We start from the raw sequence: 57,671 nt of genomic DNA, 5'->3' as shown, positions 1-57,671 counted from the left end.
CTTTTCGGTGCTTCAATAATTACGGTAGGATTTTTAGATAGATCATTAGTTTTTGCTTGTGCTTCTTGCCACGACCAACGAATTCCTGCTAATACTTTGAATTGATCAGTAAGTGAGATCAAGTCTTGCGCATATATTCCAAAACGGTTCGTGTCTGTTTTCACAATTCTGGTATTTGTACTTTCTGGGATTGCACCACCTTGATTGAAATTTTCAAAGTCAAAAATGTTTCCGCTACCATAAGTATTTGGTGAGAAAGTAAAAGTGTACGCTTGCGCAAAAGAGTTTTCAAAATCTATACCGGTAAACAATTGGTGTTTTACTTTGCCAGTATCAAAATTTCCTTGCAAACTAATTTGTTCACCTATTATTTGTTCTAAATTTCTATTTTGTCCTAATGGTCTTTTCCAATCTCCATTTGCGCTTGGTTGCACGCGTTCTGTTCCTTTCGAATCTCTCTCGTAATTTTGAAATGAACTATTCAAATTTAGTTTCCAGTTTTCATCAAATTCATGTTTTACTAATCCAGAAACGCTGGCTTGCCTCGTTTGACCGTTAGACCAAGTGGCGCCTAGATAAGTGTTTCTAGGTAAATTGGCAATTGTTTTCCCAATGATTCCCGATCCAAAATCGGGGGTCCAATTGTCATGTAAATAATCTCCTTGTAAGATTATTTCTGTTTTTTCTGTTGCTCTAAAAAGTACTGATGGATTAATGTAGTAACGCTCTTTTTTTACAACGTCCCTAAAACTCGCTGAATTTTCATAAGAACCTGTAAAACGGTACGCAATATTCTTGTCTAGTGCACCATAAACGTCAATAGTTGGTTTATAGAACGCATAGCTTCCTAGTTGCATACTGATTTCTCCTCCCGATTTAAATAAAGGCTTTTTAGTAACCATATTCAAAATTCCACCTGGAGCTACATTGCCAAAAAGTAAAGCAGCACTTCCTTTTAAAACTTCAATTCGCTCTAGCGAGGAAACCTCGGGAATCGAACCATTATTAAAACGAAAACCGTTTTTGAACATATTATTAGCCGACATGTCATAACCTCTGGACCAAAACGATTCCTGAGCTCCACCGCGTGCAGATCCAACATAAACGCCATTTACGTTGCGGATTACATCGCTCATTCTTACGGCTTGTTGCTGCTCAATTACTTCCGACCCAATTATCTGGATACTTTGTGGCAAATCAATTGCTTTTATGTTTAAACCGGACAACACGGTTAATTTTTTCTTATTGGGGCTTTGCTTAATTTTGATAACTAATTCTTTCAACGTAGTAATATCCTCAACTAATTTGAATTCTATGAAGTTAGTTTGACTAGCATACACTTTAATTTCTTTAGATTGCCTTTTCATCCCAGCTCCTTCGAGAGTGATGGTGTGACTTCCCACGGGAAAATCATTAAAGTGAAACTCGCCACTATTATCAGTTTCTGTTGTAGCAGCTTTGCCGAGTTTAATTGCGATCTCTGAAAGAGGATATCCGTCAGCTGAGAGTATTTTACCTTTTATAATGCCTGTTTCTTGTGCTTGCGCAAAAATTGATATAAAAAATAGAATGAAAAGAAGTTTAATTTGATTGCTCATAATTTTTATTTGGAATGATTAAAAATAATGATGCAAATATAAAATCTCCTTTTGGATTGACAAAGCTTATTTAGACTAAATATTAATAATGAAAATTTAAACGAATCAAATTATTACAAGTCAATACAATGCAATTAAAGATTTAACATTTTAAATTTGTAAGAAGCCAATGTAGGCTTTGTTGAAGGTCAATAATGGCATCGTAGTTACTATTTTTTAACTTAAATTTACTTTCATAATTAATGATTACTCACTAAATACTTTGTTTGAGAATATTGTGTACTAATTCTTCAGTTGGCTTTTTGTCTGCTAATTTCTCTCGAACCGTAGTAAATGCAACTTTAAAATCGCAACCTAATTTGTAATTACTACATCCATACGCAGCTTTTCCTTTAAGTATTGTTCCTTTTTTACACTTAGGACAAATCATAATGGATCCAGATTTTTTAATTGGAGTAGTAGAAGTGGTTTTTTTTGGTTCCAATATAATTTTGAAATCCTGATCAAAGCGCAGCAAACCTTCCACAAGTCCCGCATCTGTTTTAAAGTCTTTTAAATTAACCGTCGAGCCTTTTTGCAATAAACGCAAATACTGATTTTCTGATATTTTTTTTGTTGCAAACGTATAAGGTAAAATAAAGTCACAACCCGTCTTGTAATTAGCGCATCCAAAAGCCGATTTTCCTTTGATTAGATTCGCTTTTTTACATTTAGGACAGGCTTGCGCCAAAATTCCCTCTACCTTCTTTTTTTCAACGATGACTACTTTTTTATAAACATTTTCAGTGTGTGAAATATTAGCGTGTGTAGTTTCACTTCTTACGTCAGCTACTAATCCTTCTACCATTAGCTTCATATTATTGATAAAAGCAGCGGCGCTATAGGTTCCTTTTTCAATGTCTTTCAGTTGCTTTTCCCAGGTTCCAGTTAATTCAGCTGATTTAACCAAATCATTTTGAATCGTATCTATCAACTTAATTCCCGTGGGAGTTGGTAAAACTTGCTTTTTATTTCGAATAATATACTGTCTCCTAAAAAGCGTTTCAATAATATTTGCGCGTGTCGATGGTCGTCCAATGCCATTTTCTTTCATCAGTTCTCGTAAATCCTCATCATCCACTTGCTTACCAGCCGTTTCCATGGCTCTTAGTAACGTAGCTTCTGTAAACTGATTCGGCGGTTTTGTTTCTTTTTCTAAGAATGAAGGTTGGTGCGGGCCTTTTTCGCCAACAACAAAACTGGGTAAAATATCCGCTTCTTTTTCTTTACTATTGGTACTGGTAACAGTCGAAGTCTCGAAAACAACTCGAAATCCCTTTTTCAAAATTTCTTTTCCAGTAGTTTTAAAAGCAACATCAGCCGCTTTTCCTGTAACCGTAGTGTTCGCCACTAAACAGTCATCGTAAAACACAGCAATAAAACGCTTTGTTATAATATCATATACGAGTTGCTGATTGTATTGCAACTTATTTTGAATACCTGTTGGAATAATCGCGTGGTGATCCGTAACTTTTTTATCATTAAATACCTTTGGAGATTTTTTTATCTTTTTAGTCAATAGCGGTTGAACTAATTCAGCGTAATTAGTCAACTTTTGTAAAATCCCAGCTACTTTTGGATAAACATCATTTGGTAAAAAAGTCGTATCGACTCTTGGATAACTAATCACTTTCTGTTCGTATAGTGTTTGTGCAATTTTTAGTGTTTCATCCGCCGAAAAGCCAAATTTTGTATTGCAATAAACCTGCAATCCTGTTAAGTCAAACAATTTTGGTGCAAACTCATTGCCATTCTTTTTTTCGACGGAGACAATTTCGAATTCACTTTCTTTGACTTTGTCAGCTAAGAGTTCGCCATCTTCTTTCTTTAAAAAACGTCCTTCCTCGTAGTTAAAAAGAATATCTCGATATAGAGTTTGTAATTCCCAATACGGTTGAGGTTTGAAATTTTCGATTTCCTTAAATCGATCTACAACCATTGCTAGTGTTGGCGTTTGCACTCTTCCCACTGACAAAACTTGTTTGTATCCGCCATGTTTTACCGTGTACAGTCGCGTTGCATTCATCCCAAGTAACCAGTCACCTATGGCTCTCGAAAATCCGGCATAGTATAAATTATCATAATTAGAAGATGGTTTTAAGTTTTCAAAACCCTCTTTTATGGCTTCGGTCGTCAGAGATGAAATCCACAAGCGTTTTACCTCGCCCTTGTACTTTGCTTCGTTCATCACCCAGCGTTGAATCAGTTCGCCTTCTTGTCCAGCATCCCCGCAGTTGATGACTAAGTTAGCTTTGTCAAATAGGCTTTTTATGATTTTGAATTGCTTTTGGATGCCAGAATTCGCGACGACTTTAGTTTCAAACTTATCAGGTAGCATTGGCAAGTTGTTTAAATCCCAACTTTTCCAATGCGCTTTGTAATCATTAGGTTCTTTCAAAGTACATAAATGCCCAAAAGTATAGGTCACTACATAACCATTGCCTTCAAAATAGCCATCGTGCTTGGTATTTGCACCTAAAACAGAAGCAATTTCACGCGCAACACTTGGTTTTTCAGCAATACAAACCTTCATTTTATCATTTGTTTAATGTCGCAAAGTACCATATTAGAAATTGAAATCGAGTGTAAATCATGGTGAGTTATAAACGAAATATATTTTTTAGGTTTTTTTAGGAGCAGAAAAGTTATTTATTCGGTGACGATTCGTCCTGCTTTACGCTGTATCTCTTCGCTGCGCTTCGAGGATGCCACTTCAATCAGGGCTAATTATCGCGACTTAATTTCAGGACTAAATCTTAGAAATAAAAATGAATTCTTTAAGAATTTTTCTAAATTTGACGATCTAGAAGCAATTATTTTCACAAGCATAAGAAAATATTTTGTTTACTTAAAGTCAGAAATATTTTTTAAAAAAGTTCATGATAATTTTTATAATTCGTGTCTTTTTGAAAATTAAGTTTTGGTATTATTTTTTGACAAAAAGTACAAACAATTTATTTTAATTTTACCATTGTATATTTTTCAGCACTTGGTTTACCATGCTGAATGCCTGAAATTTCAAGAATCACATTATTTTTTGACAATTGCTTGTAAATGATTTTTTGAGGATAATCATTTTTTAAATTTTCAAAAACGAGTTGCTTTTCTTCTAGAACTTTAAGATTAAAAGTAACCGGCTTATCGTTTTTTTGTCCTTTTGTAATAGATTGATACGTCAATTCTTCCGCTTTTTGCTGCAGCGTTATCGCTTCAAAATGTAGCGTATCTTTATTTTTAATAAAATAAGAGCTACCATGATAAGTGCTATCATTTACTTTCGTCCACGATTCAGTAAGCGTTCCGTCAGCTGATTTATTTTCCCAGTTTCCCAGTAAGTCTTTTGCTTGGTTAATTTTATCTTTTTCCCCAGCGCTAGCATCTTTACAAGCTACAAAACTAAGGACAATTAAAGAAACAACGATAGTATTTTTCATCTGGATGGTGTGCTAACTATTATTTTGAAAGCGATGCAAAATTATGAAAAAGACTCTAATGAAAACAAAAAATAATCGAGCTGTCAAATTAGAATGTTTAGAACTTATTTTATTTGCAAATAATCTGGATTGCACAAGTATATTTCGGTAAACTCAAAGTTGAAGGTTATCATTCTTACTATCAATTTCCTTTCCGCGTTATGCATATATTCTCTTGAAAGGCTCCAACTTCAGATGAACAAAAAATTCAAATCAAATATTAATGTATTAGAATTACTCTAATTGGAAGCTTGTACCAAATAGTCTTTGAAATTACTGTCCTAATTTTGTCAAATCGAGCGCAGTCGGGATTAAGAGCGACTTACAAATAACGTTTCGTGTTTCATTATTATCATGCCAAGACGCTCGACCTGACAATTTTCAATTCTTTTTAGCTAAAAATTCAAAACATAAATGGTACAACTATCCTATTTTTGTCAAATCGAGCGCAGTCGAGATTACGAGACCCTTACTAAAGTTTCATTCCTCTTTTTTAGGAACCAATAGGGGATATTCCTTTTTTTCTCCCAATGTGTCCAATGAATACATGAATTTAGTATTTATGGCCAATGGGAAACAGATAGACATTCCACTAAGTTCCTATGAAACTGCTTTAAAGTTTAAAACCGCGCGTTTCTTTTTTGAATCGAACTTCAAGGACAATGAATTTAGGAATACAATATTGAAATCTTTTTCCAAATGGTATTTTACCCATTATAATGAAATTGATAAAATCGATGTGTACTTTGATTTCTACAAATTCAAATCATTGCAAGACCTAGAAAAAAATGGTTACAATGTTGTAAATGAAAAAATACACGGTTATACTGTAAGCAGAAAAAACAGAAGTTAATTATGACAACTACTAAACTGAACAAATTCTTATTTGAGAGTAGTGAACATTTTGGGAAGAAAATCCATTATATAAGGGCTATTTGTATTTATTGCATTATTAACATTACCATGATTTCCCCTGATATGTACGAAATATTCAGTAGCGATGGTTTTGTTCAAAAAGAAATCAATGATAAGTTCATAGAATGGTATCAGCCAAGGATTTCATGGATTACAGAAAGCCTGCAATTTTTAAACTTTCGTGAGAACACAATCATACTAGCCTTATTCTCGATTTATCTGTTAAGCTTCATACTGGTTTTTTTACGATACAAGCCCCTTGTTTTTTCTTTAGTGTCATGGATTGGACATTTAATACTAATTAATTCTAGCTATCTTTTTTCATACGGTGCGGACTACTTTATTTCATTCTTATTGTTTGTGAACGTTATGTTTAACTTAAGTACAATTTTGAATGTCAAATATGGTAGTTTGTTATACAGCTTTACAATTCGGTTCGTCTAAATACATTTATGCCTTGTTTACTTCTTTGTAGGATTTGGCAAGACACTTGGCATGGATTGGTTTGATGGAAATGCAGTATGGTTTGTCATAAATAGATTTTCTCCGGAATTTATTGGGATTGCAAATGTACTTGCTGAATATCCAATGATATATAAGGTACTATCTTTTGCTGTTTTGATAGAATTGTTATACCCCTTTTTAATTTTTGTTCCTAAAATTCGCAATTGGATGCTTGGTGTAATTCTTTTATTACATGTTTGTATAGCAGTTCTAATGAAGTTTTATATGTTCGGAGCCATAATGATAGTGTTAAACTTAATTGCTTTTGGGCATTATTATAGTTTAAGTAAGTCATTTAAAAGAATAGAATCGATTTTATTTGGAAAAGGGCGATTAATTCTTCATAAATAGTAAATAAAAAAAACACCTTTATACATTGTATAACAATGTATAAAGTATTATATTTGTGAAATGGAAGACGATTTTGTCAGAAGATGGGAGTCTCAGGTAAAAAAAGGCACTTTAGCTTTTATACTCCTGAACATACTTCGAGATAACGAGTATTATGGTTTCGAACTTATGGAGCAGACAAGAAGGCTCACGGATATTCAAATAGCTGAAGGGACGCTCTACCCATTGATGAACAGGCTGAAAAAGGAAAATCTTGTCAGCTCCAAATGGGTAGAACAAGAATCTGGAATTCCGCGAAAGTATTATAAACTTACTGGCAATGGGATTTCAACATTAAAGATAATGGTTGAATATTGGAAGAAGCTAGAAGAGTCAATCGATAAAATAATTTAATGAAAAAAATAAATTTTCAAGATAAATCAGCTGAAAAGATATACCACAGTTATATCAGAAGAATTGACAGAACCCTTTCTGTTTTGCCGAAAAGTGATAAAATTGATTTACTTATGGAATACAACAGTCATATCTACGAAGGACTCCAAAGTTACGGACATAAGAGTGAGGTCGAACGTTTGTTACAGATTACCCAAAATTTAGGCGATCCGGAAGTGTTTTTAAAGCCTTTAGTTGCAGAGCGAAAGTTAATACAGGCTACCAAAACGTTCAACCCTAAACATATTTTCCAGGCAATTTTCCTGAACATAGGTAATGGCTTTGTTTATTCACTTTTCGCTTTACTATACCTATGTTTATTCTCATTTTTGTTTTTAATAATAACAAAGATTTTATATGGAACTCAAGTTGGACTCTACATTAATGATGGTAAGTTCGTTGCTCTAGGAATTCTCGATGTCGGACCGGGGGATATTGAGGTATTAGGGAGTTGGTTTATACCCGTTCTGTTAATTAGTATGGTGCTATTGTATCTGTTAATTACATTTTTGTTAAAGGCTATGAAAAGGAAATAGCTTTTTTTATCTAAATACATCGTTATACAATGTATAATGTAATAAAAAATAATAGTTAAATTTATGAAGCTTGTTTTATCACACATCGTCATTTTCTTTCTACTTCTACCACTGTCAGTAGTTTTCGGGCAAACGTTTGAAATAGCAGGCCTCGTGAGCAATTTGCAAGATGACCCTGTGGCTGGCGCAACAATAGTTTTATACGAACAAGACAGTACCATAATCGGATATACCACAACCAACGAAATTGGAGCCTATAAGCTAAACAAAAAAACTATGCACGGGTATTTCTTAGAAGTAAGTCAACCTAGATATATTACAACTTATCACACCATTACGTCTGCCCAGGCTTCCAAAGATAAATTAACTATCAACTTTAAGTTAACGGAAAATGTAAATCAATTGGACGAAATAATATTGATTTCTCCCAACATCCCGAAGGACACGGTTAATTTGGATCTGGAAAAGCTGAATCTTTTCGAAGATAATAATTTGAAGGAAATTCTAGAGAAAATACCCAATTTCAAGATAGGCGATAATGGGAGTATCATTTATAATGGAAAGGCAATTGAGAAAATTTTAGTTAACAACAAAGCTTCTTTCATAAATCAAAATACAATAGCACTTGAAAGTATAGAGAAAAAAATAATTGAAGGTATAAGTGTAATTAATAATTACCAAGGAGATTTTACCCTGAATTTCAAGGAAAGCCAAGAAAGCGTTCTTAATATCGCTACTTCCAATCTAAACCAAAATATTCTAACTGGTTCAGTAACGGCAAAATATGGCATTGATGCCAAGTATTCCTTTTATGGCAGGTTATTTCTTTTTTCCAAGAACATAAATACATTTTTAAGAACGAACACGAATAATATTGGGGATATTTCTTTTAACTATGATGAAATAAACAAGCTCATCGGAAATGGCCAACCGCTTTCTCCATATATGATACAAGGGTTGAACACATTGTTTTCTTCCAATGAAAACTTGGCCAAGGACTTCTTAACAACTAGTGATCTGACTTTTAGGAAACAAACATCTAACCTAAAAATATCAGGAACTATATACCATATAGCTCCCAACAGAACCGAGAGCCTTTTCAAAAGTTTAACAACCGTTGATAACAGGGCATTGCTCAGAAGCGAAATCGAAGGCATTTATAGATCTAATGCTATTATTGCGTTGTTGTCCGCTAGTACAAAAATTTCTACTAATACCATAGCATCATTTGATTTTCACTCCAATTTTACAAATGTTGAAAACACCAATAGTTCAGAAAATCAACTGATCCAAGAAAACAGAAAGAGCAGCACACTTGCAAAAAACGATAATAATGTGCTAGCAAATTTTGGAAAGTTTGGATTGGCCAGTAAGTTATCGAAAAGTATAATTATTAAGACGGCCTTTAGCGGTTTTTATGAATTTGATAGATTATTCAATGGGTTCAGCGTGAATGACGATGTAATTATAAATTCAGAAGATCAGAAAAATAAATTCAAAAAACAAGATTTGACCTTCTCCTTTGATGTGGATATGAAGCTTTCAAATTATTTTATGCCGTCCATTTCCAGCGACTTTAAGGGTGTAAACGAGAAAATTGATATTGAATTCACACCGACCACACAAATTAAAAGACACATCAACGATTACTCAACCTCATTGGCATTTTACGGGGACAATATTTTTAAAAAATTTGATTACGAATTTAAAATAGGTATCAACACCCTGAAAACAGAGGTTTCTAGTTTTCAGAATAGTTCCCGTTTGTTCTATCCTATTGAGTTCAATCTAAATTACGAAAGCAGGTTAAATCGCCTCTTTTTTGACTATCGCCGTAAAGCCGTGTTCAATGATTTGGAATCTGGAATAAATACGATACAGCCCTTCAACCAAGTTGTAATAGGTAACCTTGAATTGCCCTCGATTCTCGGCAGGGTCGATCATCTGGAAATTGGATACAATTACAACAACTTATTTGACGGAACGACTTTCTCTATGGCATTGGCATATGATGATGCTCGAAATGAACTTGCCAAGGGTTTTGTGGCTCAGGAAAACGGAATTACCACCTTATCCTATTTTGCCACAGACATCTCGGAGAGCTATCAATTAAACGGTAGTTTCTCTAAAACCTTTTTACAGCAAAACTATCCTATCAAACTTGACTTTCAAGCAAAAGTAAAAAAATCAAATATTCAGATTGACCAAAATGGGCTAACGGCTTTTTCAGAGGGTATATCTCCCTCATTAAAAATTGAATCGATTTCGAAAAATCTTTTCAATTTCAGAATATCATCACGGTTTACCTATAATGAAGATATTATTGATGATTTTGCTTTCAAATCCACTTTCCTTAACAATTCATTAGCATTAATGGTCAAAAATGAAAAATGGTACTCAAAATTGTCCTTTATTCAAGAGTATAACGTACTGAATGAAGAAGTATTCAAACGCTTCAATATTAATTTCAATATGACTTATACAATTGGGAAAATGATTTTAAGTCTGGACGGTAGACACCTAGAGGAGCTATTCGCTTTTATCGACAACACAGCATTCAATTCCCAACTATCACTTCAAAACGGATTAGTTTCAAACCTAGTTCGTAATGCATCTTTAAATTATTTAATAATAGGAATCAAATATAATCTTTAATCTTAAAATCAATTATAATGAAAAATTCAAAAGTATTGCTCGCAATTTTATTAAGTATCTCTTTTATCCATGTCGCCAAAGCGCAACAAAGTGAAAAACAAGTTTTAAAAGTTTCTTACGTAACCAACAATGTTTCCGATTTTATGATAGGAATGTTGAAGAAGCAGATTACCGACCCCGAAAAATTTTCAGGTGTTCTCAATGACATCTCGAAATACAAAATGTACCATTCGCTTTACCATAATTTAAAAACAGGGGAGTCCGTTTTCGTTCTTGACTCGATTCACGAGGTAGATGGAATCAGCACGGTTGGGAACGTCAATTTTACAATAAAGAACAAAGAGGGTGTCATTCATGGTCTGGAAACATTTATGGGTAAAGAATTTAGCTTTGAGGGAAAAGCTAATACGCTAAAGTGGAACATTACCAATGAGAAAAAAGCAATAAATAAATACAAAGCCAGCAAAGCTGTTTTGGTAGACAACCCAGAAATATATGTATGGTTTACAAAGGATGTACCCGCTAATGCCGGACCCTATATGTACAGCGGTTTACCCGGTTTGATATTAGAGTACAATGAGTTATTCCAAACCGCATCAGCATCCGCGATCCAATACCAAGATCTTTCTGAGTTTAACAAAAAATATTCAAAATTCGGAACAAAAAAGGTGAAGGCCGACGAGACTTTGGTATCCGTCCTCTCTAAAAAGTTAAACTTCAAACAAACGGCGGAGCAAGGGAATAATTAATCTGCCTGCAACGTAAATCTCTAAAACTGCATTATGATCTTAGAATTAAACAACGTAACCAAAAGTTACTCTAAAAATAATCTAGCGCTGGACAATTTCTCCCTAAAAATCCAAAGGGGTGTACTTGGGATTCTAGGCCCCAACGGCGCAGGGAAATCTACGTTGATAAAGCTGCTTTCGACAATGGAGAAGCCGCTGTCTGGGAATATAATCTATAATGGTATAAACATAGTTAAAAAACCGGATTACATAAGAAAGGATCTTGGATATCTACCGCAAGATTTTGGTACTTTTAATAGCTTGAACGCCTATGAGTTCCTTGAATACGTTGCTGCGCTCAAAGGGTTGGCCGGCAAGGGGGTCGAAGGTAAGATAGACCATATGTTGAGGGAACTTAATTTATCTAATGTAGCAAAATATCAAATAGGAACATATTCAGGAGGAATGAAGCAAAGGCTTGGGATAGCCCAAGCCTTGATTAACAATCCAAAGGTTCTGATTCTTGATGAGCCGACAGTTGGTCTCGATCCAGAAGAGCGCATACGGTTTAAAGAGTTAATCTCTGATTTAGGAATGGACAGAATCGTGATTATTTCATCCCATATTGTTTCGGATATTGAGAGTGTTGCAAACCAAATAGTTATAATGCAAAATGGTTCAGTCCTCAAACAAGGCAATCAACTTGAATTACTGGAATCCATGAAAGGTATGGTTTTCGAGCTTTTTATTGCCCATGATAAGTTTCTTGATTTTAAAACCAAAAACCTAGTTGTAAGTTCAGTAAGAGAACAAAACGGGCATAGGGTTAGGTTTATTGAAAAAATTAGCTCCAACGAAGGGATAAAAGTTAATGCAACACTTGAAGACCTGTATATCTATTTGACCAAAAACCGATTATTATGACTATCTATTTCAAAATAATTAAGGCTAATTTTTTTCAATTTGTGAATGGTCGTACATTCTTTATCTTATTGGTCGCTAGTATATTCGTTGCAATCAGCTTTATCCCTCCACCAGAAGCAAATTACACGACAATGCGTTTTGGTTCATATATCGGAGAGTATAATGTTCAATGGGTTGGTACGGTAGGTGCTATTATGGCCAGTATATTCCTTTCGTTTTTTGGATTTTTCTTTGTCATAGGAAGTATTACAAAGGATTTTTACACTAAGGTTGGGCAGATAATTGCCGCAACTCAGATATCTAATTTTAGTTATCTCTTATTAAAAGCGATCAATAATTTTCTTGTATTGTTAGCTATCTTGTTTATCGTATCAGCTACAACAGTCGTGATTTTCTTTTCATACAATGAAGGCCACGACTTTAATTTGTTCACTTTTTTAAAACCATATATTTATATTACTGTTCCTTCTATTTTTTTTATTGCTTTCTTAGCGGTAATCATCGAGATTGTTTTTCCTAAAAAGGTTTTCTTACAATATATCGTTTTCTTCTTTTTTTTCTGTCTGATGCTCTTTGATACATCTTCAAGTCAGAGCCCTTTTTTTTTAGATTTTTTTGGAATAAAAAGCAGTACGGAAATGATGCATAATCAAGTTTTGAAAAAAACCGACGATTCTCGAACCACTTTGTCTTTAGGATTTATAGCTGGAAAAAAGAATGTCAATAAAAAAATAGTATTTGATGATCTGAATTTTGATTCGGTCTTTATCCTAAAAAGAAGCTATTTAGCGTTGTTCTTTTTACTTGGTTTGTATATTTCATCAATTTTCTTTCACCGTTTCAATCTCGATAAATACGAAAGGGAAGAAGTTGACTTAGTGCCCACTCAACAGGAGAGTGCTGGGTTTCAGCTCAACGCCGTAATGGTGGCCACTGCTCCCTCCTTTAAAATAATGCCGCTGGTTTTTTCTGAATTATTGTTAATTGTGAGAAAAAATGAAAATTGGGTATCAGGTCTGAGCCTCATTGGAATCGTAGCCATTTGCTTTGTGCCGATCCGAATTGCTCATGGTTACCTGTTGCCATTATTATGGCTATTACAGGTATCCAGCATTTCCGAATTAATCTTAAAAGAAAAAATAAATAGAGCAAAATACCTAACATCAACTTCCGTTAATCCGATAGGTAGAGCTTTCACGGCAAAAGTATTATCTGGAATAATCCTAGTTTTTTCATTTGCTGTTCCTTTAATCTTCAGGTACTTGTGGCAGGGAGAATTTTATAAAATTTTAGGTATTTTATTTGGAATAGTTTTTATCGTTTCTCTATCCATTCTTCTGGGATTAATCACCAAAACCCAAAAGACTTTTGAGATTGTATTTCTTTTGTTGACCTATTGCAACCTTAACATGATTAGCGGACTCGATTATTTGGGTGCGTATCACGATACCTGGGATTATGCTTTAATAATGTTCTTTTTGACATTCCTTATATTATCGTTCTCATATTTACTAAAATACTTACGAAATGAATAAGCGCAAAGTCCAGAATCTCATCAATTCCTATATTCTCATCATCTATGACGGTTCATGTGGATTTTGTAATCAAAGTATACAATTTGTTCTACAGAACAAACCCGCATCAAATTTAAGATTTGTTTCATCGCTGTCAATGACAGGGGAAATTATTTTAGACCATTTAAGAATTCAAGGTATACAACAAACGATAATACTGGTTGAAGATGGTAAGGTCCTTTGTAAATCAAGAGCAATATTCGGAATAATCAAATATTTAAATAGTAGGTGGAAATACATTAAGGTATTATCGGTTTTTCCATATTATTTTTCAGATTCCATTTATGATTTTATTTCACAGCATAGGTACAACTATCATGTCTTTGTCAAATCGAGCGCAGTCGAGATTACGAGTGACTTACAAACAAAGTTTCGTGATTCATTACAATCATGATGAAGTGCTCAACCTAACAAATTTGAATTCTTTATAACAATAAATTCAAAACATAAATGCTATTATTTTCACACTTGATAATCATAAATTATAGTTTTAGCACAATTTTATTGCTTACTTCTCGGAATAATTAGATTCGAATATTCTGTATTTGAAAAGTCCTACCACGATAGCGCCACCAATTGCGTTGCCCAGTAAAGCCAAAACTAAAAACCACAAATAATCCAATAAAGTGATTGCATCCGAGTATAAATAAGCGCCAAAAACCTCAATATTACCGACAATACTGTGGTGAAATCCTCCAAAACCAATAACACCAGTAACTACAAAAATTAAAAATATTCGGGTGATGGAATTTGTCGTACTGTTTAATAACCAATTCAATAAACCCATTAACCAACCGGCGACGATTGCACTTAAAAATAAAACCCAACCTTCATGGTGAACCACATGCGTGCCTATACTGACCATGGTTTCATGCGTAAACAATTTTAAACTTGGTCCTAATAATCCAATAAACAAGGTAAATAATATTCCTCCAACAACATTTCCTAAGATTACTAATGCCCAAATACGAAGTAAATCCCAAATAGATTGTTGACCGTTTAAAACCGGTAATGTCAAAACAGATGTTTGCTCTGTAAACAAAGCCGACTTACCTAAAATCACGAAAATGAATCCTATGGGATATACAAAACTGAACATTTTGAAAATAGTGGTTTCCTCGTATGTTCCTGTTAACAAATAGTAAAGTGTGCACAACAAAAAATAACTAAATCCTATCTCAAGCCCAGCAATCAGTGCGCTCAAGGTAAGTGCTTTACTTTTTATTTTAAAAATTTCTTCTCCTTCATGAATGACTCTGCTTAGAATATCGCGATACTCACTAACTCCATCAATTTCTTCGGATTTTTGCTCTAGTTCTTGCTGGTATTTTTCTTGTTTTTTTTCGTCTGGCTGCATATAAATTTTGTTAAAGTGCTTTACTCTATTTTTTTTTGATTGTTTACAATTGAAATATTTGATTTTTGTATTATAACCTCGACTTAAATAGCTATCAATATGAAAGATAGGAAGTTAATTTAACTTATTTGATTATTCATCCTTTTTTAGCTGTTTCCTAATTTCTAATCATGATCTTCTTTGGATAAATTTTGTTAAATTTGACTTGAAAGAGAATTTTCTAAATTGAGATCTTCTTTGTTTAAAATATTAATTTCAAAACCTTTATATTATGATTGTTGCTTCACATGCCAAAGGTTGGAAAATTATATACCAGCGCTCTCACGGACTTCTAGCGGCCATGCTAGCGTATCAATATGAGATTGATTTGCCAAATGATATTATGGTTCCAACACTCATTGCCATTGCTGAGCATGATGATGGAGTTGCAGAAACTTTAGAAAATAAAAATTTAACACAAGCAGGCGCGCCACGTCATTTTTTAGTAAATGATGATTCTAAAAAAATTGATATAAAGCAATATATAAATGTGATGGAAATTGCTACTTCAAAAAGTCAGTTGAATGCGTTATTAACCTCGTTACATTTAGATTTTATTTGTGGTGATCCTAGCGACGGTCAAGACCAAAATTTAAAAACGTTTTTGAAAGAGCAAGTAAAAAACCGCAAAGCTATTTTAAAACATTTAAATATTGATAAAAAATATGTGACCCGTTTATATCGATTTGTGGAATGGTGCGATGCTTTTTCTCTTCTTATTTGTATGGATAAAATACAGCCCGAAGGACGTAAAATGGAGGTGTCCGAAAGCCCTGATGGTGACATGAGTCAAACGTTTTATAAGGCGGAGAATAAAATCACTGTAGAACCTTGGGTTTTTAAAAATGAAACTTTTACCGTTTTTTACGAATATAGAATTGTAGAGCAACTGCGCTTTAAATCAGTGGAAGAGTTTAACGAAGTTTGTAAAAAAGCCAAAGTTCACAGGGAAGAATTTGTATTTTCAAAATAGCGTTTTTATTATCTGATGTTTCTTTTTGACACCGTAAGTTTATTTTAGACTTTGAAATTAAAATAATTTTAAAGCTATTTTCATTTTTTTTTAGCTTAGTAGATTTTACGCATTTTCTGATTCAAATATCGTTATTTCTGGTTTAACGTTAAATCTTACTTGCCATAAATGTCCTAATGCCCTGTTTATATATAATGTTCGATCATTGCTTAGTTTAATTTGACCTGAAGAATACTTTTTGTTTTTTACAGGGAGCATTGGTGGCGGCAAAAATGGCGGTTTGACTTGTCCACCATGTGTATGCCCTGATAAAATCCAACTATTGTAATCACTCCAAATGTTTATGTCGCAAACGTCAGGATTATGACACAGAACAATATTGGCCTTTGATTTTTCAAAGCCCTTCATTGCTTTTTCAGGATTGAATTCAAGTCCCCAAAAGTCGTCAAAACCAATAAAGTTTAATCCAGATAGTTCAATATTTTCATTTCGTAATACATGAACGCCCTTACTCGTTAATATTTCTGAAATTTTGTCTGCAACTTCTTTTTGAGACCAATTAACCCCGTAGTCGTGGTTGCCTAGAACTCCAATAGTCCCAATTTGCCCTTTAACACTATGATTCAATACTTCTTTTAATTTATCATATTGAACTTTATCCTTGTATGTGCTTACATAATCACCTGTATACACCACAAAGTCAGGATTATATTCTTTTGCCTTTTTGAATGAGTCAATTACAAAATTGTAGTCAAATCTATTTCCAATATGACTATCACTTATTTGCATCAAGGTTTTACCAATTAGTTCATTTGGCAAATTTTTTATTGGCATTTTTACTTTTACAAACTCTAAATTAAACGGTTCAATTTGCCATGAATATAAACCACCTAGAATACCTATTCCTGTCAATCCCCAAAAGGTGCGTTTGATAAATTTTCGTCTGCTCATTATGATTATTTTAAAATTATAAATAAGTAGAGTACATTTAAAAAACATTAAAAGTTTTTAAAACGTACTAACTATTATGTAAATATAATTGATTTATCGTACAACGTAAACCGGCTTTGAAAAATGGACAATAATTTACTCGAAATTTTTAATAGTTGTCAATAACTCAGCTTTGTAATTGTAAATTTCGTCTAAGGAAGATATTAGTTTTTTTTCTCCGTTATCTTTTCCATTGTTGAAAAGCTCAATGTATTTATTAGCAGAATTAAAATGTAAACGACAAATAGGTTTTCTATTATTATCGTCCAATAAAATTCCAAAGTAGGATTGTGTATCTCTAAATGCAATTCTAGAAGCAGGTAGCACTTCTCTCAATATAGCTTTAACGATTTGCGAACCTTCAATTTCTTCCTCCGATGTAATGAATTTTGGAGTTTCCACATTTTCGTCGATTGCAGTCGTTTGTTCATTCGCTTTAGAGGGAACGGCTTCAGAGATATTTAAAGCATTTTTTAAGCGGAAATTTATTGATTCATTTATTGAATTAGAAAAGGCTTTTTTTGTATATTCTTTAAATGCAACTAATCTTGGGGCTGTTAAAGGTTTACTGAAAAATCGATTAACTAAAAGACGAACCATTTCATCAGACGGTTCTTGAATTTCTTTTTCAAATTCGTTTCTAATTGCTTTAATATATTTTAGTCCTTCTGCCGAATCTAAAATTTCTTCAAGGTTATAACCGTTTTTGGAAAAATTTTCTAAGATTTTTAAACTTGTATCTTTTAAGTCTGATATATCTAAAGTAAAAAATGGTTTTTCATCCATTATATTTGGTTTCTCTAAATCTGCATAAAAATTATAAATATGTCCATTTGTTAAGACGCCAAAACGTGATTTTGAAACATGGTAATATCTATGTAATTGAGAATTATGCGCATCAACATTCTCTTTCCAGTTTTTACATTCTATAATTAAAATTGGTTCACCATTTCTTTTAATAACATAATCTATTTTCTCTCCTTTTTTAGTTCCTATGTCACAAACAAATTCAGGAATTACTTCTGTTGGATTAAAAATATCGTATCCAAGAATTTGAATAAAAGGCATAACAAAAGCATTTTTTGTAGCTTCCTCTGTATTTATTTGGTCTTTTAAAGAGTCAACTCTTTGATGTAATTGTTGCAATTTTAATTTTAAATCTTCCATCATAATTATTAATTTTTTATTTGTTAGTTTTTGTTTTTTTTAGAATTTACTACATTCAGAGTTAACGGTTTACAATTGCAAGAAGTTTACGATTACGAAGCACAAAAGTGTCGGAAACAAGTTAATGTAATACGAATCTCAAAGCTTCATTCAATTACTGAATTGTCAATTTATTATAAGTGATCTTTTAGGGTGTTTTTTTCGTCAATATACTTTGATACCAAACTTTAAAAGTTTTTTTGGTAAGTGGTCGTCAAGATTTGATATGTCGCAGTCATTGAGCTCAATTAATTTGAAGTCGTATTTCTTATAAATTTCAATTTTTATTTTTTTTCTTTCCGCATATTTTGGGTCGTCTTCCATTCCCCAAAATTCTATATAAACATTTTCAGTAGGAATGAAAAAGTCTGAATATAAATCTTCCTCAACCGGTAATTTTCTTTCGTATGCATGGGCTAATTTATAATCATACAATGCGTTATCAATTATAACTTCTGCTCTTGAACGAACCATATGTCCGTCTTTAGTTCTTAATGTAGCAGGAAACTTTTCTCTAAAATTGTCAGAGATGGCGGGCTTTACATTTGGTGTTGGTTTGTCTTTTTGTAGTTTTGGTAGAACTGGAATGTTTGCTACTTCGTTAAAAATTGAAGTTAAGTTTTTGTTTTCTAAGATGTTATCAGGCCACAAAACATATGTGCCACCTGATGTATCGTGTTCAAATTGTCTGCCACCTAAACTTTTTCCAAGCTTTGTTATTTCCCAACCTGCTATATCCTTTTCAATCCATCCAAGTTCTGAAAAAATCAAATTTAATCGCTGTGAGGAAATATCAAAGTGTTTGCCAATTGCTGTCGCATTTATAAGTTTTGCTTTCTCTTTTAGTTTTCCGTTGTCTATAGAAATGTTTTCAGGCCAAACTACATATTCGCCAAACTTTGGGTTTGTTCTAGTTTGTCCGCCCTTTTCTTTACCAAGGTCGGTCAAAACCCATTTGTCATTTTTTTTGTCTACCCAGCCGAGTGTTTTTAATTTGTCAAACAGATCGCTTGATTTGATGTCGAGTTCGTTTGCAACTGCTGATGTCGAGATATATTCCATATTATTATTTGTCTATTTTGTATTTTTAAATTTTATACAACTAACTTATATACCCTACTCCGTAATGCCAACTTACCTATATTTAGTTGTACATGCTAAAGTTTATATTATAATTCGTTATTTTCTCAAATATATAATTTAATTCCGAAAAAACTGATATAAATTTATTTCTCAAATCTATTTGCTTCCAAAACGATTACAAAACGATAACATTACGATAAACCGTAAACGTCCTTAAAAAAGTCAAATTTCCTAGCCCTGATAGAAGTGAAAATCCTTTTTTGAGGCTTTTTGCCGAAAAAAAGATTGCAACGGATAGCAGGAAACAGCTCCAAAAAACTCCCAATGACAATCTCAACTTGAAACAACTTACTTTAAACAAAAATTTCGTAATTTTGCACTCCAAATAAAGGATTAGAATATGTTAGATAGACTTCAAATAGTAAAACAACGTTTCGATGAGATTTCGGATTTGATTATTCAACCCGATGTAATCTCTGATCAGAAACGTTATGTGCAGTTGAATCAAGAGTATAAAAGTTTAAAAGCGCTTGCTGAAAAACGCGATGAATACGTGATTTTGATGGCAAATATCGAAGAAGCCAACGAAATTATTGCCGATAACAGTGATGCAGATATGACCGATATGGCCAAAATGCAACTGGATGAAGCGAAGGGAAGATTGCCGGAGTTAGAGGATGAAATTAAATTCATGCTTATTCCTAAAGATCCCGAAGATGCTAAAAATGTTATGGTGGAAATTCGTGCCGGAACGGGTGGGGATGAAGCGAGTATTTTTGCCGGAGATTTATTTCGTATGTACACTAAATATTGTGAAAATCAGGGTTGGAGAACTTCTGTGGTGGATATGAATGAAGGAACTTCGGGCGGTTTCAAAGAGGTAATTTTTGAAGTTACTGGTGACGATGTTTATGGAACTTTGAAATTTGAAGCGGGTGTTCACCGTGTGCAACGGGTTCCACAAACGGAGACGCAAGGACGTGTTCATACATCGGCAGCTACGGTGATGGTGCTTCCGGAAGCGGAGGAATTTGATGTGCAAATTGATATGAATGACGTGCGTGTAGATTTCTTTTGTTCGTCAGGACCTGGAGGACAGTCAGTAAACACAACTAAATCAGCGGTGCGATTGACTCACATTCCTACTGGATTAGTGGCGCAATGTCAAGATCAGAAATCACAACACAAAAATAAAGATAAGGCTTTCGGGGTTTTACGTTCCCGTTTATATGAACAAGAATTAGCTAAAAAGCAAGCGGAAGATGCCACTAAACGTACTTCACAAGTAAGTTCTGGCGACCGTTCCGCTAAAATTCGTACTTACAATTACGCTCAAGGTCGTGTTACGGATCACCGTGTAGGTCTGACTTTGTACGATTTAGGAAATATTATGAATGGTGACATTCAAAAAATTGTTGACGAATTAGCGTTAGTCAACAACACGGAAAAACTTAAAGAGGCAAGCGAAGTATTCTAATTTTAGTTTAACCAATAAGCAAAATAAAAAGCCAGCGAAACGATTTTCTGCTGGCTTTTTGCATAAATTATCCCACTATTTTATTGTTACAGAAATTCATCTTCTTTCATTTCTCTTTCTAGTTTTTCTTCAAAAGTTTGATTTCTAAACGTTTCATATTTTGCTGTAGCGGTATTTATTTTTTCGTCTAAAATCGTGTTATCTTCTAACTTGTCAATTTCGATATGAAGCTCGTTCGATTTTTTGTCATATTCTTTCGTAATGCTATTCCAATTTTTTATTCCGTTCTCCTTACCTTTTTTCACAACCGAATCTATAAAGCGCACGTAGTTGTTGGTCACGATTTCAGCCTTTTCATCATTTTTTTTATTACAAGAAATTACTGTAATAATGATAAAAACTAGTCCTACTGATAATTGTAGATATTTCATTATATCGTTGTTATTTACAAAGTTTTAAAAAGTTGATTGCAAGCAATTAGTTCCAATTGCAATTTGCACCATATTTTAATAGTGCTACAAAAGTATTGCATGTATGTAAAGTTAACGTTACATCTTTGCAAGCTTTTGTTCCAGAATTTACGGGTGTCAGGATTTTAAAATAAAAAGAATAGTTCGTCTGAGAAAAGTTGAACTATAAATTGAAGTCGAAATAAGTAGAGAATATTTGTGAAACAGTTTTATGATTTATTCAACTGGTAAATAGATATTAAATTGAGAGCCAACGCCTAAGTTACCTTTTGCAGTAATAAATCCTTTATGATTTTCAACGATTTTTTTACAAATAGCCAATCCAATACCCGTTCCTTGGTATTCATTCTTGTTGTGAAGTCTATTGAATAATACAAAAATATTTTTGGCATATTCTTGCTCAAAACCTATTCCATTGTCTTCAATTGCAATTTTGTGATAGCAGTGATGGGTATTTGGTAAAAATTCCTCCTCGTTTGAAACTATTTGGCTGTACGTTAGTTTTATAATTGGAGCTACATCTTTTTTACTGTATTTCAGTGAGTTACCAATTATATTAATGAATAGTTGTTGAATTTGAAACGGAATGATATGCAATGTTGGCAAATTATTGCTTTGAATAATAGCTTTTTTTTCTTCAATGGCTTGTGCCAAATCGTGTTTGGCATTTTCAAGAAGATAATTTAGATCGGCATTTACAACATTCTTTTCCGTTTTATTCGTTCTTGAAAATTGCAATAAGTCTTCAATTAAAACTCGCATTCTATTTGTTGATTTCTGGATACTGCCAACGTATTGCTGACCTGACGCGGAAATATTATTAAAATCCTTACTCACTAACCTTGATATAAAAGTCTCTATTTTGCGCAAAGGTTCTTGTAAATCGTGACTTGCAATATAATTAAATGCACTCAATTCCTTATTATTGCTTTCTAATTCTCTATTGCGTTCTTCGGTAAGAATTTGATCGTCTATCTCAGAGGTGATGTCTCTTGTTGTGCCAATAAAGGTTTTATTATCAGATGAAATAGTAACTATTTGTCCCATACTTTTTAAGTATCTAACTTCGCCATTTTCTCTAATAATTCTGTAAGTGAAAGGCGGTAAAATATTATGGGATTTTATATTTTGTGTTTTTTCGGTTAAAATTTCTAAATCATCTGGATGAATAAATTTTAGATATTCATGGGCACAAGCTTCAAATGATTGCGGCTCGCATCCTAAAAGGCGATATTGATTATCAGAGAAAGTATAGGTACCAGTTTCTAAATTCAATTGCCAACTACCAAAATTCCCAATGATTTCTGAAAGATTATTGACTTCAATCGCTACTGATAGCGTGTGGACCGTGTTTTTGAGTAATACTACATCCCTATTCATTTTAATAAACGCGATAGTTATCAAAATTAAAGTAATTAGTAAAGTAAGATAGATCAACAATGGAGTATAATTCATTGTCGAATTATAATCGTTTTGCCTATATTGGAGAAGATTTTTTTGAGTCGTGATCATTTCTTCTATCTCAACTCGGATAGAATCCATTGCCTCTTTACCAGTTACTAAGTTAGTAGAAACTATTTTTTCATTATATCCCTTACTTTCAACAAGATATAGGGTTTTAGATAAGTAGTTAAGATGCCTACTTATTAAATATTGTAGTTTCTTTAGATTTCTTTGCTGAGCCCTACTGTTTACGGTAAGTTCGGCAACTCGTTTGTATGACTTTTTTATTTCCTCATTAGAATCATCATACGGTTTTAAAAAGCTTTTGTTTTTACTTAACAAATAACCTCTTTGTCCAGTTTCAGCATCTTTTACATGGGACAAAAGTCTTTCTAATTCAATATTAACTTCATAACTTTTGCTGATCCATGTTGATGTTTTTTTTAAAACAGTAATATGTTTAAAAGTAATAGCACCAATAAAAAAAATGATAGCGAGAGATACAATGAAAATGATCTTTAGAAAAAGAGGCGATTTATGAAGTTGCATAATTTCCATCTTACATTCTCATTAAAAAATTGTCTTTATTTAAACCTGAAGTGTGATATTGCCAGTTAATTGTCACTACCTCTGAAAGTATTTTTTTTAAATTCTCAAAGTCATTTGGTTTTTTTATGTAAATATTTGCGCCATTTACAAATGTTTCTTCAATGTGTTCTTCTGTTGATGAGGTTGAATATATCGCTATTGCAATGTCATTAAATTTGACGTTTTTTTTGATTTCTAATAAACATTCTACGCCATTTTTTTTTGGCATATTTAAATCTAAAAACAAAACGTTTGGTAAAATTGAGTCTGCGTGATTTAAATAATTCATCAGTTCAACACCATCTTTAAAAGTCTTTACTCTTGTGTTAATTCTTAACTCATCAAATGCATCTGTAAAAAACAATCTGTCATCTTCGTCATCGTCTGCAAGACAAATAGTTATATAGTCAGCCGTCATAATAAATGGTTTTAGTTGTTGATTTTGTTTGATAATTTTCGTCTTTTGGTAATAATTTTTTGAAAAGCCGATGGCGTCATACCAGTCATGTGCTTAAACTGGGTGCTTAAATGAGCGACACTTGAATAATTTAATTGTATCGAAATTTCAGTTAAATTAAAAGCCGTATTTATCATTAATTGCTTTGCCAATTCTATTTTCTGAATAATAATAAAGTTTTCGATAGAGGTATAAGTCACTTCTGAGAAAACATTTGATAAATAAGGATAACTTAGGTTTAATTTTTCAGCTATGTAAACAGAGCTTTTTATATTCATTGGCTTATCAGTATTGACCATTTCAATAATAGTATCTTTTATTTTTTGTACCAAAATACTTTTTTGATTTTCAACTATTTCGATACCATATTCATTAAATATATTTGTGATTTCGTTAAAATTTTTAGTTGGTATTTTTTCGTTAAAATTTAATTCTCCAAATCCAATTATGCTAAATTTATAACCCAATTCCGAGAGCTTTTCTTGAATAATTTTTTTGGTCATTTGGGCGTAATCAAATTTTAAATATACTTTCATAAATATTTGTTTAACGGTAAAGATATAAAAATGTTGGATTTATTTATGTTTTCAAATTTTATTTGACTAATTCCTGTTGGTACAGATATAAAATAGAATTTTTGATTTTGGATAGATTTTTCTCAATATTAATATGTTATATTTTGATAATAAGGTTTTTAAATATTTTGTAACGCAAACTAAAGTACTGATTTTGATGTTCAATAGTTAATTTATGTTTTTGCACAACTGTTAAATTTAAATTTATTTTAATACAAATTATACCTTAAATTTGGTTTTATAAAACTTAAAATATAGATTGCGATTTTAAATTTACGCGAATTTAAAGTTGATTTTACTTCTATGTTTGTAGTTTTGCCAAACAACTACAAATAAATGACAACACAGCAATTAATCGAGCAAATAAAAATAAAAAAATCGTTTCTAACTATTGGATTAGACACCGATTTGACTTTGATTCCTAAACATTTACTTGCTTTTGAAGATCCACTTTTTGAGTTTAATAAAGCGATAATTGATGCTACTTTTGACTTAGTAGTCGCTTACAAGCCAAACATTGCTTTTTATGAAGCATGTGGAATAAAAGGCTGGAAGTCTCTGGAAAAAACGATCAATTATCTCAACGATAATTATCCTGAAATTTTCACAATCGCTGATGCAAAGCGAGGTGATATTGGGAATACCTCATCGATGTATGCCAAAGCTTTTTTTGCCGACTTAAATTTTGATAGTGTAACTGTTGCACCATACATGGGCAAAGATTCAGTCGAGCCTTTTCTTGCTTTCGAAAACAAACATACGATCCTTTTAGCTTTAACTTCTAATGATGGTGCCTATGATTTCCAAACGCTAACTGTAAGCGGAAAAGAATTATACAAACAAGTACTAGAAACTTCTAAAACCTGGAAAAATAGTGAAAACTTGATGTATGTGGTAGGAGCTACCAAAGCGGAATATTTTACTGAAATCCGAAAAATTGTTCCTGATAGTTTTTTATTAGTTCCAGGTGTTGGTGCCCAAGGAGGTAGTCTTGCAGAAGTTTGTAAATATGGCATGAATGCAAATGTAGGTTTGTTAATCAATTCATCAAGAGGTATTATTTATGCTTCAAATGGTACTGATTTCGCCCAAAAAGCAAGAGAAGAGGCGTTGAAAATGCAACAAGAAATGGAGCGTATTTTGAAAGCGAATTTATAGCATTTCGGCAAGCTTAATGTGACAGATAAGATAAAGAAACAAGACATAATACTTTCAATAATATATAATTTGCGCCTTCGTACCTTTGCGGCAAATAAAAATAATTCTACATGTAAAATATAATTTAAAAGTGAAAGAAAAAACGCTAATTGATCAAATTGGGACTTCCCACTCTTTTATAACTTCGCCTCAGCGAATCATTTCTCTTGTCCCTTCACAAACAGAATTGTTATATGAATTGGGTCTAGAAAGTTGTCTAATTGGAATTACAAAATTCTGCGTACATCCTTATCATTTAAAATCGAAAATTAAAATGGTAGGCGGTACAAAAAAAGTGCATTTTGAGAAAATAAAGTTACTAAAACCTGATATTATCATTTGCAATAAAGAAGAAAATACAATAGAGATTGTCGAAGAATTAAGCAAAATTTGTCCGGTTTGGGTTACTGATATTAGAACTATCGAAGATAACTTCCAAATGATAACTGATTTTGGTCAACTTTTTAATTGTAGAACCGAAGCGCAGAAATGGAATGACAAATTAGCTTTTGCGTTAAACGACTTTAAAAATTTCGTAAAAGATATTCCGGTAAAAAAAATTGCGTATTTCATTTGGAAAGATCCATATATGGTTGCTGGTGCAGATAATTTTATAAATGAATTACTGAAACTAAATCATTTTGAAAACATTTATCACAACAAAGGTCGCTATCCTGAAATTGAATTAAACCAATTGCGTTTAGATGGAGATCCTGACCTAATTTTCCTTTCTTCCGAGCCATTTCCCTTCAAGGAAGAACACTTTATTGAAATAGGAAAACATGCCACTAATGCTAAAACAATTCTTGTTGATGGTGAAATGTTTTCTTGGTATGGAAGCCGGTTGCTAAAAGCGTTTGACTATTTCAAAAAGTTACATCAAAAACTATAGTGAGCAATCTTCGTGAATCAATTCTTCCTCTACAATAACAATCTTTGTAAGGTCAAAATCTATTTTTGACATCATTTTATATTCAACTTTAAACTTTTCAATTTCACTTTTCTGTTCCAATATTCCTGTCATGGATGCAATTTTTTGGCGAATTTACATTTTAGATTTATAAAATAACTAATATTTTTTGTTAAGATTGTGATTTAAAATTAAAGCCCTATTTTTGCAAAAAAAAGAGGTGATCAACTATACCATTTACGAAAACAAAAACACTAATCAGTGGGTCACTTTTGTGCATGGTGCGGGCGGAAGTTCCTCTATTTGGTTTAAGCAAATTCGGGATTTTAAAAAGCAATACAATGTTTTATTGCTTGATTTGCGTGGACATGGAGAGTCTAAAACTACCTTAAAAACAGCGTTCAGACAAAAATATACTTTCTCGGCACTAGCCAATGATATTCTTGAAGTTTTAGACTTTTTAAAAATTCAGAAATCACATTTTGTTGGAATTTCTTTAGGAACCATTTTAATTAGACAATTAGCCGAAATGTATCCAGATCGTGTTCAAAGCATGATTCTTGGTGGTGCAATTTTAAAAATGAATTTTAGATCTCAAGTTTTAATGCGAGTAGGAAATGTATTTAAATATGTATTGCCGTATTTACTTTTGTATAAGCTTTTTGCATTTGTTATTATGCCTAAAAAAAATCACAAACAGTCGCGTTTGCTTTTTATAAATGAAGCTAAAAAACTATATCAAAAAGAATTTATCAAATGGTTTAAACTCACTGCTGAAATTAATCCTATACTCAAATTGTTTCGCCAAGTTGAGTTAAACATTCCAACTTTATACGTAATGGGCGAGGAGGACTATATGTTTTTACCTTCAGTTAGGAAAGTAGTACAGAGTCATTATAAATCATCGCAATTAATTGTATTAGAGAATTGCGGACACGTCGTGAATTTAGAGCAGCCAAATGCTTTTAATGAAACTGTTCTTTCCTTTATGAAAAGGGCAAAATAAAAAAATGCCCACATCAAAAAAAGATGCAGGCAATTCTTTAACTAACCAAAACCAAAACCAAAATAATAAATAACCAGTTTATTACATTACAAAGATCAGGTTTAAAGCCGTGTTTCGTTGTTAAGATTTTGTTATTACTTTGTTGAAGATAAGTTAAGATTTTGCTCTATTTTTTTGTCATCTCGAACGTAAATTTTTAAACAGAAAAGAAAATAATTTTGTCAAAATTTAATTTAAAAAAGATCGATTTTGAGTTTTAAAAGAAATCCAATTTAGTTTTTTCTGTTACTATCAATTAGTAAAATACTACTGTTTTGTTATCATAAATCATAACTTTCCTTTCTGAATGCAATTTTATGGCTCTAGCCAAAACTGTGCGTTCTAAATCTTTTCCTTTCATAATAAAATCGGCTACAGAATTAATATGCGAAACTCTGGTAATGTCTTGCTCAATAATTGGTCCTTCGTCTAATTCCTCCGTTACATAATGACTAGTTGCACCAATGATTTTGACGCCTCTTTTAAACGCAGAATGGTACGGTTTTGCCCCTGGAAAAGCAGGTAAAAATGAATGGTGAATGTTGATAATATTATTTTCATATAACGAGATCAACTTAGGCGTTATGATCTGCATGTAACGCGCCAAAACAATAAAATTTATTTGATATTTTTGAAGTAAGGCAATTTGTTGTTGTTCTGCTTCCTCTCTACACTCCTTTGCAAAAGGAACATGGTAAAACGGAACATTAAACTGGTCTGCAATCGGTTTTAAATCATTATGATTGCTGATGATCAACGGAATTTCAATATTTAATTCTCCGGCACTAAACCGACCCAAAATATCATATAAACAATGATTGTATTTGGATACAAATAATGCCATTTTTGGTTTTATTTCCTTAACATAAAAATCCCAAGACATGCTAAAATCCTTTGCGATGGTTTGCTCGAAAATAGTTTTTACATTAGCAAAATCTGCAGCTATTAAAAATTCACTTTCTAAACGCATAAAAAACACATTTTGCTCCACATCAACATGTTGATCTAGATATGTAATATTACCTTCAACCTTAGATATAAATGAAGTAACGGCGGCAATAATTCCCTTTTGATCTTTGCAATGAATAAGTAGTGTGATTTTCTGCATTTTGGTTGGTTGAATTTACTCTAGGTGGATTTTAAAACTTTTTGTCTTGCATAGCAAATACTTTTTGTAACAATGTTGAAGTTCGAGATTTTAAATCTGTTCTAATGTTTTTTTCTTCAACCGCTACCATTTTAAAGACACCATTCATTGCTTGATTAGTGACATAATCAGTCAGATCGGGATTTACTTTATTCACCAGCGGAATGCTATTGTATTTGGTAATAATGCTGGCCCAAACTTTATCAGCACCAACTTTACTAAATGAATTTTTAATCACTGGATTAAATTTGCCATATAAAGCCGTAGAGGTGCTATTTTGTAAATAATTAGTTGCTGAGTTTTGACTTCCCATCAAAATTGTTTTGGCATCCATAAAACTCATATTTCTAACTGCATCTACAAATATTGGGGTAGCTTCTTTTACAGCATCCTCAGCAGCACGGTTCAAAACTTTGAGTCCTTCATCAGCAAGTGAACTTAATCCAATTTTGCGCAATCGAGAATCTACTTTTCTCAATTCCTCTGGCAGTAAAATTTTCACGGCTTCATTGCGATAAAATCCGTCTGTAGCAGTTAATTTAGAAACTTGTTTCGTAATTCCGTTGTTTAACGCTTCTTTTAAACCGCCGGCTATGTCAATTCCATTTACTCCTTGCACTTGAGGTAGTTGGTTCATCACTTGTTGCATTTCCGCACAACTTGATAGAGATACGGCAACCATTAAAATCAAAATTTTTTTCATTGTATTTATATTTTTTTATTTGCCAACAGGCATGAATAAAAGTACGTATTCAAAAACGAAGCCATAATTTTTACTAGGAGCAACTGTTTTATCTTCCTTATCAACATTCGTCCCGCTTCCGATTCTTCGGGATGCTCTATCCTTGCCGAAAAAGCGAGGGATGCCGCTTCAATCTGGGCTAAATAACAAAAATCTTTCGTATTTATTAACAAGCTAGCACAACTTCAGATAATTTTTAAAATAAAATTGTAAATTGCACTCTTAAATTATCATATTCATAAAATGGAAGTACAAATACCATATATCCCTATTAATAAAGTAAGAATTGTAACCGCAGCTGCCCTTTTTGATGGTCACGATGCAGCAATTAATATCATGCGTAGAATTATTCAGTCTACAGGTGTAGAGGTCATTCACTTAGGTCATGATCGTAGCGTTGAAGAAGTAGTAAATACAGCAATTCAAGAGGACGCAAATGCTATTGCAATTACCTCTTATCAAGGTGGACACAATGAATACTTTAAATATATGTATGATTTGCTTCAAGAAAAAGGAGCAGGACAAATAAAAATATTTGGAGGCGGTGGTGGAGTAATCTTACCTTCTGAAATTGCCGAATTACAAGCGTACGGAATTACCCGCATATACGCTCCTGATGATGGTCGAGCCATGGGATTGCAGGGAATGATCAACGATTTAGTTCAACAATCTGATTTTCCTACTGGAGATCAGTTGACAAATGAGTTGGAGGAATTAAAAACAAAAAATCCTACCGCTATTGGTAGAATTATTTCTGCTGCAGAGAATTTTCCTGATGTAGCAAAACCTGCCTTGGAAGCCATTCAAAAAATGAATGAAAATTGCAAAACTCCAGTTCTTGGAATCACAGGCACTGGTGGTTCAGGTAAATCATCACTTGTTGATGAGTTAGTTCGTCGTTTTCTTATTGATTTTCCAGAAAAAACGATTGGATTAATTTCTGTGGATCCTTCCAAGCGTAAAACAGGTGGAGCGCTTCTAGGTGATAGAATCCGAATGAACGCCATCAATAATCCTAGAGTTTATATGCGTTCATTAGCGACTCGCCAATCTAATTTAGCATTATCTAAATATGTAGCTGATGCGATTCAAGTAATTAAAGCGGCAAAATATGATCTAATTATTTTGGAAACTTCTGGAATTGGTCAATCAGACACCGAGATTATGGATCACTCTGATGTTTCCTTATATGTGATGACTCCTGAATTTGGAGCTGCGACTCAATTAGAGAAAATCGATATGCTTGATTTTGCTGATTTGGTAGCGTTAAATAAATTTGATAAAAGAGGCGCTTTAGATGCTGTTCGAGATGTTAAAAAACAATACCAACGCAATCATAATTTATGGGATGTAAATCCAGATGACCTTCCTGTTTTTGGAACTATTGCTTCGCAGTTTAATGATCCTGGAATGAATACGCTTTATAAAGCGATCATGGATAAAATTCATGAAAAAACTGATTCTGAGTTGAAATCTACGTTCCAAATCACTCGCGAAATGAGCGAGAAGATCTATGTTATTCCGCCACACAGAACCCGTTATTTATCTGAAATTGCTGAAAGCAATCGCAAATACGATGTTACAGCAGTGAATCAGGAACAAGTTGCTCAAAAATTATATGGAATTGTCAAAACAATTGAAACAGTTTCTGGAAAAGTCCCTGTTATTACAAAAGCAGGTTTAGATGATGATTCAGTGCTGCCAACTGCTGTAGAATCAGAAAAAGATGGAGCTGCCGAAAATAAAATTTTCTTGAATTTACTGCTCAATCAATTTGAGAAAGTAAAGATGGATCTCGATGCTTACAATTGGGAAATTATATTGACTTGGAACGAAAAAGTGAATAAATACAAAAATCCCGTTTATACATTTAAAGTTCGGGATCGTGAGATAAAAATGGCAACTCATACAGAATCACTTTCACATTCCCAAATTCCAAAAATCGCTTTACCAAAGTATCAAGCATGGGGCGATATTTTACGCTGGTGTTTGCAGGAAAATGTTCCAGGAGAATTTCCTTTTACAGCTGGTTTGTATCCTTTCAAGCGTGAAGGTGAAGATCCTTCTCGAATGTTTGCTGGCGAAGGCGGACCAGAGAGAACCAATAAGCGATTTCATTACGTAAGCGCTGGATTACCTGCAAAGAGATTATCCACTGCTTTTGATAGTGTGACTTTATATGGTAATGATCCACATGTTCGTCCTGATATTTATGGAAAAATAGGAAACGCAGGAGTTTCAATTTGCTGTTTAGATGATGCTAAAAAACTATATTCTGGTTTTGATTTAGTTCATGCAATGACTTCGGTTAGTATGACTATCAATGGTCCAGCACCTATGTTATTAGGATTTTTTATGAATGCTGCGATTGATCAACAATGTGAATATTACATTAAAGAAAACGGATTAGACAAAGAAGTAGAGCAAAAAATAAACAAAATATACAAAGGTAAAGAAGTTCAGAGACCACAATATCAAGGTGATTTACCGGCAGGGAACAATGGTTTAGGACTTATGCTTCTTGGGGTAACAGGAGATCTTGTTTTACCACTAGAAATCTATAATGAAATAAAAGCAAGAACACTTTCACAAGTTCGTGGAACAGTTCAGGCAGATATTCTTAAAGAAGATCAAGCGCAAAACACTTGTATATTCTCAACGGAATTTGCATTGCGATTGATGGGTGATGTTCAGGAATATTTCATTACTAAAAATGTTCGGAACTTTTATTCGGTGTCAATTTCTGGTTATCATATTGCTGAAGCTGGAGCAAATCCAATCACACAATTGGCTTTTACACTCTCAAATGGTTTCACTTACGTAGAATATTACTTAAGTCGCGGAATGGATATCAATGATTTTGGACCTAATTTATCTTTCTTCTTTTCGAATGGAGTAGATCCAGAATACGCAGTAATTGGTCGTGTGGCGCGTAAAATTTGGGCGAAAGCCCTGAAAATTAAATACGGCGCTAATGAAAGAGCACAAATGTTGAAGTACCATATTCAAACGTCTGGACGTTCTTTACATGCACAGGAAATTGATTTCAATGATATTCGTACCACTTTGCAAGCGTTGTACGCCATTTATGATAATTGTAATTCGTTGCATACTAATGCGTATGACGAAGCAATTACAACACCTACAGAAGAATCAGTACGCCGTGCAATGGCGATTCAGTTGATTATCAATAAGGAATTAGGTTTAGCCAAAAATGAAAATCCAATTCAAGGCGCATTTATTATTGAAGAATTAACCGATTTAGTAGAAGCAGCTGTCTTACTGGAATTTGATAGAATTACAGAGCGTGGTGGAGTCCTTGGTGCAATGGAAACAATGTATCAACGAAGTAAAATTCAGGAAGAAAGTTTGTATTATGAAACATTAAAACACACTGGAGAATTTCCTATTATTGGTGTAAATACTTTCTTGAGTTCTAAGGGTTCTCCAACAGTTATTCCAGCTGAGGTCATTCGCGCAACTGAAGAAGAAAAGCAATACCAAATCACAATGCTGCACAATTTACATCAGTCTAATCAAGACAATGTGAGCAAACAATTAAACGACATTCAAGAAGCTGCTATTAAAAACGAAAACTTGTTTGAACATTTGATGGAAGCGACCAAGGTGTGTTCATTAGGCCAAATCACGGTTGCACTATTTGAAGTTGGCGGTCAGTACAGAAGAAATATGTAAGCAGAGAACCGCTTTTTGCGGAGCAAAAAAGCGTGTGAATCGCTTATCCCGCTTTTTAGCGGGATCTTAGAGAACCGCTTTTCGCGGAGCAAAAAAGCGTGTGAATCGCTTATCCCGCTTTTTAGCGGGATCTCAGAGAACCGCTTTTTGCGGAGCAAAAAAGCGTGTGAATCGCTTATCCCGCTTTTTAGCGGGATCTCAAAGTACCGCTTTTTGCGGAGCAAAAAAGCGTGTGAATCGCTTATCCCGCTTTTTAGCGGGATCTCAGAGAACCATTTTCTTCGTAAAAGAAAATGTGTGAATCGCTTATCCCGCATTTAAAATAATGGCATAAAAAAAGGCAGAAATTAATTCTGCCTTTTTTTATGATTATAAAATTATACCATTTATGTTTCGAATTTACTGCAAAAAACAATTTAAATGTGGCAGGTTAAGCAAATCATCATGATCGTATTTAAGTACGAAACGTTGTTTGTAAGTCGATCGTAATCTCGACTGCGGGCGATTTGATAAAAAACATGACAGTAATTTCAACGACTATTTGGTATTATAGAGCAGGTTGGTGTTTACCCTCTTTGATTTCCTCAACCATTTTTCTATTGAATGCGGGCAAATCATTAGGATCTCTACTGGTTACTAAACCTTTATCGACTACAACTTCTTGGTCATGCCATTCAGCACCAGCATTGACTAAGTCAACTTTAATCGAAGGATAAGATGTCATTTTTCTCCCTTTTACTAATTCGGCACTTATTAAAATTTGTGGGCCATGACAAATTGAAGCTACTGGTTTTCCAGCTTTGAAAAATTCTTTTATGAAAGATAAAGCATCTTCGTTTGTTCTTAGTTTGTCGGGATTGATTACACCGCCTGGTAAAACTAAAGCGTCATAGTCACTAGCGTTGGCGTTTTTTAATTCTCGATCCACCTTGTAATCTTTCCCCCAATCAGTTGAAGCCCATGATTTTATTGACCCACTTTCGGGACTTACAATTTCTACTTTCCAACCTTCTTTTTCTAAATATTCTTTTGGCGAACTTAATTCAACTTCTTCAAATCCGTTTGTGGCTAAAATTGCTATCCTCTTTTCCATAATACAGTTTTTATATAATTAATTAATTTTAGACTTATAAAACTACAAATCCAATTAACTAACATCTCACAAAGAGTTATTAAAAAAGTAACAAAACATGTTAAAACTTGAATTTAAAAATTAGTCTTTTAGTAGTTTGCTCAATTTTACATATCCAATATGTAAAGGGTTTTGCTCTAAAGTTGTCTCCGACTTTATTATTTTTATAGAGTATTGTTCTTTGTAATGCTCTGCAAGCATATCACTTACATTATAAATATCATCAACATCAATTCCGTATTTATCATCGATGTGAGAAGTAGCTCCTTCAAATCCGCAATGTTTGAAAAATGCTGATTTTTTAGCTTCTTTAGATGCTAAAGCCAAATTTTCTGCAACCGTTACCATTTTATAATGATATTCTTCAAACTCGTTTTCTTTGTAACCACCTAAATTGATGAAGAATAATTTTTCTTCTGTCGCATTTATCTCTACTGTTTTAGAAATAATTTCGATCGAATAATTACCAACCACAGAAACTTCTCTCCACGCATCGATATGAATTTGTCCTTTGGCTTCAGGCCAAAAAAGATTCATACTTGGAATCAATTCTTTGAGACTAGAGGCTATTCCAAAAAATATATCGTGCTGTTCCGTAAAACGACCCTTTGGCTTACAGCCTATCATCACCATGTGTAGTTTAAGTTCTTTTTCCATTTTCCAAAAGTATGAAATTTATCAAAATAAATTTTGGCATAGTTCATGAATAGCGTAATTCAGTACAAATATAAAAAGCTATTAAAATGAAAAAAATTACCTTATTTTTAGTTTTCGTCGGGATGATGATGCTTCAAAGTTGCGAAGTCACAGAAGTTACAGAGATCACAGAAGTTGTTGAAAACAATACGATCAGTGAAGTTTTTGAAGAAACAATCAGTTTTACTTCAAATAACAACTACAAAGTAACATTTCCATTGCAACCAAAAATTTTTTCAGGTGACAATATTTTAGTTTATGAATTAGTCAACACAAATAATGGTATTGATACATGGGCTTTGTTGCCACAACTTTATTATTTTGCCGGTGGTTCAGCACAATATAATTTTAACTTTTCATTAGATAGATTTACAATATTCGTTGATGCAAGTTTTCCGTTAGAGCAGTTGCAACCAAGTTTTAGATTAAATAAAACATTCCGAATAGTAATTATAGCGGGCGATGACGGAATTAATTCAGGTGGACCTAATTCTAGATCAATTAATAACAAAGCAGACTTTTCGGATTATCATGCTGTAATTAAAAGATTTAAAATTAATGATACTAATGTCAAAACGAACAGGTAATCTCATCGTTAATTATAAAAAAAGGGAAATCGTATGATTTCCCTTTTTTTATGTTTTTAAACAATCTCTTTTTTATTTTTTCTCAGCGAGATAACAATTCCTAAAATTAGAGAAAGCGCTATAAATGCCAGTGAAAACCACTCAGGCAATTTTATAAAATCGTGTAAAAGCATTTTAAGACCTACAAAACTTAGTATGGCAATTAAACTATATTCTAAATAACTGAATCTTGCCAACATATTAGCTAGGAAGAAATACATAGATCGTAACCCTAAAATAGCAAATATGTTAGAACTAAAAACGAGAAATGGATCACTAGTAATTGCTAAAATCGCTGGTACGCTATCAATGGCAAAAACGACATCCATAACTTCAATCACTACCAGCGATACAAAAAGTGGAGTTGCGGCAGTAATATGTTTTCTCTTAACAAAAAAATGCTCTTTATCCATGTGGTTCGATATTGGCATAATTTTTTTCAAAGCTCTATATATGAATGACTTTTTAGGTTGAAATTGCTCATCTTCGCCGCTAAACAACATTTTCATCGCCGTATAAATCAAAAATGCACCAAATATGTAGGTCATCCAAGTAAACTTATTGATTAACATTACGCCAAAAAATATCATCAGACCTCGAAAAACGATTGCACCTAAAATACCCCAGAATAAAACGCGATGCTGGTATTTTGGTGGTATTTTAAAAGCTGCAAATATTAATGCAATTACAAAAATATTATCTATGCTCAAAGACAATTCTATTAAATAGCCGGTTATGTATTTTATGGCGGCGGCTGCTGGCTTTAGATCATCAGGATTTGCTATGTAATTAGTTGAATATAACCAATACACCACCCCTGAAAACATAAAGGATAGAGCTACCCATATTGCAGTCCACTTTCCTGCTTCTTTACTACTAATAACATGTGGGGTTTTATTGAAAACTCCTAGATCTAAAGCTAGGAATATAAAAACGGCGGTCAGAAAAATTATCCAGACAATCATAAATTTAAATATTTAAATATTTTTGTAAAGATACTTTTTGGTTTTTAAATTTTGAGTAATAATTAATGTTAAAATCATATCCTTACTATTTGATATAAATAACACCATTCGTAAAAAAAAATAAAACTCCTATATTTGTGATGTGCTAATTTTTAGCATTATTTTTTGTTAATATGATAAAAACAGGTCTTGATCCATTAAAATTTATAGGTTGATTGTGGAAAATATGATAAATAAATTATCTTTGCAACAAAATAATAGGGGTCTAATTAAATAATCAACATTTATGTCAACATTACGTTTCCAAGCTTTGAGAGAAGCCTCGACTAGAAATCCAGTTAAATTTGAAGAGATTGATAGAAAATCTGCAATATTTGGTTCAAATGTCTTTAATGATAAGGCAATGAAACAATATTTAACTTCTGATGCTTTCAAAGGAGTCCAAGGCGCCGTTCAGCGCGGAACAAAAATAGACAGGAAATTAGCTGATTATATTGCAATGGGTATGAAAGAATGGGCACTTTCAAAAGGAGTGACACATTATACGCACTGGTTTCAGCCACTTACAGGTTCAACTGCTGAAAAGCATGATGCCTTTTTCGAAACTTCTTATGATGGTAGTGATCCAGTAGAAAAATTTGGTGGTGCGCAATTAGTACAACAAGAACCAGACGCATCTAGTTTTCCCAATGGAGGAATTAGAAATACTTTTGAAGCCAGAGGATACACTGCTTGGGATCCTACATCTCCTGCATTTATTTTTGGTACCACTTTATGTATACCTACGGTTTTCATTTCATATACCGGCGAAGCTTTAGACTATAAAACACCACTTTTGCGTGCACTAATGGTTATGGATGATGCTGCGACCGAAGTTTGTAAATATTTTGATAAAAATGTAAAAAAAGTAACAGCAACGCTGGGTTGGGAACAAGAATATTTTTTAATAGATAGTGCTTTAGCTAATTCTCGTCCTGATCTTATGATGACTGGAAGGACTTTACTTGGTCACACATCAGCCAAAGGTCAACAACTAGATGATCACTATTTTGGTTCTATTCCTACTCGAGCTCTTTTATACATGAGAGATCTTGAACAAGAATGCATGTTACTTGGTATTCCAGTAAAAACAAGACATAATGAAGTTGCACCAAACCAATTTGAATTAGCGCCAATATTTGAAGAAACAAATCTTGCCGTGGATCACAATTGCTTATTGATGGATGTAATGGAAAAAGTAGCTGAACGTCACAGTTTTAAAGTCTTATTTCATGAAAAGCCTTTTAAAGGAGTAAATGGTTCAGGTAAACACAATAACTGGTCGCTAGCAACTGATACTGGTGTAAACTTGCTAAGTCCAAGTAAAACACCAATGAGTAATTTACAGTTTTTGACTTTTTTCATTAATACAATTAAGGCGGTAAATGACAATGAATCTTTACTAAGAGCCGCAATAGCATCGGCAAGCAATGACCATAGACTAGGTGCTAATGAAGCTCCTCCAGCAATTATTTCGGTGTTTATTGGTGCGCAATTGACAAAAGTTTTAGCTGAATTAGAAGGCGTAACTGCTGGCAAATTATCTCCTGAAGAAAAAACCGATTTAAAACTAAATGTCGTGGGTAAAATTCCAGATGTTTTATTGGACAATACTGATAGAAACAGAACGTCACCTTTCGCTTTTACAGGAAACAAGTTTGAGTTTAGAGCCGTAGGTTCAAATGCCAACTGTTCAAATGCAATGACTACATTAAACGCTATAGTTGCAAAACAATTAAGGGATTTTAAAATCGAAGTTGATGCTTTGATTGAATCGAAAGACATGAAGAAAGACGATGCGATATTTAATGTCCTTAGAGAATACATCAAGCAATCTAAAAAAATTCTTTTTGAAGGTGATGGTTACAGTGAGGAATGGGAAGTTGAAGCAACAAGCAGAGGTTTGAGTAATTTAAAAACTACTCCCGAAGCACTGAAAGCTAGGATATCAAAGCAATCACTAGATTTATTTTCAGAGTTGAATATTATGAATCATGTTGAAGTTGAAGCACGTTACGAAATTGAACTAGAGGAATACACTAAAAAAATACAAATTGAAGGTCGGGTTTTAGGTGATATTTCAAAAAATCATGTAATTCCAACAGCAATTCGTTACCAAAATACGTTAATTACAAATGTTAAAGGATTGAAGGATATTTTTGGCGAAGACTTTGAAAATATTGCCAAAGAACAAATTTTTCTAATAAAAGAAATTTCGGGTCATATTGAAGGAATCAATTCTAAAGTAGCTGAAATGACTAATGAAAGAAAGATTGCAAATAATATTACGAATGCTCAAGAAATGGCAGAAGCATATTGTAATAAAGTGAAACCGTACTTTGAAATTATTAGGAACCATTGTGATAAACTAGAATTGTTAGTTGACAATGAAATATGGACTCTTACTAAATATAGAGAGTTGCTGTTTACTAAATAATTTTTTACTTACTATTTTAAGAGAGGCCTTCGTGGCCTCTTTTTTATTTTGGTAACGTAATTGCAATTTGTTTTTATTGAAGGCAATTTTCAGTAAATGCTTGTTCAACATCACAATCAAAACCCAAAAAAAATAATTATATTTGCCCCACACAACTATCTGCTTAAAGGCAGGCTTCACAATTATATTAAATGAGTTCAGATACTTCAAAAAGATATGCGCTGCGTGGCGTTTCAGCATCCAAGGAAGACGTGCACAACGCCATTAAAAATATTGATAAAGGTTTATTTCCTCAGGCTTTTTGCAAAATCATCCCAGATTATTTAACACAAGACGATGAGTATTGTTTGATAATGCATGCTGATGGAGCAGGGACAAAATCCTCGTTGGCCTATTTATATTGGAAGGAAACTGGCGATATTTCAGTTTGGAAAGGCATAGCGCAAGATGCATTAATAATGAATATAGATGATTTATTATGCGTGGGTGCGACAGATAATATTTTACTTTCTTCAACTATTGGCAGAAACAAGAATCTAATTTCAGCTGATGTTATTTCAGCAATTATTAATGGTACCGAGGAATTAATAAAAGAACTTGATTCTTATGGAGTAACCATTCATTCTACAGGCGGAGAAACGGCTGATGTGGGCGATATTGTTCGCACAATCATTGTCGATTCAACCGTCACTGCTCGCATGAAACGCAGCAAAGTAATTGATAATGCCAATATAAGAGCAGGAGATGTAATTGTAGGTTTGGCCTCTTTTGGACAAGCAACTTACGAGAAAAGTTATAATGGTGGAATGGGAAGTAACGGATTAACATCAGCGCGACATGATGTTTTTGGAAAATACCTCGCAGCTAAATATCCGGAAAGTTTCGATGCGGCCGTTCCAGAAGATTTAATTTATTCAGGTCAAATAAAATTGACTGATAAAGTGGAGAATTCTCCAATAGACGCTGGAAAATTAGTGCTTTCGCCAACACGAACGTACGCTCCCATTATCAAGAAAATTTTAGATAAATATACTGCTACCGAAATTCATGGAATGGTGCATTGTAGTGGAGGCGCACAAACTAAAATTTTGCATTTTCTTCCCACTGATCAAGAAGGCGTAGATAATTTGCATATTATAAAAGACAATTTATTTCCAGTGCCTCCATTATTTCAACTGATCCAAGAGCAATCCAAAACAGACTGGAAAGAAATGTACCAAGTATTTAATTGTGGACATCGTATGGAAATTTATGTCCCAGAAAGTGTAGCTCACGATATAATTGCGATTTCCAAATCATTTAATGTTGATGCCCAAATTGTAGGTAGAGTTGTTACATCGAATAAGAAGCAATTGACAATTTCCAGTGAATACGGAACTTTCGAATATTAAATAATCCATTGAACAATGCTAGATTTTGACTGGCAGTTTTCAATACTCAACTTTTTTAACATGTACGAATTACTTTTTTGGAATTATTGTGACGGAATTTATTTAAACCACCACGAAGTTTATGAGGACATCTGCGAAGAGCAAATTGACATAGACGGGCTAGAAGCGCTTCCTGTGCAGGTGATCTTCAATAGAATCGCGTCAGTTTTTTCAAAATGGGAAAAAGTAGATGACAGAAGTTGGAAAAATAACAGTGGAGTTGGAGCTTTTCATATCAGATCTACTCCGCAAAGCATAAAAATTGATTGCTACGGTACAGAGGGCAAGACCATGGATGCGTTGGTCAGCATCATGGAAGAATTCAAATGTGCTCTTTATGATCCTCAAGTGCCGCAACGATATGATGAAATGGCCGAATAGTTTTTTTTGAAGCTAATCCAGCACTCCATTACAAGTCCTCCTTTATAAAAATATTTTTCTAAGTCCTGAAAGGAGCTTCTTTCAGTCGCTCTTTCAGGACAAGAAAAATTATTTTTTTGCAGTCCGGGCTTTTCATTTCGATCTGGGCTAGTTGAGATCGGCGGTATGAATCAACAAAATAATCTAATCACTCACGTACTATTTCACCGCTGATTCGTTTAAAAGAATGGGTTTCCCAAAACCTATTTGCTCCAGTTTTTCCAACTGCGTTTCAGCATCACCTACAATCAAATAAATCATTTTATCAGCGTTTAAATATTTATCTGAAAGTAGTTTGACATTTGAGATCGAAATATTTTTTACAATATTTTCTTGGTCCTTTGCATAAGCATCCTTGTATCCATAATTGCTTATATTATAAAGCATCCCCAGCTTTTCATCTAATGTTTCAAAAGCTCTAGCGTTACTTTTTATTAAATATCCTTTAGTCACATCAAGGTCATTTTCGTTGAAGTTTTTACCGTAATCGTTTAGGATTTCTTTGATTAAACTCACTGATTCGAAAGTAATATTTGAGCGAACTCCACTAGCAATACTAAATGCACCTTTGTTATTAGAACCTGAAAATGATGATCCTATGCCATACGTGTACCCTTTTCCCTCGCGCAGTTGCTGTGTGAGTTGTGATGCAAATCCACCTCCGCCTAAACGATAATTCAATATCGTTGCTGCATAAAAATCAGCATCAGTTGCTGCAAGAGCCGGATAACCTATTCTAATTACGGACTGTTTTGCACCTGGAACATCATAAAAATAGATTTTTGATGAAGCAATTGTATTTGTAACTGGTATTTTTGGAAATGTTACGACCTTAGATTTCCATTCTTTATTTAAAGTAGATAACGATTTTATAACTTCATTTTTAGGAACAGCACCTACAATTTGAAATAGAGAGATAGTTGGTGAACCGTTTGCCGTGTAATATTTTTTTAAATCGTCAATTGTAATGTTTTCTAAGCTCTTTTCGTCGCCAATGCGGTTATGAGATAATATCGACTCGTTGCCATAAATTAATTTTTTGAATTCATTTCTAGCAATGCTGTTTGGATCTGCTTTTTGCTGTTGGATTTGACTCAGTGTACTTTGTTTAATCAAATCAAATTCCTTTAAATCCCAACGAGGCTGCAACACTATTTCCTCAACTAACGCAACTGTTGCATTATAGTTTTTTGATAATGTATTTCCAGAAATAATAATGCCTTCATCAGTAGCGTATGCATTAATTGTTGCCCCCAGACTTTCGATAGCGTTTTCTAATTGTTCTGGAGTTTTATTTTTTGTGCCTTTTGTCATCAATTCGGCAAGCATATTTGAAACGCCTATTTTTTCATTTGATTCAAGTAGCATGCCGCCTTTTATTTGCAATTGAAATTGAACTAGCGGCACTTCATTATTCTCAATTCCTATTAAGTGCAAACCTGATGATAATTTACTTTTCCAAACCGTTGGTAATTTAACGTCGGGACTTTCACCATAAGCAGGTTCCGCGCTACGGTCAAATGATGATGCCGTTTTTTGATAAGTTGCTTCAATACTCGAATCAAAAGCATCTTCCTTGCCTTCAACTATTTTTTCTTCTACAACTGTTGCAAGTTTTGACCCAGTTAAAACTAAATCCGATTCGCCTTTTGGCACAAAGCTAGTGGCAATAAAGTTTTTGCCTTGGATATATTTCTGATACACACGCATCACATCTTCTGTGGTTACTGCAAGAATATTTTGTACATCTTGGGTAATATAACTTGGGTTTCCTGCAAAAATCTCATATTGTGCGAGTTGAAAACCTTTCCCCAAAACACTAGATAGATTGGTATAAAAAGCTGTTTCTTGACCCGCTTTGATTCTGCTTAAATCTTGTTGCGAAATTCCATTTGTTTCAAAATCTTTGAATGCTTCATTTATCCCATCCATTACCGCGTTTAGATTGGTTTTTTCAAATGCGGTAACAGTTAACATATATTGTCCCGCGATTTCCGAATTGTATTGATAAATATCTACCGCATCTGTGATTTTTTTATCTTCAACAAGTTTTTTATAAAGCGGTGCTTTTTTACCTTTAGAAAGATAATTACCAAGTACTTCTAGCGCATAACTATCTGGATGGTATTCATAAACAGAAGGCCAAGTCAGCGTGAGTTGTGGTAAAAGCGCAAAATTATCTTCGTAATATAATTTTTTAGTTTCGGTCAAGGTCACCGCTAGTTTCTCTATTTTTGGAATATCTTGACCTCGCTTTATTTCTCCAAAGTATTTTTCTACCCATATTTTTGTTTGATTGACATCAAAGTCTCCAGCAATAGTCAATGTAACATTATTAGGAACATACCAGCGATTGTAAAAACTTTTTACATCTTCTAAAGTAGCATTTTGCAAATCTTCTAGTGAACCAATTACCTCCCAATTGTAAGGGTGTGTCTCAGGGTATAAATTTTTCGAAATTACAGAAGAAGTGTGCCCGTAAGGTCTATTGTCATAGCTCTGTCTTTTTTCGTTTTTCACCACTTGTTTTTCCTTGGCTAAAACCGGTTCGGTAACAGTATTAATAAAATAACCTAACTTGTCGGCTTCAGCCCATATCATTTTTTCTAATGCATCTTTTGGAACAGTTTGAAAATAATTAGTTCGGTCACGACTCGTCGAGCCATTTGCTCCTTCGCCACCTATTCTAGCACTCATTTTATCCAATCCTCCTTTACCTAAATTCTCCGATTCTAAGAAAAGTAAATGTTCAAATAAATGTGCAAATCCAGTTCTGCCCACTTTTTCTCGGGCTGAACCTACATGGCTTGTTAACGCAACTGCAACGACAGGATCTGATCTATCAATGTGAAGAATAACTTGTAATCCGTTTTTTAAAGTAAATTTTTCGAATTCTACTTTAAAGTCTTTGGATTTTTCATTCTGGGAATAATTTGTAAATGAAATAGAAAGAAATAAATAGAGTAGGAGTAAGTATTTTGATTTCATAATTTAGTAAAGATTATTAGTATTAAAATCTGTTATTTCGAGCCACTAAATTAGTAAAAAATTGCAATAAAACTTGAAAATGATTTTAGGTCATCTTTGGCCAAGTGACCGATACTACTTATTTATAAAAATTAAATTTAAATTTATTATCGTAAGCCAGCTAAATGTTAATTGGCTTTTTAGTAAGTGCTTTTATAAATCTTTTTACGTTTCTAAACATTTACTTTGCGTAATTGTTGCTAAAGTCAGACTATGAAAATGCGTCACTTTTATTTTTTTAAAATATTATTTGTTTTACTTACCAACAAAAAAAGTCCGATATAAAAAGCATACGACATAACCATCATTATTTATTGTGATGGTAATAAAGTCCATAATGAAGTTTTTTATTATTTTTTATTTTAGTTCAATGACCCCTCTATTTCTAACTCCTTGCGGTAAGTGTCAAATTTTTCTCTAAAGACCTTTTCAGCTTTATGCGGAAAATCATAAGTAAAAACTAAACGAGTTTCTTTATCGTTGTTATCTAACCTTCTCTTTTTGTACTCTTGTAACCAATTATCGTAATGGTTAATAAATTCTTCGGCATGCGGTATCAATTCAGTAGGCAGTAAAAAACCTTTCGTAAGTAGTAAATCTAAAATGGTTTCATTACATTCTTTTAAGATTTTCTCGCGAAATTCATTATTGGCATCATACTTTTTAAGAGTAAGTTTACTTCGTATTAATTGCAGCATAATGGGGGCTAGTAATTCCTCAAGAGACCTCAGTTTAAAATTGAACCGAGCAGTAAAAAAAGTCCCTCGCTTGTTGAATTCTTCTTCAATAGTTTTTTTCATTCGTTCTTCTCTTTTGTTTAATAAATAGCCTAAGATTCCCGAAATCAAGATTGTTTCGATACAGATTTTGATAATCAATTGTGTTATTGTTTCCATTTTTATTTAAATTGATGTTGCTTTATAAAAAAGCATAAATTGTAGATAGCTAATATTACACCTGTTTTTTTGATAAATCCTTGAATTTTTATATTATTTATTTCTGCTACAATTATCATGTCCCATGTCAAATTATTGTGAAAGAGCAATTCTTTAGAATCTATGTATAATTCTCAAAAAAAACCACAAATGAATTCTCTTCAGAAACTCTATCTAGTCTATATCAAAAAATCGTTTGTAACACTTATTTGGATATTTTTTAAATTCTAGCATCACAGGAATGAATAATTGGATTTTTAAAAAATTCCAAAGGATAAGGGTTTATCCCTTGGAATCATGACGATTGTAACACCAGAAAGGTTAATCGAAAATTAGTTTGGTTTAAAAACTCTTGGAAAGAATATAATTGTATTGTAATTTAATGGTATCTTAAAAAATCATAAGTGAACCAGCTCCTTCTTCCCCAGCGTAAAATAGCCGCACTCGGATTATATATTCCCGGCCCCTTATTAGGCGCATATTAATTTTTGCATTGTAATCCTTTCCGCTATCATCATCTCCTGAAAGATATAGTTCTCCTGTGGTCGTTTTCTCAAATATAACCATCACCATATCCATAGTTCCAAATGTTTCAATCGTATATTTTCGGGAACGGGTTGGTTTGAACGTAAAGTTTTTTTGCTGACCAGGCTTTACATTAATCGGTTTGGATTGATTTAGTTCCAAACGGATGTAGTCAGCAGCGGCAATCGGTGGATAAAACTTCTTAATAAACTCTCTGTCTTTTGCGGAAAGCCCACCTGCAGGAGTAATGCCGTTTCTAAACTCCGTAGGCGACAAGATCAGACCTGGGCCGAATGGATAATGCATGATCGAATTCGGGTCGTGGGTTGATCCTTCTACTTCCCCAATAGGCAATTTTCGTATAATATTGTGAAATGTTTTTTCACGAGACCATCGGTTTGGTGGTTGAGCCAGCGCAGTATAAACTGCTTCTTCATTCCAGACAATTCCTGCAAGCGGATTCTGGTGCTCATGTGGACTGCCAAGTGTGTGACCTATTTCATGAACCGTAGTATCCACATCAGTTGAAATATCCCAACCAAAATTCATCGTTCTTTCATTAGGTGAAGGAACTTGATCGATAATATCCCGTCCAACATACGACCAAGCTCCATCGCCACGTAGAAAACCAATGCGTATTTCTGCCTCATTACGGTCGTTCGTTTCTTCGAAAATCAAGCCGATTCCTTCTTGCTTCCATGTATTAAAGCCTTTTTTTACGCTGGCAATTTGTGATGCTGTTCCTTTCCAGGTTGCAGGAGATCCGTCGCTGCTTCCGTTAAAAAAGTAATACTTGAGTGTAGTCCCGTTGAGCCATTTTTTCATAATCAGCTGGATCAATTCCATTCGGTGCATGCTTACGGAAGGAGCAAACACTCTTTCCGGCAATTCGATTAATGAGCAATAGTTAGGTGTTTTTACATTTGCATCTTTACTTTTTCCATCCAATGATGCTGTGGATTTTAATGTTTTTGTTGTTACCATGATTTTAATTTTTAAAGGGTGAAATATTTATTTATAGCAATTCTATATTCTAATTCGATTTATATTCAAAATGGATAGATTTATTAATACGATTTATTCATTTAAACTTCTTAAATCTTCAAAAAAAATTAAAATCTTTTGCAAAGTCTAGTAGTTTCAATCTATAATTCCGCTTTACAATTTGAAAGCCGTTAGGTCGATAATCTTGCTTGTTAATTATATCTATTTTTATCAGTATAGAATATGGTTCCGCAATCAAAAACAGTAGAATTAAGTGGTTTAATGCAATTGGAAGCGATCTTCAAATTGTTTATGTTTAATTGCTTTCTGTTTATTTTTGCCGTTTTCTCATTTAAATCGGGGTATAATTTAAAATAAGAGGTAATATTAATTTGTTTAATTGCTTTCAAAGAAAAAACCTTATCCAAACTAATTTTGATTTAAAATCATGTAAATATATTAGTTTTTCAGAATAAAAAAAAACTTTATTAAAAGATAAACAATTGATATGTAATGTATTGAAGTCAGAAAGGGTTAAAAAGTAACCTTAAAAGCTATAAGAGAAGCTAATACTTTTAAGTGCCATTTTAGTAGATTTTAATCTAATAAAATAAGAATCAAAAATTGGCACAAGAATGTTTAAGCTTTTCAACGCTCAAAAGTGAAGGAAAACACTAATGATACGACTCGATATGTATTGTAAAAAATTAGGTTTCCTTGCCTCTTGATCCTGATCATTCGAGATTTTGATAATAAAAATAATCTTAATAAAACTTCCGTATTTTTCTCAGAAATAAGTGAAATTTGGAGTTGTGGAAATTTCTGTAATGTTAATATAACATACGATAACAAAGAATTAATTTGGATATAGAAGATGAAAAATTGCGGTTTAAAAAAACCGCTAGATTATTTCCAAATCATATTAAGTTTAACAGAGAATAAAACTTCATCCCGCAGACAAATCTTCCTCACCTCTAAAAGACATATACCCGCTCCCCTAAGTCTATATGAAAAACCGTGGCTGCTCTGCGAAGGTCTCCGAATTCGCAGTCACGCAATTTATATTGATAAGCGGCGAACTAGGAGGTATTATTTTGATTAGAAGAGAAAAGGCTTCGAGTCAGAGACCAGCGAAGAGCCGCAGTTAAACTTCGTAGAGCTGAGGGTGTGTGTTTTGATTTTCAAAAGCCATTGTACCTAAACAAATTTCACTGCTTTTTATGTTAATATTTGGAAGCGAGTTATTCTTAGCTGATTTCTATATCTTCAAACTAAAAAGTTTCCTTCTTTTTAAAACCTTTTCCTTTTTTAAGTTCTTTGTTTTTTTCCATTGAAATTTTAAAGTCATCAGGTGTTCCTGCAATCTTTAAATTCATGTAATTTATTTTCTTATTGGGATCTTTAGATATAATTTCATCTTCTTGATTAGGGTCAACTTCTTCTGGTTTTTTACCAAAAAGTTTTTGAAACGCTACATTTGTTACCAATTTTAATGGAATTCGTAAATAATATTCCATATTCAATTTCATGTCTTGTTTTCCAGAAAGTTCAATAAAACCAAGAGAAGAATTAACAACCATATTAGGCAAAATTAACTTACCATTTTCTAATTGCAATCGATTTTCCAGTTTATCAAACAAAATTTTAGATAAATTTTTATTTTTAAAGAAATCTGCCAAAGCTTGCATAGGACCAAAATTATCTAATCTTCCGTTTTCTATAACAACATCCATTTGTAAATGTGACTCGTCAATTCTTGGCGTTAAATCGGTATGTAATAAAATTTTTCCTTTGATTGTTCCGCTAAAAATACCGTGTAAATTTTCAGAAACCATTTTATCTTGTCCAAAATTATCAAACTTAAACAACACTTGATCTAGATTTACTTTCTGAATTTTTAAATCGGGATTCAAATAAATATTCTTAGGGTCGGAACCGTTTAAATATCCTTTGACGTTCACCAAACCTCCAGCTGCATTAAAGTGACAATCATCAAAATACACAAAATGGTTTTCTTTTAATCGCACCTTGGCATGCAAAGATTTAATTAAATATTTATGGTAATTTAAATGACTAATAACAGCTTCTATAGTCATATTTTTAAACGGAGCTTCAAATAAGTTAAACACCTTGTCATGATCTATTTTTTTTGTTGAACTTGTAGGTGTTTCTTGATAACTAATCAATTCGTCAAAATCTAAATAACTTGACTGAAAGTTGATATAATCACCGTTTGTTTTGTAAGATTCGTTGTTTTTTAGGTGATATTTTCCGCTCAATAAAAAGTTACTTTTACCAATTTTTCCTGAAATTTTATTTAGTTGTAATATATTATTTTCGGCATGAATATTTCCTTTAAATTGTTCAAAATTTATGGGATGTACTTTTAGTTTCCCTTTAAATTCGTCTAAATAAAAATCGGTAGATTGTAGTGAATCTTTGTAATGTAGCGCTACTCTTCCGTGCATTTTTAATTGCTTTATGTCTTCATTTCTGTACTCTTCTGGAACAAAATTTTTCCCTTTATAAGAAAATAAATCTTTAAAATGAATTTCGTTAGAAACTAAATCAAACTCCAATTGAGTATCTCCCATTTTTTTTTCGGCCAACCACAGATTGTAATTTATTATTTTTCCGTCAAAATGAAAATCGGTTTCATCAATTTTACCATCAAATTTAGAGACGGCAATTTCGTTTTCTGCAATTTTTATAACACAATTAAAATCGTGAAATGCATGTGGATAATTTTCTAATTTGGCATAAAAATCTTGAATAAAATAACTGCCTATTGGCAACGAATTTGACTGTAAAAAAGTATTTGCTGCGCCGTTAAATGCTAAGTCTAATTTTAAATTTCGAACTTTTTCATCAAAAGGTTTTTGTTTTATAGTATCAAAAGTGGTTAATTCTTTGAAATCTAATAATTTTGATTTAATGTGTATTTCAGAGAGTACTTCGCCGTTTGTTTGATGAATTATTGCAGGAACATTATTAATTTTTCCACTTACTTCTAAGTTTGATTTTCCAAGTTGCAAACGACAATACTCCATTTTAAAATTATTGCCATCCATGGTTGCCTTTAAGTTTACATTTTTTACGGGCAAATGATAACTGTCTGATTTAAAGTTTAAATTAGTAATTAATAATTCTGAAAAATAGGATTGATTGAATTTTTCCAAACTCTTTTCGGGTTGAGATAAATCTATAATATCATGAAAATTCATACTTAATTGCACATTTCCTGTTAAATTGGACAAGTCATTTAAATTTAAAAATTTAGAAATAAATTCTAAGTCAAAATCAGAATCTAATTTCAAATCTATCTCTGGAGAAGCAAAGTTTATTACTTTTAAATTTCCTTTAAACCTACCTGCTTCTGGTTTTGCAGTAAAATCGTTTAAAAAAAAAGCACTAGTTTCTAAATTTCTTTTGGCACCATTTGTAAAATAGGCATTAAAAGCCAATCCGTCCAGTTTTTTGTGGGTGATGGTATTGTCAAAAAAGCCGTTTTTACAACCAAATTTTGCCTCGACAGCCGGTAAATTTCCGTTAGACGATTTCCCTTTAATAGTGGCTAAGAAAAAGATTTCACCTTGATTGTCGTATTTTTGCAAAGTTGGAATCAAGTCTTCTGGAGCAAAAGCAATTAACAAATCAAAATTAGGTTTTTTACCCGTAAAGTCTAAATTCATATTAAATTCATCGTCAATATCAATGCTTCCGTGCATACCAAAAAGCCCATTTTCTAATTTTACTGTTGAAGGTTCAAATTTTAAAATGTTTGTTTTTTTGTGAAATGAAAAGTCGGTTGCTAACTCAAAATGTTTGTTTTTAACAAAAGTGGTGTCTTTATCTTTAATGATGTTGAACACAAAAGCAGCGTCTAAGCGCATTTTTATTTGTGTCTGATCTTTTTTGAAATAAGTTTCGGCTTTATCAATAAACGCTTCTAATGTTAATGTATCGACTAAATTGGTTTTTAGAATATCTACGTTTTTGATTTTGATTTTTTGTAAATCTATATGAAATTCTTCTTCTAAATCAACAACTTCATTTACCGGTTCAAAAGCTTTTACTAAATTAAATGTATTGTCTTTATACTGTATAATATTGATTTTACCATTAGCTAATTTTATGGTTTTAATATCAAATTTGCCGCTAATTATGGTCCATAAATCAAAACCTATATAAACATCTTGAAGGTTAATAATAGCTTTTTCGGTAGGTTCTTTGGATTCAAAAACCTGAAAATTTTTTAGATCAATTGAAATATATGGAAAGTTTTCAAAAGGCGAAATTTCTGTTCCTGAGAATTCAATTTTTCCCTTAAAATCTTTGTTAGTATTTGCTAGTAATTCTTGAACAATGCCATCTTTTTTAAGAGTAATGACCGATGTTATTATGGCTAGAAATAGTATTGGAATTCCGATAAAAATTGCGATTACTTTTTTCCAATTTTTTTTATTTTTAAAAATACTCATTGCGATAATTTTTTGGGGCATGATAAAACAAAAGTATAACTTTTAAAAAAATGTGAATATTCAGGCTGTTGCAAAAAACTAATAGTTATCAACAATTCGAGATTTTGATTTTGAAAAAACACACTGTTTCACTAACAATTGTTGATTGTTTTCTAACACTTTATTCTTGATTTATCAGATGAATCCGCTCATCTAAATCTATAAGAAAAACCGTGCCTATTCTGCGAACGTGTCCGGCTTCGCAGCCAACCAGTATATATTGATGAGCGGAGAACCAGAGGTAGTATTTTAATTAAAAGATAAAAGACTTCGAAGTCAGCCCCGATAGCTTTCGGGGATCATAGAGCAATCAAGTTTTTTAATGGACATTTGCGGAGATCAGTTTAAATTCAATGTCTTAAATGAAAAATTCAGTCAATTTATTTTGACTTTTATAAAATGTTGTAAAAGTCAAAAATAGGATTGTTATTAGTTATAATGTTTGTTTCACTCTGCTTGTTGCTAAAGGCAGTCTGTGAAAAAACCTTAGTTTTATTTCTTAGAAATATAGCCAAATTATTACGTACAAAACCAAGAAAGTTTGTAGATTTTAGGATGTAACATATATCATTTAAAGCCTCAAAGACAACTTAAATTCTGACTAAATAATTTCAATCAAAAATACGACCTTAAATTTTAGCTATCACTTAGGAGCCGAAGCTCTGAGAATTTAAAAGAGAAATATGATATAAAAGAGCAAAAACTAATTGTGGCAGTATCAAAAAAGTTAGACTAATTTTTTCCGTCATAAGTGTACGGAGGACTAAAAGTTGTTTTTAACTTTTCTAGTAAGACGTTTTAAAACTATTTTCTACTTTAAAATCCCGCTGACGCAAGACCTCTGTATTGTGCTTTAAGCGGCACACAGTTACGTCTCGCTTATGCGCCTGCCGAAAAAGTTTATTTTATTTTTTTTACTAACATAAAAGTATGTCTTGGCTCACCATACATTAATATTGTTCCGCCACCTATAGTAGTGTAGGCAAAACCTTGTTCGTTAAGCTGATTTAAAACTTTAATTACGGGCGTAAAATCTTCACGATCGTCGGTCTTTTCCTTTTTCCACTCATTTTCTGTTGCTGGTTCAGTACCTTTTGTCACACGAATATAATTTCTTTTACCACTTTGGATGACGTCAACAATTGCGTACTCTTCTGTTCTAGAATTATTCATTGTTTTCTTAGTGATATAAGAAGAAAGGAATATTGATAGTGTTAGGAGGCAAAGTCCTGTTAGGATAATTGATTTTGTTTTAATCTGTCTGTTTTTTAAGTTGTCTATTTGTCGATTCGGAATTCGTCCGCTTATTGCTAATAACGGCAGTCTGTGAAAAAACTACCGTTTTATTTGCATCAAATATAGTATTTTTGATGTAAGCGAGAAAATTTGTACATTTAAAGATGCAACATATATCTGGAATATCGCGTCAACAGTTACAAATAAGTAGTTTACAAGATAAAATCGCCTCAGATAATCCCATACGTTTTATTGAAGCTTTTGTAGAGCACATCTCACTCGAAGCACTTGGTTTTGCAATACAAACTATAAAATCCGAAGGCCACCCCAGTTTTGACACTAAGCTGTTTCTTAAATTTTTTTACACAAATGCCCTTGCTGCATAACAGGCAATTTACATAGAAAAGCTGGTTTTGACCAGCTTGGTCCTCCTCCCGTAGTGTCGGGATGGTATCTTGGCGATAACCACAGCTCAAGTCCTTGTATAAGTTAACTTTATGGGTAAGGGAAGTTGTAACTAATCCCGAAACTTGGGGAAAGGAAAACAAGAGAAAAACCGACCTTTTTGTACCGCAAAAAAAAAGGGACTCTAAATCCTCTTGATATTCATTAATATACTTTACGATAACTCCATAGTGTTGACGGCTTGTAATCGGTTCCAGCCTGTCCGCTGCGGAGGATTCAACCGCGGGTTCATTACTTCGTCCGTTCGCTGTCGCTCGGGTGTTCGTTGGCCGCGGCGAACGCAACGAAATCCTAGCTGTTATAGGCATGTGCTTCTTTTTCTTTAAAATATTGCCATTCTATTACTTTCTTTATGTCTTTTTATAGCGGTCTTTAATATTTCAGAAATTTTTTCTAAGCCCGTTACACTTTTATTTGCAATCAAATAGTCAATTTGGCTGTCTAACATATACAAAATTGTAGAGAATCTACTTCCATCTTTATATTGTTCTAAATACGTTTCTGTCAATTGTGCCAATTCCGTTGATAACTCTTTAAAGTCAAAGATTACTAAAGTATTTTCAAAGATGATTCGCTTTTCAATTTCTTCTTCATCATTAATGTTAATGGATAATGTAAACCTCTTGATTTTATCTTTGATTTTTGGAGTTGAAATTTCGTAAATGTTTAAGATGAAATTTTGTGTGATTTGTATTTTTTCTGAAATTGCATATGTTTTTACTTCAGTAAGTAACTTGTCAATTATTACTTCATTTTGAAACACCACTTTTCCTAAACTAGCGTAACCATATAGATTGGAAAGTTCGTTGCGTGTTAAGGCAATGTATTCGTGTCCAGTAAATTTTTTATACACTAATTTGTTTATAAAAGTTTCAATCATATTTATCAAAAATTCCTTGTCTATTTTCAGCTTATAAAGATTATGCTGAATCCCCATAAACAGATTAATAGATTCAAATATGGTTAGCGTATTTTTCCCGTCTTTTAATATTTTACTAATTATTGCAAAAATACGCTTTGCGTCTTCTTTATTGTTCTTTAAAAGTGAAAGAATGAACATTGTATTTTTAATATAATGTTCAAAACCGTTGAAAGGTTTTTCTGATGATAAATATTGCTTTGTTATATTTTCAAATACTGTATTGATTAGCCAACCTTTTAAATCTTCATCAAGTTCTAATTTCCCTTTGTTTGTCGAGTTCTTGTCGTAATATTCGTCAAACAGTATACGCAAATCCTTATAGTCAATGTATTTAATGCAGGAATACAATTCTGTTTTTGAAAGAGTAACAGTTTCCTTTTGGATTTGTCTGATTAAGGCAATGCTTACAAACGATTTATTGATTGACTTATATTCGTTATAATCCTCAATCATTATTTTGTTTTTCAAAACAAAATTCACAAGGTTTTCATGCTTGGATGAAAATTGATAAACATCGGAGTTGAAAATCATGCCACCTGATTTTATTGTTCTTTTGTCTTCTTCCTTTTTTCTTAAATCATTAGAGACCCTATAGGCGTATCTGTAAAGGAAAGAAAAATCAACAAACTCATAAATAGGTTCTAATGCAAACTTTAAATCCTTAGTCAGATTTTGATAACGTTCTTTTAAATTATATTCTTTAATGTTTTTGTATTTGTCTTGTGTTTCAAAATGACTAAAGCTGAATTTTAATTTATGTAACAAAATATTTCGGTTAAACATTGCAATGAATAACTTCGTGTAGTTTCTTTGCTTTAAGCAAATTTTTATTGTGTCTTCAATTTGTGCAAACGCTTCTTCTATCTTATCTAAATTTTTTAATTTAAGGGCTAACTCAAATATTTCATCCAATTCAGAATCCTGCTTTGTTAAAACTTTAAAGTCAAAGTCAAAGTAAACATTCTTCTCATCTAAATCTTCAATTTTTAAATAATCTTGAAATGCAATATATTCTTTATCATGGTTTTTAATATCATTTTTTGAAATAACTATTCCCTTGATTCTGGCTTTACGTAAAATCTCAAAAATTTTAAGAATCTTAGGCAAAGGTTTCTTTGTATCATGCTCAATTCCGTATAGAATTTCTCTAAATTTTTCGTGTATTGCTCTAATTGGTTTGTTTATATCGTAAGTCAAAAGTTCATCATAAAATTCTAAGATAGGCGTAGAATCATCATCGTATATGTAGCCGCAATTTGTTAAAGCAATTTGTATTTGTTCAATAAGAATACCATCTAGTTCGTTTAAGGTTTCAAGCTTGTTTAGAATGAAATCAATCGTTTCCATTGAGTTGTTAGCTACATTTACTTCATCCTTTGTCAATATTCTTGACAGAAACGTGAGCATTTTTTTTGAATAATCGTCTAAGTCGTCTTTTATTTGAAATTTATCGTTATCGGTTTCCTCGAGAACTATTGTTGTAATTCCATGATTTTCCATGTATTTAATTTGATTGTCATTGCGTTTGTATGTAATCAAATACATTGGCGGTTTCACGTTAGAATAATTTTGAATCCACTTTACAATCTGTTTTAAATTGGTGTCATTATATGAATAACCAATAAACACAACAGTATGTGTAGAAAGAATGCTTTTTACATAATTTTCAACTAAAGGGAATAAGAGGTTGTATTTTAAATAATCATCTTCTTTAAAAACAATATTATGATTTTTAAAATCACCATGCATCTTTATTAGTTTATTCTGTAAGGATGATTTGACCAAATCAATGTCTGAGCAAACCACATCATATATATAGGCATTCTCTTGTATTGTTTTCTCTAATAGACTGTCCCAATTTGTAGTAATAATAACATGGGGATTAATATCAAAAATTAGCTTGTGAATTATAGATGGAGAAATGTGTTCAGGAAAATATTCCTTAAGTTTTTTGTAGTAAATAAATTCACCAAAGGCTAAATAATAAAGTTGAGCAATCTTTAAAAAATCACTTTCATTTTCTATTTCTAATTCATCCTTTAAATCTTCAATTAAGTCATTCCATGAAGGAAGCTTTACTGTTTTTGTTTCTGAACTTTTTGAGATTCCCGCACCAACGAAAACTGCTAAACTATTGTCATTATTAGCTGAAATTATTGTCTGAATGTATTTCTTTTCTGTCTTCATAAGTGTCTAGCAACGGCGTCTATTAGCGGTGTCTGTTAGCATTGCCCATAACGGCAGTCCGTGAAAAAACTTCCGTTTTATTTGCATCAAATATAGTATTTTATTTTGGATATAAGCGAGAAAATTTGTACATTTAAAGATGCAACACATCTCCGGAATATCGCGTCAACAGTTACAAATAAGTAGTTTAGAAGATAAAATCGCCTCAGATAATCCCATACGTTTTATTGAAGCTTTTGTAGAGCATATCTCACTTGAAGCACTTGGTTTTACGGTACAAACTATAAAATCCGAAGGGCGCCCCAGTTTTGACACTAAGTTGTTTCTTAAAATCTATTTATACGGTTACTTAAATGGCCTTAGAAGTTCTAGAAAGTTAGAAAAAGAGTGCTTTCGCAATATCGAATTACAATGGCTTTTAGAGGCTATTTGCCCAAATTATCATAGTATTTCTGATTTTAGAAAACAAAACCCAGCTGGGCTTAGAAAACTATTCAAACTCTTTGTTTCTTTTTTGAAAGATGCCGACCTGCTTGCTGGTAACCATCGCAATTGACGGTACAAAAAGTAGAGCGCATAACAGTAAGAAAGCTAATTTTAATCAAAAGAAAATTGACAAACACTTGGCTTGCATTGAAGAAAAGACAGAAGAATATCTAACCCAACTAGCTCAAAATGACTTAAAAGATAGCAGTGTCAAAGTAACTAATATTCAAGAGAAAATAGAACGCTTAAAGAAGAATAGACTAGACTATGAACTTCTGCAAAAAAAACTAGAAGAGAGTGGATCTGCTCAGATAAGTACCACCGATGAAGATGCTCGCGCGCTTTTGGTTCAAGGAGTAGTAGTTGAGATAAGTTACAATATCCAAGCAGCAGTGGATAATAAACACAATTTAATTGTAGCTACCCACACCATAAATCGCAATGATCTTAACGCCTTAGGAGCTATCGCTTTGGAAGCAAAAGAAAACTTGGGCGTAGATACTTTCACCGCTTTGGTAGATAAAGGCTACCACAATGGAAGGGAAATTGCCCAATGCATAAAGCATAACATCACCACCATTGTAGCCCATCCTACGCCAGGCACAAGTAAAGAAAGTGTCACGCAACCAGATTATTTAGTAGCCAAATTTATCTACAATAAAGCCGATGACACTTACACCTGTCCCCAAGGAGCAACTTTAAAAACTACAGGAAGATGGCATAAAAAAAGTGGGCGAACAGAACAAAGCGGTTATCAATTCAAGAAATATCGAACTTCCTCTTGCAAGGAATGTCCCGCGAAACATCTTTGTACAGCAAGACCTGCTGGCAGGGAAATAGACCGCAGCGAGTACGCCCAAGCTGTTGAAGAAAACAACAAACGCTATCAGGAAAACCCACAATTGTATCGCAAACGACAAGAGATAAATGAACATATCTTTGGAACTATAAAAAGGCAATGGGGTTATAATCACACCAATTTAATAGGACTTGAAAAAGTAAATGGCGAACACAGTTTAATCATGCTCGTGTACAACATCAAACGCACGATGAATATTCTGGGAATTCCCGATTTAATTGATAAAATCCAGAAATGGAATGCAAAATACCCACCAAAAGGGTATGCCTTGATCATAGCGACCTTTTTTAAGCTCTTCTGCGAGTTCAAAATTATCAAACAATTATTTCTATCTCTAAAAACCGCCTCGCTTACAAGCGAGTTTTGTGCGAATAGGAAAGGAGTTATTGAATTAATTTGAGCAAAAGTGGGGTAAATTCACAGCCTGACGGTTTGCAGCTTTGCGAGGTTGCGAACTTCGGAACCGAGATTTTTCTGCTAAGATAAAATTTCTTGCGAAAGATAAACTTGAATTTTGCACTTATTTCGCAATCTCGCAAAACCGCTGTTGAACTAAACCTACGGTAGTGTTTTGCCTGAAAATGTTAGTACTTTGTAAATATATATAAAACAAATTAAAATGATAAAAAAAAGAAGATGAAGTAGTTGTACCAACT

At 32.9% G+C, this 57,671-nt stretch carries 44 protein-coding genes and 1 pseudogene (1 of these 45 running past the window's edge); 22 read left to right on the top strand and 23 right to left on the bottom strand.

What is annotated here, in order from left to right:
* The 3 genes from BUB42_RS13080 to BUB42_RS13070 form a co-directional block, all read right to left on the bottom strand.
* Window positions 1-1,598: the 5' portion of a TonB-dependent receptor gene (locus tag BUB42_RS13080; protein ID WP_073021168.1), read on the bottom strand. It extends 793 nt beyond the left edge of the window; 1,598 of the gene's 2,391 nt are visible here — the first part of the coding sequence; it begins with the start codon at window positions 1,596-1,598; the stop codon falls past the left edge of the window.
* A 253-nt stretch (window positions 1,599-1,851) separates the two neighbouring features.
* Complete coding sequence (locus BUB42_RS13075; protein ID WP_073021166.1) at window positions 1,852-4,170, bottom strand: DNA topoisomerase 3; 2,319 nt, start codon at window positions 4,168-4,170, stop codon at window positions 1,852-1,854.
* Window positions 4,171-4,591: 421 nt separating this feature from the next.
* On the bottom strand, window positions 4,592-5,071 hold the full coding sequence (locus tag BUB42_RS13070; RefSeq protein WP_073021164.1) for a DUF6265 family protein: 480 nt from the start codon (window positions 5,069-5,071) through the stop codon (window positions 4,592-4,594).
* 586 nt (window positions 5,072-5,657) lie between these two features.
* On the opposite strand from BUB42_RS13070, the gene BUB42_RS13065 reads away from it, so the two are divergent.
* From BUB42_RS13065 to BUB42_RS16965, 8 genes are all read left to right on the top strand, one after another.
* The gene (locus BUB42_RS13065) at window positions 5,658-5,963 is read left to right on the top strand and encodes a hypothetical protein (protein ID WP_073021162.1); all 306 of its coding nucleotides are present in this window, start codon (window positions 5,658-5,660) and stop codon (window positions 5,961-5,963) included.
* A gap of 977 nt (window positions 5,964-6,940) precedes the next feature.
* Window positions 6,941-7,273, top strand: coding sequence for a PadR family transcriptional regulator (locus BUB42_RS13055; RefSeq protein WP_073021159.1), 333 nt, complete (start codon window positions 6,941-6,943; stop codon window positions 7,271-7,273).
* Window positions 7,273-7,848, top strand: coding sequence for an HAAS signaling domain-containing protein (locus tag BUB42_RS13050; protein ID WP_073021158.1), 576 nt, complete (start codon window positions 7,273-7,275; stop codon window positions 7,846-7,848). Before BUB42_RS13055 ends, BUB42_RS13050 begins: the two co-directional genes overlap by 1 nt.
* Window positions 7,849-7,911: 63 nt before the next feature.
* The gene (locus BUB42_RS13045) at window positions 7,912-10,503 is read left to right on the top strand and encodes a carboxypeptidase-like regulatory domain-containing protein (protein ID WP_073021157.1); all 2,592 of its coding nucleotides are present in this window, start codon (window positions 7,912-7,914) and stop codon (window positions 10,501-10,503) included.
* A gap of 17 nt (window positions 10,504-10,520) precedes the next feature.
* Window positions 10,521-11,252: a GLPGLI family protein gene (locus tag BUB42_RS13040; RefSeq protein WP_073021156.1), complete on the top strand. Its 732-nt coding sequence runs from the start codon at window positions 10,521-10,523 to the stop codon at window positions 11,250-11,252.
* A 33-nt stretch (window positions 11,253-11,285) separates the two neighbouring features.
* Entirely contained in the window at window positions 11,286-12,155 is an 870-nt protein-coding gene (locus BUB42_RS13035; RefSeq protein WP_073021155.1) for an ABC transporter ATP-binding protein, read from the top strand.
* Window positions 12,152-13,690, top strand: a complete 1,539-nt coding sequence (locus tag BUB42_RS13030; RefSeq protein WP_073021145.1) for a hypothetical protein — start codon at window positions 12,152-12,154, stop codon at window positions 13,688-13,690. Before BUB42_RS13035 ends, BUB42_RS13030 begins: the two co-directional genes overlap by 4 nt.
* A complete protein-coding gene (locus BUB42_RS16965) occupies window positions 13,683-14,123 on the top strand; it encodes a thiol-disulfide oxidoreductase DCC family protein (protein ID WP_073021137.1) in 441 nt (146 codons plus the stop codon). Before BUB42_RS13030 ends, BUB42_RS16965 begins: the two co-directional genes overlap by 8 nt.
* 114 nt (window positions 14,124-14,237) lie before the next feature.
* On the opposite strand, the gene BUB42_RS13020 is transcribed toward BUB42_RS16965, so the two are convergent.
* Complete coding sequence (locus BUB42_RS13020) at window positions 14,238-15,086, bottom strand: formate/nitrite transporter family protein (protein ID WP_073021135.1); 849 nt, start codon at window positions 15,084-15,086, stop codon at window positions 14,238-14,240.
* Window positions 15,087-15,357: 271 nt separating this feature from the next.
* Between BUB42_RS13020 and BUB42_RS13015 the strand changes: the two genes are divergently transcribed.
* Window positions 15,358-16,098 (top strand): DUF3891 family protein, encoded by a 741-nt coding sequence (locus BUB42_RS13015; protein WP_073021133.1) that lies wholly within the window; start codon window positions 15,358-15,360, stop codon window positions 16,096-16,098.
* Between the two features lie 105 nt (window positions 16,099-16,203).
* On the opposite strand, the gene BUB42_RS13010 is transcribed toward BUB42_RS13015, so the two are convergent.
* The 3 genes from BUB42_RS13010 to BUB42_RS13000 all read right to left on the bottom strand — a co-directional run bounded on the left by BUB42_RS13010 (window position 16,204) and on the right by BUB42_RS13000 (window position 19,356).
* Window positions 16,204-17,049, bottom strand: a complete 846-nt coding sequence (locus BUB42_RS13010) for a metallophosphoesterase (RefSeq protein WP_073021132.1) — start codon at window positions 17,047-17,049, stop codon at window positions 16,204-16,206.
* A gap of 135 nt (window positions 17,050-17,184) precedes the next feature.
* Window positions 17,185-18,258, bottom strand: coding sequence for a type I restriction endonuclease (locus BUB42_RS13005; RefSeq protein ID WP_073021130.1), 1,074 nt, complete (start codon window positions 18,256-18,258; stop codon window positions 17,185-17,187).
* A gap of 201 nt (window positions 18,259-18,459) precedes the next feature.
* Window positions 18,460-19,356 (bottom strand): glycerol kinase, encoded by an 897-nt coding sequence (locus BUB42_RS13000; protein ID WP_073021128.1) that lies wholly within the window; start codon window positions 19,354-19,356, stop codon window positions 18,460-18,462.
* 421 nt (window positions 19,357-19,777) lie between these two features.
* Between BUB42_RS13000 and prfA the strand changes: the two genes are divergently transcribed.
* Window positions 19,778-20,854 (top strand): peptide chain release factor 1, encoded by a 1,077-nt coding sequence (prfA, locus tag BUB42_RS12995; RefSeq protein ID WP_073021127.1) that lies wholly within the window; start codon window positions 19,778-19,780, stop codon window positions 20,852-20,854.
* Between the two features lie 86 nt (window positions 20,855-20,940).
* On the opposite strand, the gene BUB42_RS12990 is transcribed toward prfA, so the two are convergent.
* The 4 genes from BUB42_RS12990 to BUB42_RS12975 form a co-directional block, all read right to left on the bottom strand.
* Window positions 20,941-21,285 (bottom strand): hypothetical protein, encoded by a 345-nt coding sequence (locus BUB42_RS12990; protein WP_073021125.1) that lies wholly within the window; start codon window positions 21,283-21,285, stop codon window positions 20,941-20,943.
* A gap of 255 nt (window positions 21,286-21,540) precedes the next feature.
* Window positions 21,541-23,316, bottom strand: coding sequence for a CHASE3 domain-containing protein (locus BUB42_RS12985; protein ID WP_170857237.1), 1,776 nt, complete (start codon window positions 23,314-23,316; stop codon window positions 21,541-21,543).
* Between the two features lie 10 nt (window positions 23,317-23,326).
* Window positions 23,327-23,773, bottom strand: coding sequence for a response regulator (locus tag BUB42_RS12980; protein WP_073021122.1), 447 nt, complete (start codon window positions 23,771-23,773; stop codon window positions 23,327-23,329).
* Between the two features lie 11 nt (window positions 23,774-23,784).
* Window positions 23,785-24,348: a helix-turn-helix domain-containing protein gene (locus BUB42_RS12975; protein ID WP_073021120.1), complete on the bottom strand. Its 564-nt coding sequence runs from the start codon at window positions 24,346-24,348 to the stop codon at window positions 23,785-23,787.
* Between the two features lie 375 nt (window positions 24,349-24,723).
* Here BUB42_RS12975 and pyrF point away from each other — a divergent pair, with 375 nt between their 5' ends.
* Both pyrF and BUB42_RS12965 read left to right on the top strand, forming a co-directional pair.
* Window positions 24,724-25,545 (top strand): orotidine-5'-phosphate decarboxylase, encoded by an 822-nt coding sequence (gene pyrF / locus BUB42_RS12970; protein ID WP_073021117.1) that lies wholly within the window; start codon window positions 24,724-24,726, stop codon window positions 25,543-25,545.
* Window positions 25,546-25,675: 130 nt separating this feature from the next.
* A complete protein-coding gene (locus tag BUB42_RS12965) occupies window positions 25,676-26,476 on the top strand; it encodes an ABC transporter substrate-binding protein (protein ID WP_073021354.1) in 801 nt (266 codons plus the stop codon).
* Here BUB42_RS12965 and BUB42_RS16485 read toward each other — a convergent pair.
* On the bottom strand, window positions 26,471-26,608 hold the full coding sequence (locus BUB42_RS16485) for a hypothetical protein (RefSeq protein ID WP_170857236.1): 138 nt from the start codon (window positions 26,606-26,608) through the stop codon (window positions 26,471-26,473). The genes BUB42_RS12965 and BUB42_RS16485 overlap by 6 nt on opposite strands.
* 106 nt (window positions 26,609-26,714) lie before the next feature.
* On the opposite strand from BUB42_RS16485, the gene BUB42_RS12960 reads away from it, so the two are divergent.
* Window positions 26,715-27,500 (top strand): alpha/beta fold hydrolase, encoded by a 786-nt coding sequence (locus BUB42_RS12960; RefSeq protein ID WP_073021353.1) that lies wholly within the window; start codon window positions 26,715-26,717, stop codon window positions 27,498-27,500.
* A gap of 295 nt (window positions 27,501-27,795) precedes the next feature.
* On the opposite strand, the gene purU is transcribed toward BUB42_RS12960, so the two are convergent.
* Together purU and BUB42_RS12950 are read right to left on the bottom strand one after the other, a co-directional pair.
* On the bottom strand, window positions 27,796-28,647 hold the full coding sequence (gene purU / locus BUB42_RS12955; protein WP_073021114.1) for a formyltetrahydrofolate deformylase: 852 nt from the start codon (window positions 28,645-28,647) through the stop codon (window positions 27,796-27,798).
* A 31-nt stretch (window positions 28,648-28,678) separates the two neighbouring features.
* Window positions 28,679-29,389, bottom strand: a complete 711-nt coding sequence (locus BUB42_RS12950; RefSeq protein ID WP_073021111.1) for a DUF4197 domain-containing protein — start codon at window positions 29,387-29,389, stop codon at window positions 28,679-28,681.
* A 282-nt stretch (window positions 29,390-29,671) separates the two neighbouring features.
* Here BUB42_RS12950 and BUB42_RS12945 point away from each other — a divergent pair, with 282 nt between their 5' ends.
* Entirely contained in the window at window positions 29,672-33,124 is a 3,453-nt protein-coding gene (locus BUB42_RS12945; protein WP_073021108.1) for a methylmalonyl-CoA mutase family protein, read from the top strand.
* 547 nt (window positions 33,125-33,671) lie between these two features.
* Here the strand turns inward: BUB42_RS12945 and BUB42_RS12940 are convergent.
* Together BUB42_RS12940 and BUB42_RS12935 are read right to left on the bottom strand one after the other, a co-directional pair.
* Complete coding sequence (locus tag BUB42_RS12940; RefSeq protein WP_073021106.1) at window positions 33,672-34,217, bottom strand: type 1 glutamine amidotransferase domain-containing protein; 546 nt, start codon at window positions 34,215-34,217, stop codon at window positions 33,672-33,674.
* A gap of 120 nt (window positions 34,218-34,337) precedes the next feature.
* On the bottom strand, window positions 34,338-34,913 hold the full coding sequence (locus BUB42_RS12935; protein ID WP_073021103.1) for a DUF1543 domain-containing protein: 576 nt from the start codon (window positions 34,911-34,913) through the stop codon (window positions 34,338-34,340).
* A gap of 86 nt (window positions 34,914-34,999) precedes the next feature.
* On the opposite strand from BUB42_RS12935, the gene BUB42_RS12930 reads away from it, so the two are divergent.
* Window positions 35,000-35,539 carry a hypothetical protein gene (locus BUB42_RS12930; RefSeq protein ID WP_073021100.1) on the top strand — a complete coding sequence of 180 codons (540 nt, stop codon included), beginning with the start codon at window positions 35,000-35,002 and terminating at the stop codon, window positions 35,537-35,539.
* A 56-nt stretch (window positions 35,540-35,595) separates the two neighbouring features.
* Here BUB42_RS12930 and BUB42_RS12925 read toward each other — a convergent pair whose 3' ends face one another.
* Complete coding sequence (locus BUB42_RS12925; protein WP_073021097.1) at window positions 35,596-36,543, bottom strand: TerC family protein; 948 nt, start codon at window positions 36,541-36,543, stop codon at window positions 35,596-35,598.
* A 286-nt stretch (window positions 36,544-36,829) separates the two neighbouring features.
* Here BUB42_RS12925 and BUB42_RS12920 point away from each other — a divergent pair, with 286 nt between their 5' ends.
* From BUB42_RS12920 to BUB42_RS12910, 3 genes are all read left to right on the top strand, one after another.
* Window positions 36,830-39,019 (top strand): glutamine synthetase III family protein, encoded by a 2,190-nt coding sequence (locus tag BUB42_RS12920; RefSeq protein ID WP_073021094.1) that lies wholly within the window; start codon window positions 36,830-36,832, stop codon window positions 39,017-39,019.
* 191 nt (window positions 39,020-39,210) lie between these two features.
* Entirely contained in the window at window positions 39,211-40,410 is a 1,200-nt protein-coding gene (locus BUB42_RS12915) for an AIR synthase related protein (protein WP_073021091.1), read from the top strand.
* A gap of 60 nt (window positions 40,411-40,470) precedes the next feature.
* Window positions 40,471-40,830 carry a hypothetical protein gene (locus BUB42_RS12910; RefSeq protein WP_073021089.1) on the top strand — a complete coding sequence of 120 codons (360 nt, stop codon included), beginning with the start codon at window positions 40,471-40,473 and terminating at the stop codon, window positions 40,828-40,830.
* Between the two features lie 198 nt (window positions 40,831-41,028).
* On the opposite strand, the gene BUB42_RS12905 is transcribed toward BUB42_RS12910, so the two are convergent.
* From BUB42_RS12905 to BUB42_RS12880, 5 genes are all read right to left on the bottom strand, one after another.
* Window positions 41,029-43,857 (bottom strand): M16 family metallopeptidase, encoded by a 2,829-nt coding sequence (locus BUB42_RS12905; RefSeq protein ID WP_073021086.1) that lies wholly within the window; start codon window positions 43,855-43,857, stop codon window positions 41,029-41,031.
* Window positions 43,858-44,258: 401 nt separating this feature from the next.
* Window positions 44,259-44,792, bottom strand: coding sequence for a hypothetical protein (locus tag BUB42_RS12900; RefSeq protein WP_073021083.1), 534 nt, complete (start codon window positions 44,790-44,792; stop codon window positions 44,259-44,261).
* 429 nt (window positions 44,793-45,221) lie between these two features.
* A complete protein-coding gene (locus tag BUB42_RS12895) occupies window positions 45,222-46,340 on the bottom strand; it encodes a M12 family metallopeptidase (RefSeq protein WP_084118347.1) in 1,119 nt (372 codons plus the stop codon).
* Window positions 46,341-47,611: 1,271 nt separating this feature from the next.
* Complete coding sequence (locus BUB42_RS12885; RefSeq protein WP_073021350.1) at window positions 47,612-50,821, bottom strand: AsmA-like C-terminal region-containing protein; 3,210 nt, start codon at window positions 50,819-50,821, stop codon at window positions 47,612-47,614.
* A gap of 939 nt (window positions 50,822-51,760) precedes the next feature.
* The gene (locus BUB42_RS12880; RefSeq protein ID WP_073021078.1) at window positions 51,761-52,033 is read right to left on the bottom strand and encodes a hypothetical protein; all 273 of its coding nucleotides are present in this window, start codon (window positions 52,031-52,033) and stop codon (window positions 51,761-51,763) included.
* Between the two features lie 227 nt (window positions 52,034-52,260).
* Between BUB42_RS12880 and BUB42_RS12875 the strand changes: the two genes are divergently transcribed.
* Both BUB42_RS12875 and BUB42_RS17010 read left to right on the top strand, forming a co-directional pair.
* Window positions 52,261-52,482: a hypothetical protein gene (locus BUB42_RS12875; RefSeq protein WP_073021075.1), complete on the top strand. Its 222-nt coding sequence runs from the start codon at window positions 52,261-52,263 to the stop codon at window positions 52,480-52,482.
* Window positions 52,455-52,589: pseudogene (locus tag BUB42_RS17010) on the top strand (IS91 family transposase); the annotation flags it as partial. The gene BUB42_RS12875 and the pseudogene BUB42_RS17010, both read left to right, overlap by 28 nt.
* 294 nt (window positions 52,590-52,883) lie before the next feature.
* On the opposite strand, the gene BUB42_RS12870 reads toward BUB42_RS17010, so the two are convergent.
* On the bottom strand, window positions 52,884-55,670 hold the full coding sequence (locus BUB42_RS12870; RefSeq protein WP_073021072.1) for an SIR2 family protein: 2,787 nt from the start codon (window positions 55,668-55,670) through the stop codon (window positions 52,884-52,886).
* Window positions 55,671-55,809: 139 nt separating this feature from the next.
* Between BUB42_RS12870 and BUB42_RS16765 the strand changes: the two genes are divergently transcribed.
* On the top strand, window positions 55,810-56,226 hold the full coding sequence (locus tag BUB42_RS16765; RefSeq protein WP_073021069.1) for a transposase: 417 nt from the start codon (window positions 55,810-55,812) through the stop codon (window positions 56,224-56,226).
* On the top strand, window positions 56,192-57,415 hold the full coding sequence (locus BUB42_RS12860; RefSeq protein WP_084118345.1) for a transposase: 1,224 nt from the start codon (window positions 56,192-56,194) through the stop codon (window positions 57,413-57,415). Before BUB42_RS16765 ends, BUB42_RS12860 begins: the two co-directional genes overlap by 35 nt.
* Window positions 57,416-57,671: the final 256 nt, after the last annotated feature.

It is taken from the genome of Flavobacterium micromati (genome assembly GCF_900129585.1).
Classification (GTDB): Bacteria; Bacteroidota; Bacteroidia; order Flavobacteriales; family Flavobacteriaceae; genus Flavobacterium; species Flavobacterium micromati.
This window is presented reverse-complemented; position numbering and strand designations above follow the sequence as displayed.

Coding starts and splice junctions, on each gene's coding strand:
- BUB42_RS12895 (WP_084118347.1), bottom strand. CDS start 46,340: ATGGTAACAACAAAAACATTAAAATCCACAGCATCATTGGATGGAAAA.
- BUB42_RS13035 (WP_073021155.1), top strand. CDS start 11,286: ATGATCTTAGAATTAAACAACGTAACCAAAAGTTACTCTAAAAATAAT.
- BUB42_RS12980 (WP_073021122.1), bottom strand. CDS start 23,773: ATGACGGCTGACTATATAACTATTTGTCTTGCAGACGATGACGAAGAT.
- BUB42_RS12950 (WP_073021111.1), bottom strand. CDS start 29,389: ATGAAAAAAATTTTGATTTTAATGGTTGCCGTATCTCTATCAAGTTGT.
- BUB42_RS12905 (WP_073021086.1), bottom strand. CDS start 43,857: ATGAAATCAAAATACTTACTCCTACTCTATTTATTTCTTTCTATTTCA.
- purU (WP_073021114.1), bottom strand. CDS start 28,647: ATGCAGAAAATCACACTACTTATTCATTGCAAAGATCAAAAGGGAATT.
- BUB42_RS13055 (WP_073021159.1), top strand. CDS start 6,941: ATGGAAGACGATTTTGTCAGAAGATGGGAGTCTCAGGTAAAAAAAGGC.
- BUB42_RS12910 (WP_073021089.1), top strand. CDS start 40,471: ATGTACGAATTACTTTTTTGGAATTATTGTGACGGAATTTATTTAAAC.
- BUB42_RS12900 (WP_073021083.1), bottom strand. CDS start 44,792: ATGGAAACAATAACACAATTGATTATCAAAATCTGTATCGAAACAATC.
- BUB42_RS12945 (WP_073021108.1), top strand. CDS start 29,672: ATGGAAGTACAAATACCATATATCCCTATTAATAAAGTAAGAATTGTA.
- BUB42_RS13000 (WP_073021128.1), bottom strand. CDS start 19,356: ATGGAATATATCTCGACATCAGCAGTTGCAAACGAACTCGACATCAAA.
- BUB42_RS12915 (WP_073021091.1), top strand. CDS start 39,211: ATGAGTTCAGATACTTCAAAAAGATATGCGCTGCGTGGCGTTTCAGCA.
- BUB42_RS13045 (WP_073021157.1), top strand. CDS start 7,912: ATGAAGCTTGTTTTATCACACATCGTCATTTTCTTTCTACTTCTACCA.
- BUB42_RS12930 (WP_073021100.1), top strand. CDS start 35,000: ATGAAAAAAATTACCTTATTTTTAGTTTTCGTCGGGATGATGATGCTT.
- BUB42_RS13070 (WP_073021164.1), bottom strand. CDS start 5,071: ATGAAAAATACTATCGTTGTTTCTTTAATTGTCCTTAGTTTTGTAGCT.
- BUB42_RS12990 (WP_073021125.1), bottom strand. CDS start 21,285: ATGAAATATCTACAATTATCAGTAGGACTAGTTTTTATCATTATTACA.
- BUB42_RS12860 (WP_084118345.1), top strand. CDS start 56,192: ATGCCGACCTGCTTGCTGGTAACCATCGCAATTGACGGTACAAAAAGT.
- BUB42_RS13015 (WP_073021133.1), top strand. CDS start 15,358: ATGATTGTTGCTTCACATGCCAAAGGTTGGAAAATTATATACCAGCGC.
- pyrF (WP_073021117.1), top strand. CDS start 24,724: ATGACAACACAGCAATTAATCGAGCAAATAAAAATAAAAAAATCGTTT.
- BUB42_RS12920 (WP_073021094.1), top strand. CDS start 36,830: ATGTCAACATTACGTTTCCAAGCTTTGAGAGAAGCCTCGACTAGAAAT.
- BUB42_RS12940 (WP_073021106.1), bottom strand. CDS start 34,217: ATGGAAAAGAGGATAGCAATTTTAGCCACAAACGGATTTGAAGAAGTT.
- BUB42_RS12885 (WP_073021350.1), bottom strand. CDS start 50,821: ATGAGTATTTTTAAAAATAAAAAAAATTGGAAAAAAGTAATCGCAATT.
- BUB42_RS12935 (WP_073021103.1), bottom strand. CDS start 34,913: ATGGAAAAAGAACTTAAACTACACATGGTGATGATAGGCTGTAAGCCA.
- BUB42_RS13030 (WP_073021145.1), top strand. CDS start 12,152: ATGACTATCTATTTCAAAATAATTAAGGCTAATTTTTTTCAATTTGTG.
- BUB42_RS12975 (WP_073021120.1), bottom strand. CDS start 24,348: ATGAAAGTATATTTAAAATTTGATTACGCCCAAATGACCAAAAAAATT.
- BUB42_RS12875 (WP_073021075.1), top strand. CDS start 52,261: ATGCAACATATATCTGGAATATCGCGTCAACAGTTACAAATAAGTAGT.
- BUB42_RS12925 (WP_073021097.1), bottom strand. CDS start 36,543: ATGATTGTCTGGATAATTTTTCTGACCGCCGTTTTTATATTCCTAGCT.
- BUB42_RS13050 (WP_073021158.1), top strand. CDS start 7,273: ATGAAAAAAATAAATTTTCAAGATAAATCAGCTGAAAAGATATACCAC.
- BUB42_RS13040 (WP_073021156.1), top strand. CDS start 10,521: ATGAAAAATTCAAAAGTATTGCTCGCAATTTTATTAAGTATCTCTTTT.
- BUB42_RS13075 (WP_073021166.1), bottom strand. CDS start 4,170: ATGAAGGTTTGTATTGCTGAAAAACCAAGTGTTGCGCGTGAAATTGCT.
- BUB42_RS16765 (WP_073021069.1), top strand. CDS start 55,810: ATGCAACACATCTCCGGAATATCGCGTCAACAGTTACAAATAAGTAGT.
- BUB42_RS13020 (WP_073021135.1), bottom strand. CDS start 15,086: ATGCAGCCAGACGAAAAAAAACAAGAAAAATACCAGCAAGAACTAGAG.
- BUB42_RS16965 (WP_073021137.1), top strand. CDS start 13,683: ATGAATAAGCGCAAAGTCCAGAATCTCATCAATTCCTATATTCTCATC.
- BUB42_RS12985 (WP_170857237.1), bottom strand. CDS start 23,316: ATGCAACTTCATAAATCGCCTCTTTTTCTAAAGATCATTTTCATTGTA.
- BUB42_RS12880 (WP_073021078.1), bottom strand. CDS start 52,033: ATGAATAATTCTAGAACAGAAGAGTACGCAATTGTTGACGTCATCCAA.
- BUB42_RS16485 (WP_170857236.1), bottom strand. CDS start 26,608: ATGACAGGAATATTGGAACAGAAAAGTGAAATTGAAAAGTTTAAAGTT.
- BUB42_RS12870 (WP_073021072.1), bottom strand. CDS start 55,670: ATGAAGACAGAAAAGAAATACATTCAGACAATAATTTCAGCTAATAAT.
- prfA (WP_073021127.1), top strand. CDS start 19,778: ATGTTAGATAGACTTCAAATAGTAAAACAACGTTTCGATGAGATTTCG.
- BUB42_RS13065 (WP_073021162.1), top strand. CDS start 5,658: ATGAATTTAGTATTTATGGCCAATGGGAAACAGATAGACATTCCACTA.
- BUB42_RS13005 (WP_073021130.1), bottom strand. CDS start 18,258: ATGATGGAAGATTTAAAATTAAAATTGCAACAATTACATCAAAGAGTT.
- BUB42_RS13010 (WP_073021132.1), bottom strand. CDS start 17,049: ATGAGCAGACGAAAATTTATCAAACGCACCTTTTGGGGATTGACAGGA.